The organism is Actinoplanes sp. NPDC051388 (assembly GCF_055586225.1).
Genome location: NZ_JBVJIP010000012.1, coordinates 82,738 through 137,681 on the forward strand (window position 1 = coordinate 82,738; position 54,944 = coordinate 137,681).

Sequence of the window (54,944 nt, forward strand, 5' to 3'; positions counted from 1 at the left end):
CGCTAGCACAGCTCGCCGAGCTCGACCCCCCCCCCCCCCCCCCCCCCCCCCCCCCCCCCCCCCCCCCCCCCCCCCCCCCCCCCCCCCCCCCCCCCCCCGCGGCTCAGGGGATGCGGGTCAGATCGACCACGATCTTCTTGGGCACGTTCTCGGTGATGTCGGTGATGCCGACGACGTCCATGCCCATCGCGCCCTGATGCTCGGTTTGCAGGGCGACCGTGTTGACCCGGCGGTCCCACAGATAGACCGGGTCGGCGTCGACCGAGCCGGCGCCGGTCACCGGCCAGCGGACCTGGACGAACCGTGCGTCGGTGCTGCTGAAGAACGCGTCGAAGCCGCCGCTCGGATCCACCCTGGCGCCGGTGGTGCGCAGTGCGTCGCCGCCGTCGACGCCCCAGACCACCAGGCTGTCCCCGGCGGTGCCCAGGCAGGCGAGCGGGGTGCAGTCGAGCATCGTGGCGCCGTCCGGGACGATCGGCGTCCGGCGCTCGCCGGTGGCCACGTTCCAAAAGGTCGGCGGGGTCCGGGGCGGCGCGCTGCTCCGCCCGTTCAACAGATCGTCGATGTCCCGCCCGCCGGCCGGTTTCGGCACCGCCCACGGCCCGGACACCAGGACCTGGTCGTCACTGCCGGGGACCTTCTGTGGCGTGCCGTCCGCCGCGAGCCGGTAGATGGCACTCGTCTCGCCGCTGACCCCGGCATAGAAGACGTCACCGACCTCGGTCGCCGTCACCATGTCGCCCGGCTTCGCGGGCAGCCTGGTCCGGCGCACCGACGCGCCGCCGGTGCGGGGTGCGCTCCAGATCTCCCGGAGGCTCGTGCCGTCGGTCTTCTCGATCGCCGCGACCCACAGGATGTAGTGGTCGGTGACGGACAGCCCGACCGGGTCCGACTCCTTGACGCCGGCCTCCGTGTTCTTCGGCATCAGCTCGCGGACCGCGCCGGTCCGGCCGTTGATGAGCACCGGGAACTCGGGTACGTCGGTCCACGGCTGTGCGACGTACTGGTCCGCACCGAGCGCCGCCTCGACGTTGTAGCCGCGCCCGTCGGGCAGCAGTTGCGGCAGCTCGACCATGGCCTGCGGCCAGGTGTCCTGATATGCCTTGGCCCGGGCCAGGTCGACGGTCGGCAGGGCGGAGATCGGGTGGGCCGGTGGCGCCGGATCGGTGGACGCCCGCAGCCCGGCGATCCCACCGGCGGTGGCCACGACGAGGGTGAGCAGGGCGGCGGCGGCCATCCGGGTCTGCGAGCGACGCCGGCGGCGCCGGGTCACGCCGGCCGGGAACTCCGGCGCCGGGCCGGGTGCGGCCTGGGCGGCGGCCCGGAGCGTACGAGTGAGGTCGTCCCCGAGGTTCATGCGCATCCTCACCTACCCCCGTTGAGCTGTGCTTCGAGCCGTGACTCGGCGATGTCGCGCAGCTTGTCCAGGCCACGGGCGGACTGGCTGCGGACGGTTCCCCGGGAGATGCCGAGACGCTGGGCGATCTCGTCGTCGGAGAGTTGTTCGTGGTAGCGCAGCACGAGCACGACGCGCTGCCGCGGTGGCAGGCCGGCCACGGCGTGCCACAGGCCGAGGTCGCCGTCCGCCTGGGTGATGCCCGCGTCGAGGTAGCCACGTTCGGGTACCGCGCGTACCGGATGCTCTCGCCGTCTGCGGCGCCACCAGCTGATGTGCAGGCGTGCCATGGTGCTGCGGACGTAGCCCTCCGGGTCGCCGCGCGGGCTCACCCGCGACCAGCGCTCACCGAGCCTGGCCAGCGCTTCCTGCGCCAGATCGGCCGCGTCGTGCGGATTGCCGGACAGCACGAACCCATAGCGGATCAGCGCCGCCGTCCGATCACGGACGAACGACTCGAAGTCGTCGGCCATGCTCACCTCCCCGGTCCGTCCAACACGCCCGAGGGGCTTGAACTGTTGCACGTGCGTGCAGCAGAAAAGGTTGCTTCGCCGACTGGTCCGCCGCTATCTCGCCGCCGAGCTCTGCGGGACCGCCGCCGCTCTGACCGCCACCTGGGCCGCGTACCGCGTCGGCGTGACGCCCTACGCGGCCGGGCTGTGCGGGAGCATCGCCGAGACCGTCGCCTATTACGCGGCGATCCTGGCGGGGGAGTGGATCCGGGGGTCGCCGCGGGTGATGCTGCGGTCGATCCCCGGGATGGTGCTGGAGTTCGGGCCGGCCGAGGTGCTCGACATCCTGGTCACCCGGCCGCTGCTGATGGCGGCCGGGCCGGCGGTGACCGGTGAGCTGACCGGCGGCACGCTGGCCGGAAAGGTGGCCGCGGACCTGGTCTTCTATTCCGTGGTGGTGCCGAGTGGCCGGCTGCTCCGGCGCTGATCACCAGGTGTGCGAGCGGAACCAGGAGCGGGCGGCGCGGGTGTTCAGCAGGATCAGGTAGAGCGCCGGGAAGACCATGCCGGTCACCGCGGTCGGGTCGCCGTCGATCGCGATCGAGTAGCCACCGACCGCGATGCTGAGCACGCTGAGCAGCAGCACCAGCACCCGCACCCACTGCCGTCCGCTCTGCAGCTTGCGAGCGAACACGATGGTGATGAGCCCGATCAGGCCGATCACGCCGGCCGCGACCATGGCCACCATGGGCGCCGACTCCGCGTCGATGAGGTCGGTGTTGCTGGTCCACTCGGTCGACGAGTTGGCCGCCAGGACGGCGAAGATGCCGGCCGCCAGCAGCAACAGCACGCCGCCCAGGTAGTGGAAGACCGCCACCACGTGCACGCTCGGCGGCGCCGACTGCCGCACCTGATGGGCCTGCTGGTACGGCGCGTACGCGGGCTGGTAAGGCGCGAACTGGGGCTGACCGTATCCGTGTCCGTACGACATCGTGGCTCCTCATGACCGGGGGTGTGGCTACGAGCCTCGCCGATCACGCGCCTCGCCGAATCCCGGAAAAGTGCCAGTGCCGACCGGGAACTCCTCGAGCCCGAGCACCCGCAGCAGCTCCAGCCGCTCCCGGGACTCCTCGTCCGCCGGGGTCAGCACCAGCAGCACCTGGCCCTGATCGGGGGTCACCAGCGTCTCGCAGTCCATCCGGATCGGGCCGGTGCTCTGACGCACGAAGGTCTTCCGATCGGCCCGCCGGACCGCCACCTCGTGCTCGGCCCAGAGCCGCTCGAACTCGGCGCTCGCCGCCCGCAACCGGTCGATCAGCCCGGTGACCACCGGGTCACCGGCCCGGCGGCCGGCCGTCGCGCGCAGGTCGGCCACCAGCTGACGGGCCCGACGCTCGTGCTCCTCCGGCGGGGCGATGGAGCGGGCGCCGGGCTCGGTGAACCAGCGGTACACGACGTAGCGCCGGTCGCCGGTCAGGCCGGTGAGGTCGCCGCCGAGCAGCACCGACATCCGGTTCTGCGCGAGCACTTCGCCCAGGTCGGAGATCACCATGGCCGGGGTGTCGCCGAGCAGGTCGAGCATCCGCAGCAGCCCGGCGCGGGCCAGGCGGGACGTGCCGTCGGCCGGGGGCGGCTGGTGCCCGGCCAGGTGAAACAGGTGGTCGCGCTCGTCGTCGGAGAGACGCAGCGCCCGGGACAGCGCGCCGAGCAGTTGGGTCGACGGCTGGCTGCTGCGGCCCTGCTCGAGGCGCACGACGTAGTCCACCGACATGCCGGCGAGCATGGCCACCTCCTCGCGGCGCAGCCCGTCGGTGCGGCGGCGCGGTCCGTCGGTGAGCCCGACCTCGGCCGGACGGATCGCCTGGCGGCGGCGGCGCAGGAAGTCGGCGAGCTGGTCACGGTGCATGACCACCATGCTCCTCCCGATCCGGCCGGACCAGCCAGGGAGCGCCGCTCCCACGATGAACGCTCCGCTCCCGCCCGCCGGCCGGGGCGCGGATGGTGAAGGCATGCAGACACGAAACTTGGGAAACACCGGGCCGGCCGTCTCCGCGCTGGGCCTGGGCGCGATGGGCATGTCCGGCGCGTACGGCGAGGCCGACCGCGCGGAGAGCATCGCCACCGTGCACGCCGCACTCGACTCGGGCGTCACGCTGATCGACACCGGCGACTTCTATGGCATGGGCCACAACGAGTTGCTGCTCGCCGAGGCGCTGCGCGGCCGTGACCGGGACAGCTACCGGCTGAGCGTCAAGTTCGGGGCGTTGCGCGGGCCGGGCAACGAGTTCAGCGGCACGGACAACCGGCCGGCGGCGGTGAAGAACTTCCTCGCGTACTCGCTGAACCGGCTGGGCGTCGGCTACATCGACATCTACCGTCCCGCCCGGCTCGACCCGGCGGTGCCGATCGAGGACACCGTCGGCGCGATCAAGGAGATGATCGACGCCGGCTTCGTGCGGCACGTGGGCCTCTCCGAGGTCAACGGCGAGACCATCCGCAAGGCGCACGCCGTGCATCCGATCGCCGACCTGCAGATCGAGTACTCGCTGGTGTCCCGTGCGGTGGAGGCCGAGGTGCTGCCCACCCTCACGGAGCTGGGCATCGGCATGACCGCCTATGGAGTCCTCAGCCGCGGCCTCATCTCGGGACACTGGAAGCCCGGGCAGCAGACCGGGCCCGGCGACGCCCGCGGGTTCAGCCCCCGGTTCGCCGGCGGCAACGTGGAACACAACCTGACCCTGGTGGACGCGCTGCGCCCGATCGCCGAGTCGAAGGGCTGCACGGTCGCCCAGCTCGCCATCGCCTGGGTGGCCGCGCAGGGCGAGCAGATCGTGCCGGTGGTCGGCGCCCGCACCCGCGAGCGGCTGGCCGAGGCGCTGCCCGCGGTGGAGATCGAGCTCTCCGCGGACGACCTCGCGGAGATCGAGAAGGCGGTGCCGGCCGGCTCGGCCCGCGGCGACCGCTATCCGGCGGCGTTCATGGCGAGCCTGGGCGTGGGCAACTAAACCCGTTGCCCGTGCGGGTGTGCGTTCCCTACCTTTGATCTCGGACGCACGAGCTTCCCGGTGCGAAGGCGCACGGTTACTTCCTCTACTGAAGACGATCCATACCGTGCCGCCGAAATTCTGACCTCGGGAAGCTTCATCAGACGGGTGGGGACGCCCGGTGCGCAGGCGACGGTTACTTCCACTTCTCATGGCGAGGTTGCGGGTTCGAGTCCCGTCGGCGGCACGAGTCGCCGTAGCTCAAGGGCAGAGCGCGTTCACCGTTGCCGACCTCTGATCTCGGGCGTCCCCCTCCCGTACCCATCACAGCGCGGGGAGGGAAAGCCATGAGCAAGTTCAACGTCGCGGCCGTCAAGGCCGCCATCGGCCGGGGACCGGTCGTCGCCGAGGCGACGCCCTCCGGCCGCACGCACGAGGGCGCCGCCGGCTACGCGCACGGCGCCAAGAGTGAGCTGTTCCTGCTCGCGGTGGCGAACTTCGTCGGCGAGGACACCTTTTACGAGAAGGCCGCCGACCGCGACCGGCGCTACACGGCGCTGGTGCGCGAGGTGGCGGTCGGCGATCCGGAGTGGACCGCGCGATTCCTGCGCTGGCTGCGGACCGACGCGAACCTGCGCTCGGCCGCGCTGACCGGCGCGCTCGAAGCGGCCAAGGCGCTGCTGGACGCCGGGGTGCCCGGCGGCCGGGCGATCGTCGATGCGGTGCTGCAGCGGGCGGACGAGCCGGGTGAGGCGCTCGCCTACTGGGTGTCCACCCACGGCCGGGCGCTGCCCAAGCCGGTCAAGCGGGGCGTCGCGGACGCGGCGGCGCGGCTCTACACCGAGCGCTCGCTGCTGAAGTACGACACCGCCACGCACGGCTTCCGGTTCGCCGACGTGCTCGACCTGACGCACCCGTCGCCCGCGGACGGCAAGGCGTGGCAGGGCGACCTGTTCCGGCACGCGCTGGCCCGCCGGCACCACCGCGGCGAGGCACCCGCGCGGTCGCTGCGCACCCTGACCGCCAACGCCGAACTGCGGCTGGCCGCGGCCGCGGACCCGGCGGTGCTGCTGGACACCGAAGCGCTGGCCCAGGCCGGCATGACCTGGGAGGACGCACTCTCGCTGGCCGGCTCGACGCTGGACAAGGCTCGACTGTGGACGGCGCTGATCCCGGTGATGGGTTACATGGCGCTGCTCCGCAACCTGCGCAACTTCGACGAGGCCGGGGTCTCCGACAAGGTGGCGGCGCGGGTGGCCGCCCGGCTGGCGAATCCGGCGGAGGTGGCCCGGTCGCGGCAGTTCCCGTTCCGGTTCCTGGCCGCCTTCATGCGGGCGCCGTCGCTGCGCTGGGGGCACGCGCTGGACCTCGCGCTGCAGCAGTCGCTGGCAAACCTGCCCGCGCTGCCCGGCCGCTCGCTGATCCTGGTCGACACGTCGGCCTCGATGTCCTCGGGCGGGTTCTCGCGTCGTTCGGTGATGAGCCCGGTCAAGGCCGCGGCGGTCTTCGGCGTCGCGCTGGCCGCGCGCGGAGCGCAGGTCGACCTGTACGGGTTCGCCGACGGCGTGTTCCGCCACGAGGTGCCGGTCGGCTCCTCGGTGATCCGTGAGGTGGATCGGTTCGTCGGGCGGGTCGGCGAGGTCGGTCACGGCACCCGCATCACGGACTCGATCCGGGCCACGTTCGGCGGCCACGACCGGGTGTTCGTGATCTCGGACATGCAGACCTTCGCGCCGATGCGCGGACAGGTCGACGTCACCAAGGCGGTGCCCCGGACCACCCCGCTCTACGGCTTCAACCTGGGTGGATACGCGCACACGGCGTTCGACGCGGGGGCGCCGCAGCGGATCGAGTTCGGTGGCCTGACCGACGCCACGTTCCGGATGATCCCGCTGCTCGAGGCGGGCCGAAACGCGGACTGGCCGTTCTGATCCACGAGTCGCAGCACGATCTTCCCGCGGGCGTGACCGTTCGCGGAAAGATCGTGCTGCGGGCGCGGACCGTAACGGAACACCCCGTCCGTTTCGGCTAAAGTGCGAGCCGTGACGGATCGTTTTACCGCGATCGGGCGGTGACGGCATGTTCGGCCTGCCACCCTCCACCACCCGGTTCACCGTCGAGCGCAACGTCCGGGTGCCGCTGCGCGACGGGGTCACGCTGGCCGCCGATCTCTTCCGGCCGAGGTCGGCGTCGCTCGGCACGCTGCTGGTGCGCGGGCCCTACGGCCGCCACCTCGCCCAGGCCATGCCCCTGGCCAGGGTCTATGCCGCCCGCGGTTACACCGTGCTGTTTGTGTCCAGCCGCGGCACCTTCGGATCGGGCGGCGACTTCGATCCGATGCGGACCGAGGCGCCGGACGGCCACGACGTGGTGCGCTGGATGATCGCCCAGCCCTGGTTCACCGGGCGGTTCGCCACCGCCGGCCTCTCCTATCTCGGGCACACCCAGTGGGCGCTGCTCGCCGACCCGCCGCCGGAACTGGCCACCGCGATCATCACGGTCGGCCCGCACGACTTCGCCCGGCACGCCTGGGGCACCGGGGCGCTCAACCTCGACCTGCTCGGCTGGAGCGACCTGGTCGCGCATCAGGAGGACGGCAACCCGTTCCGGCAGATCTTCCGGCAGATCACCGCCGCCCGCCGGCAGCGGCCGGTGCTGGCCGAGTTGCCGCTCGCGGATGCCGGGGAGCGCTTCTTCGCCGGGCGCGCGCCCTGGTATCGCGAGCGGGTCACCCGCCCGGACCTCGACGATCCCTATTGGGCGCCGATGCGGCACGGCGTCGCGCTGGACCGGGCCGAGGTGCCGGTGCTGCTGGTCGGCGGCTGGCAGGACCTGTTCCTGGGCCAGACCATCGAACAGTACGAGCGCCTGCACGCGCGCGGCGTCGAGGTCGGCCTGACCGTCGGCCCGTGGACCCACCTGGACGTGGCGAGCAAGGCGGCGGCGCTGCTGGCCGGCGAGACCCTGGAGTGGCTCGGCGAGCACCTTGCCGATCTGCCGCGGAAGAGAACGAGTCCGGTCCGCGTCTCGATCGGCGGGCAGTGGCGGCAGTTGACGTCCTGGCCGCCGCCGACCGACCCGCAGACCTGGCATCCCCAGCCGGGCGGGCGGCTGGAACGAGAAGCCACCGACGACGGGGAAGCCGCATTCACGTTCGATCCGGCCGATCCCACTCCCACGATCGGCGGGCCGTTGCTGTCCGGCGGCGGCATCGTCGACGACTCGGCGCTGGCCGAGCGCCCGGACGTGCTCGCCTTCACCAGCCCACCGCTCACCGCCGACCTCGAGTTGATCGGCGCGGCGGTGCTGACCCTCGAGCATCACAGTGACAATCCACACGTGGACGTCTTCGCGCGGATCTCCGAGGTCGACGACCGCGGCCGCTCCCGCAACGTCACCGAGGGCTATCTGCGGCTCGGCCCGGAGCGCCCGGTCACGCTGCCGCTGCGCCCGGCGGCGCACCGTTTCGCCGCAGGTCTTCGGCTTCGCCTGCTGATCGCCGGCGGCTCCCACCCGCAATTCGCGCGCAACCTCGGCACCGGCGAGAACCCGGGCACCGGCACCACTCTGCGCCCGGCGACACACTCCATCGCGCTCGGCATCGGGACCCGCCTGGTCCTACCCGTCACCTCGGACCAGCCCTGATCCGTTGTTGTGGTGACGAGCCCGACGCTTGGAGATACCGGTGACTGACAACCTGATCGATGACCGCGTCAAACGCCTGCTCGCGGCGGTGTCAGACGGCCGGACCTCGGAGCAGCCGGTGGTGCTGCCCGGCACCCGCAAGCCGGACCAGGCGCTGGCCGTGCTGACCATGGCCCAGCGCACCGCCGAGCAGCACGTCGCCGACGCGAACCGAGATGCCGAGAAGATCCGGGCCACCGCTCAGGAGGCCGCGGACCGGATCGGCCAGGAGGCCCAGGCGCACGCCGAAAAGGTGCGCGGCGACGCGGACAAGACCATGTCGGACGCCCGCGCGGCCAAGGAGCAGGCGGCCCGCGACGCCCAGCGCAGCGCCGACGAGGCCCGGCGCCGGGCCGACCAGATCGTGCAGGACGCGCGGGCCAAGGCCGGCTCGATCACCGGCGAGGCGCAGGACGAGGCGGAGCAGTTGCGGTTGCAGGCGCAGCGCCGCTACGACGACTTCGTCGGCGGCCTGACCGCCAAGCGGGAGGCCCTGCAGCAGCAGATCGAGGCGCTCGAGCACTTCGACCGGGAGTACCGGCAACGGCTGATGGCCTTCATGCAGGCCCAGCTGCGGGCGCTCTGGGTGGACGAGCCGGAGGTCGACAGCCCCGTCCTGGACGAGGCTGCCGACCCGGCGAAGGACGACGAAGCGGCCGAAGGCTAGAGGTTCTCCTCGACCGAGAGCAGCCAGTCGTCGATGGTGGCGGTCAGGTTGTTGTTCATCGCCACGTCCACGACCCGCCAGCGGGCCGCGATCGTGTAGTTGCCCGGACCGAGGCGGGTGCACGCCTGCAGCGCGTTCGACTCGCCGACGCCGGTGGTGAACGTCGGGTCGTTCAGCGGCGCGATCGGGGTGGCCACGCCGGCCTGGATGACCACGAGCTGCAGTTGCACGCTGTCGGCCGGCACGGTCACCGGCACCGGCTGGCCGGCCAGCACGATCTCGCCGCTGAACCGCACGACGAACTGGTGGTTGGCGCCGCCCGGCACGTTCACCGGGATCCCGGAGCCGGCCACCGGCACGAACACGCCGTTCTCCCCGATCGAGGTCGGCGTGTCGTTGAGCCGCGCCACCGAAGCCAGTTGCGGGCCGCCGTTGCAGTTGCTGAGGCCCTGCTCGTGCGGCACCTGCGGGTCGTCGTCCACGGCGAACGCGACCGCCGGCGCCGCGAAGGACAGCGCCGCGAGGACCATCGCCGGGACGATCCACCGAACCTTCTTCATGATGTTTCCCCTCTCGAAAGCGAATCTGCCGCTCACCGTCGCCGGACGCGTCACGGCCGGATCAGGGCCGGATCAGTGTCGGGTTCGCGGCAGTGCGCCCTGACGCCACCGTGACGACGCTCTGGACCATCGGGGACCTGCGACGCCATCGGGGCGGCGCGGACCGAGAGGGGACACTGCATGTCGCACGTAACAGTGGCCGTAGGCCTGGTGGCGAGCCTGGTGGGCACGCCCACGCCGGCGCTGACCACGCAGTCGATCGTGTCGGCGATCGCCGCCTGCGGGCCGGGCGAGGTCGTCATCGCCGGCGGGGGAGAGGTCGACTACGGTCCGGCGGGCGGCGGCGGGGTGGCGCTGACCGGGATCACCCCGCACCCGGACGGCAGCGCGGTCACGGTGACCGCCGCCGCGCCACCCGGGCGGGCCGCGGACTGGTCGCTGATCGCACATGTGAAGTGCAACCAGTCGCCGCCGCTGCTGCGCGTCGTCGAGCACGGCATCGGCACCGTGACCGCGGAGTGCCCGTCGCCCGACACCAAGGTCTTCGGCCTCGGCTTCCGGGTCGAGGGTGGGCTGGTCACCGAGGTCGGTCTGGATGCCGCCCTCAGCCGGGTGCGGGTCACCGCGGGCGATTCCGCCGAGGTCACCGCGATCGCGCTCTGCAAGACACCGGCCCAGATGCAACGGGTACGCCGGACGAGCGCCACCGCGGGCTGGCCGAAGACCGCCGCCGGGCAGGACGACGACCCGGACCTTCAGGCCTACGCCGTCGGGGCCACGGTGACCGGACCGGGCAACGCCACCCTCGACGCGCTCGTGCCGGGGCCGGACGGCGGCCTCACCTGGGCCCGCGGCACGCTGTTCGGCGCCGGTGGCCAGCAGTTCCGCGCCGCCGACGACGACGGTGACGGCGAGGTGGTGATGGAGGCCGCCGCTATCGGGACCTTCCACTGAGGACGGCGGGGTCCGGCGGGCGTACGCCGATCGCGCGCATCGCCGCGACATAACGATCGAACGCCCGCCGCGCCTCGCCGTGCCGTCCCGCTCGAACCAGGCAGCGCACCAGCCCCCGATGCGCACCCTCGTCATAGGGGTCCCGCTCGAGCAGCCGCAGCAGATAGCCGGCCCGGGCGTCCGCGCTGCCGTCCGCGGCCAGCATCCGCAACATGCTCAGATGCGCGGCCCGGGTCTCCTCGCGCAGTGCACTGGACCACGGCGCATAGGGCTCGTCCTCGAACGCGTCCGCGTGGTGCTGCCGGTCCAGCGTGCCGAGCAGGTCGCGCGCCTCGCCGGCATCGCCCGCGTCCAGCAGCCGCCGGGCCCGCGCCACATAGGTCAGGAAGTCCTCGACGTCGACCCGGATCCGGGTCACGTCCAGGGCGATGCTCGCCTGATCGGACAGCAGGTAGTGGTCGGCCGCGCGGACCTTCGCCGGGTCCAGCACGCCGCGCACGATGGACAGCAGCACGGACAGCCGGTGCCCGGTCTTGGCCGGATCGTCGTCCGGCCAGAGCAGTTCGCAGAGCTCGTCGCGCGGAGCCGGCCGGCCCCGCCGGGCGACCAGGATGCGCAGCAGGTCACGGGCCTTGCGGGACTGCCAGCGGGAGGCCGGCACCGGCTCGCCGTCGACCAGCACCTCGAACCGGCCGAGTGCCCGCACCGCGACCTCCGGCGGCGCCTCCTCGGCGCCGGTCAGGTCGGTGACCACCGCGCCGGCCACCTGCAGCCGCTCGGCCGCGAGTAGTCCCCGGATCCGGTCGTCCGCGTCGGCGTCCGGCAGCCGGCTGATCGTCACCAGGATGCGCGCCGCCTCGACCACCGCGCCGGCCTCGGTCCAGATGCCCAGGCATTCGCGCAGCGCGGCCCGCCCGCCGCGCAACTCCAGCGCCTCGGCGAGGGCGATCCGATCGCCCTGCGCACGGGCCGCGGCGCAGGCGTCGGCGGCCACCTCGGCAGCGCGCGAGAAGTCTCCGCGGCGCACCGCGAGCCAGCCCTCGGCGAGCGTGCCCGGCTCGGCGAACGTCGCCGCCCGCTCCGGGTCGCCGGGCAGCAGCACCAGGGCCAGCCCGGTGCGGGCCGGCGCGAGCACGTGCTCGTTCCCGGACTCCCCGGCCACCCGGATCGCCGTCTCGTAGGCCGCCCGCGCCTGCTCGTGCCATCCGCGCCGCCGATAGACCTCGCCCAGTCCGAGATGCGCCCCGGCCACCCGCCGCGTGCCCATCGACCGATATGCCTCGATCGCGCTCTCGTAAGCCCGCACCGCCTCGTCGAACCGCCCGAGCATGGCCAGCGCGTCCGCCTCGTTGCTGGTGGCGATCGCCCGCAGGCTCGCCTGGCGGGCCGCCGCCGCATAGCGGACACAGGTGCGCGCCGCGGTCAGGGCCGGCTCGAACCGGGCGGCGAGCAGCAGCCGGTAGGTGCGATTCGTGTAGATCCGGGTCAGCAGCACCACGTCGCCGAGCCGTTCCGCCACCGGCAGCGCGAGCTGGTAGTGCTCCTCGCTGCCCGCGTCGTCGCCGAGCTTGGCCAGGCACAACGCCACGCTCACCTGGGCGGTGGCCAGCGCCGCGGGCACGTCGGCCGCCGCCACCACCGCGGCCCGCGCGTGCCGCAGCGCCGTCTCCGGGTCGCCGGCCAGCAGGTGCGCGTGGGCCGACCACGCGGCCAGCATCGCGGCGTCCTCCGGCGCATGCGGACCCGGCCCGGCCTCGGCGAACGCGGCCAGTGCGGCCTTCGCGTCGCCGCGCTTGTAGTGGATGCGGCCGGCCCGCCAGGCCAGCGCCGCGCTGCCGGCCGGCAACCCGGCCGCGGCGTGCGAGCGGGCCGCGTCGTCCAGCCGGCCGGCCGCCAGCTGGGCGTCACCCAGCAGCAGCCAGAGCTGCCGGGTGCGCGGCACCGCGGACGCCAGCTCCACCACGGTCTCCGCGTGCCCGGCCGCCACCAGCGCACGGCCGTGCTCGGCGAGCACCCGGGCGCACCGCTCGGCCTGCCCACTGTCGCGATAGGCCAGCGCGGCGGCCAGCGGCGGCCCGTGCTCGTCGAAGAAGTCCGCCGCTCGCGAGGTGGCCACCGTGGCCCGCGATCGGCGCAGCACCGCCGCGACCACCGGCACCACCCGCGGGCACGGCTGCGGCCCGCCCGGCACCGGGGCCGGTGAGCCGGCCGTGGTCAGCAGCCCGCTGCGGGTGAGCAGCCGCACGGTCTCCGCGGCGCCGGGATGTCCCAGCGCGGCGCACAGGCCGGCGCTGACCGGCGCCAGATCACCGAGATGCGCGAGCAGTCGCACCGCCTCCGCCGGCAGCGCGGGCAGCACCTCGTCGGCCAGGTAGTGCGCCACCGGCCCGTCCGGCGCGGCGATCACCGGCAGCACCGGGCCGTGCGGTACGCCGCCGGAGCGCAACGTCTCGGCGGCCAGATGCACCAGCGCGGGCCAGCCGCCGGTGGCCTGCCGGATCCGCTCGGTCAGGTCGCGGGCGCCGCCGTCGAGGGCGGTCGGGTCGCTCAGGTCGTACCCGGAAGACAGCAGCTCGGCCACCTGATCGCCGGACAGCGAAAGATCGGCCGGGCCGACGTCCGAGCGGGCCGACGGCCAGCGCGAGGCGAGCGCCACCTCGGCGGACGCGCCGATCAGCCGGGCCACCTCGCGTGGCGTGTCCGGCGGCAGCGTCGGCAGGTCGTCGAAGACGATCCGCACCGCACCGGCCCGCGCCTCCTCCAGCGCCGCGCCGGCCAGCACCTCGGCGGGCGTGCCCGAGCCGCGCGGCAGCCCACGATGCCAGCGCGCGCCGGAGGCCGGGTACCACCCGCGCAGGGCGGTGGTCTTGCCGTAGCCCGCCGCCGCGGTGATGACCCGGCAACCATTCACCCGGCCAGCGTCGTCGGCCACGGTGACCGGGCGCAACGCATATGTCGTGAAGCAGCCAAACCCGGGCGGGTCAGCGCGTGTTCTCCAGGTGCCGCAGGACCGCGGTGACCCGGCGGTCGGCGCGGTCGTCCGGCGGCAGGTCGAGCTTCGCGAAGATGCTGCGGATGTGCTTGTGCACCGCGCCCTCGGTGACGAACAGCCGCTCGGCGATCGCGGTGTTGCCCAGCCCCTCGGCCATCAGCGCGAGCACCTCCTGCTCGCGCGGGCTGAGCCGGGTGAGCGTGCTGTCCGGCCGGCGGCGGGCCAGCAACTGGCCGACCACGTCCGGGTCGATCGCCGTGCCGCCGCCGGCCACCCGGAACAGCGCGTCCAGGAACGTGTCCACCCGGCCGACCCGTTCCTTCAGCAGGTAGCCCAGCCCGGTCGCGCCGGCGGCCAGCAGCTCGGTGGCGAAGGCCTGCTCGACATAGGCGGACAGCACCAGCACGGCCAGCCCGGGGTGCCGGCGCCGCGCCTCGACGGCCGCCACGATGCCCTCGTCGGTGTGCGTCGGTGGCATCCGCACGTCCACGATCGCGACGTCCGGCCGGTGCTCGTCCACCGCCGCCAGGAACGCCTCGGGGCCGTCGGTGGTGGCCACCACGTCCAGCGACTCGGCGCGCAACAGCAGCGCCAGGCCCTCGCGCAGCAGGGGGTCGTCCTCGGCGATCACGATCCGCACGGCAGCTCCACGCTCATCGTCGTCGGCCCACCGGGTGGGCTGGTCAGGGTCAGTTCTCCGTCGTACGCGTCGACCCGCCGCCGGATGCCGGCCAGCCCCGAGCCGGCCGCCTCGCTCGCACCACCGTGCCCGTCGTCCTCGATCCGCAGCAGCAGCCGGTCACCGTCGCGCCGCACGGTCACCGCGGCGTGCTCCGCTCCACTGTGCTTGGTGACGTTGGTCAGCGCCTCGGCCACCACGTAATACGCCGTCGCCTCGATCGTCGCCGGTTGCCGGCCCGGCGCGTCCACGGTGACCGTGCACGGCACCCCGCAACTCGCGGCCAGGCCGTTGAGCGCGCCCTCCAGGCCCCGGTCGGCGAGCACCGGCGGCAGGATCCCGCGGACCACGCCGCGCAGCTCGGCCAGCGCCTGCTCGGCGGCATCCTGCGCGCGGTCCAGGGCGGCCACCGCCGCGACCGGGTCCCGGGTCAGTGCCCGGCGCGCCAGCCCGAGCAGCACGGTCACCGCGACCAGCCGGTTCTGCGCGCCGTCGTGCAGCGACCGCTCGATCCGGCGCAGCTCGACCGCGTGCGCGTCCAGCGCCGCCGCCCGGGTGGCGGTCAGGTGGGCGACCCGCAGCGACAGATCGGCGTCGGCCGGCGCGGCGAGCAGCCGGCGGCCGGGCCACGCCTGCAGCCGGGCCAGCACCGGGCCGGCGGCCGCGGTGACAAGCAGCCAGAACACCCCGGTCAGGGCGACCACGAGTGCGTCGCCGAGCCCGTCGATCCGCCAGAACACCAGGCCCGGGCCGCCGGCCTCGGGCTCGACCGCGCGGTACCAGAGGGGAAAGGTCAGGCTCTGCACCGCATAGAGCGGGAGGGCCATGCCGATCAGGCCGAGCACGAAGCCGGCGGTGGCGTGCAGTGCGACCCAGGCCGACTCGCGCTGCGCCGCCCGGTCGCGCAGGACGGCACGCCGGCCGCGCGGCAACGGCCCGGACGGGGTGAACTCCGGGCCCCAGCGGGACAGCCGCGACCGCTCGCGGTCGGCCACCGCGCGCACCACCCCGAGCGCGGCGCCCGGCGCGGGCAGCACGGTGACCACCGCCCAGAGCAGCGCGGCCAGCGCGAGGATCGCCGTGCTGACGCCCCCGACCAGATGCTCGAGGGCGTCGACGGCGGCCCGCACACGTCTCTGCACGTCTACCGTCATATCCCCTCCCGCCTCGGATCCCTAGGGCCCGAGCCGAAAGGTACAGCCTGCTATACACGCACGAAGGCTTGTACAAGCGATGCGTTGTATATAGAGTGGCGATCATGTCTGAAGCAGCGACCCTCGATGCGGCGTTCGCCGCGCTGGGCGATCGGACCCGCCGCGCGATCCTGGCCCGGCTGGCCCGCGGTGACGCCTCGGTGAGCGAGCTGGCCGAGCCCTTCGACCTCACCCAGCAGGCGGTCTCGCGGCACGTCGGCATCCTGCGCCGCGCCGGGCTGATCGAGCAGCGGGTGGAGGGTCAGCGCCGGCCGTGCCGGCTGAACGTCGCCCGCATGCGCGACCTGTCCGGCTGGATCGGCGAGCAGCAGCGCGAGTGGGAGTCGCGCCTCGACGCGCTGGACGCCCACCTGGCGGCGGTGCGGGGGCGATGAGCGACGAGCTGATCGCGACCCGGCGCCTGGACGCCGGCCTCGCGCTGGTGTGGCAGGCCTTCACGACGCCCGAGCACCTGGCCGCGTTCTGGGGCGGGCACCACGCGACCGTGGTGACCGGCTCGGTCACCGTCGACCTCCGCGTCGGCGGGCGGTTCGAGATCGAGACCGTGGGCGGCCGCCGGCTCTCGTTCCGATACGAGGTCGTCGAGGAGCCGCGCCTGCTGGTGCTCGCCGAGCCCAGGACCGGGATCCGCACCGAGATCCGCCTCGAGCCGGACGCGGGCGGCACGACGGTCACCGTCCATCAACGCCGTCTGCCGCCCGAGTTGCGGACCGAGCAGGCCCGCACCGGGCTGAACGGCATCCTCGACCAGCTGCATGTGCTGACCACCGAACTAGCGAAGGAGCCGCGATGACGCACCGAGCCGACACCGTGCACCGATACCTGGAGGGATTCCGGCGCAGCGACCACGAGGTGATCCTCGGGTGCCTGACCGACGACGTCGTCTGGCGCATCCACGGCGTTCGCACCACGACGGGCAAGGCCGAGTTCGACGACGAGATCGAGAACCCGGCCTTCGAGGGTAGCCCCGAGCTCAGCGTCGAGCGGACCATCGAGGCCGCCGACGTGGTCGTGGTGACCGGCACCGGCGCCGGGCTGCACCGGGAGGCCGGCCCGTTCCGGTTCGCCTACAACGACCTGTTCACCTTTCGCGGCGAGCTGATCTCGGCCGTCGACTCCTATGTGGTGCCCCTCGGCTCGGCCCACTGACCGCGGCTCGTCAGGCGGATCGCGTCCAGTGAGAGCAGCTGGCCGTCGGTCGTCAGCAGGCGCTCGCGGGCGTCGGCCGGCAGGCTCACCCGGGAGCCGGTGGCCAGCGGCAGCAGGTGCAGGGTCACCTCGGCGCCCGGGTGGTGGCCGGCGTCGCGCAGGTTGACCGTCCACGGCGAGCCGTCCCAGAAGCGGTCGGTCGCCGGGCGCCCGTCGACGCGCAGCTCGGCCACGTCGCCGGCCCACTCGATCTCGAGCAGCGGGTCCGCGGTGTCATCCGGCGGCGGCAGTGCCAGGCGATAGACCGCGGCCAGCTCGTCGAAGACCTCTGGGCTCGGCGCGGACTGCCGGCCGTCGTGTTTGCCGTAGGCCACCGGCACCGTGCCCGGGGGCCGCACCTGGGTCACGATGTCGCCGGGGGAGGCGACGCCGCCGGGCGCCGAGACGGGCTCCAGCGCCAGCTCGGTGAAGCCGCGGACGGCCGGGTTGTAGGCCCGCACCGACGGCGAGGTCGCGCTGACCCGGCCGTCCGGGCCCCAGGACAGGTCGGCGGCGGACAGCAGCAACCGCCGGCCGCCGTCCTCGCACACCCACGCCAGCCGGGCCGTCTCCGGGTCGAGCACGAGCAGGTCGAGACCGTCCAGCGACACCGGCGTCAGGCCCGGCGTGAGATGCCGGACCTCCCCACCGGCCAGCGCGATCTCGACGTCGATGCCGGGCTCGGCGGTCAGCACCAGGGTCGGCGTCGCGCCCGGCAGCACGGTCAGCGCCGACGCCGTCGCCCACTCCAGCCGCACGCCACCGACCGTCAGCCGCAGCGGCCATCGGGCCAGCGTCCCCGGCGGGATGTCCACCGGCCGCGACGGCAAAATCAGATCAAGAACGTCGAACCGCGCCCCCGGGTACGCCCGCAGCGGCACATGCGGCTGATGCCACGCGATGAAGAGAAAGCCGCTGGAACCGTCCGATCGCAGCGCCCAGCGCAACGTCGAAGCGTCGTCCACGCCGCTCGGCATCACGTCCGGCAGGCTCGACGGCATCTCGGCCAGCTCGGCGCCGAACGCGCTCAGGAACGCGTGCTGGCGCCGCAACTCGGCGTGTGTCGGGCCGAGCGTGCCGGCCTCGCTGATCGCGGCGTGGAAGTCGTAGCCCAGCCTCGGCAGATCGTTCGGGTAGCCGGTGGCGTGCGACTCCTGCATGCCGTGCCGGCCGGGCGGGTTGGTGCCGCCGGCGTACATGTAGTAGCCCTGCCAGGCGGAGCCGTTGCCGATCTTGCAATGCGCGGTGGTGGCGATGTCGAGGGGCGCCGGGCGGGGGCGGCGGTGATAGGCGGTCGCCATGCCGCCGCCCAGTTCGCAGGTGGCCGGTGGGAACGCGCCGGCCGGTGCTCTCGGCGTACCCGGAAGAGGTTTTGACGTGCGCAGGTCCGCACCGATGCCGGGGTCGTCCCAGGTGTGCGAGAAGAAGAAGTGGTCGCGGAAGGTCGGGTCCCACGGCGCGTCCGCATCCACCCAGAAACCGTCGCCGTAGCCGCCGAAGAGCGGGAGCACCTCGTCGGCCGGTAGTTCGGCGCTGCCCCACGCGGTGGCCAGCCAGAGTGGCGCGGTCAGGCCCGCCTCGCGCGCCAGGCGCTTGAGCGTGACCAGGTGACCGGGCTGGTCGTAGAGCTCGTTCTCCAGCTGGATGCCGAGGAAACGGCGGCCGTCGAGCGCGGCGGCCAGCTGAGCGAACCAGTCCCGGACCAGGGCCAGATAGGCCGGATCGTCGGTGCGGTGCCGGATCGGCAGGCGCTGCACCCAGTCGGGGAAGCCGCCGTTGCGGGTCTCGCCGTGACACCACGGGCCGATCCGCAGGATCAGATCGAGGCCGGTGTCCGCGCACAGGTCGGCGAACGCGCCCACGTCGAGGTGGCCGTCGAAGCGCACCACGCCCTGCCGCTCGACGTGGTGCAGCCAGAACACGTACGTCTGCACCGTGGTCACCCCGCCGGCTCGCATCTGCCGCAGCCGCTCGGCCCATCGTGCCCGCGGCACCCGGCTGTAGTGCATCTCGCCGGACACCGGGATCACCGGGACCCCGTCGCGCGCCAGGTAGCGGTTGGTCAGCGAGAGGCCGGGCCGGGCGTCTTGCACGTTGCCCATCCGCGGGCGGGTGAGCGGCGTGGCCCAGGGCCGGTGCCGCGCGGTGAGCAGCGGGCGTTCGTTCGACAATGTGGCTCCCTTGTACCAAAACCTGTACACGATCACAGGCGGTCCGCCTCGATAAATCAACCCCTTGACAGCCGTGTGAACGAGGATCACTGTAACCGTTCACAGGTAACTTCCCGGAAATCTTTCGCCTCAGGGGCTGACATGAAGAAGGCATTCGCCGGCGCCCTCGCCGGACTGCTGCTGCTGGCCGCCGGGTGCGGCAGCGATGACGAAGGTGGCGCCGCGAAGCCCGGTGAGAAGGTCGAGCTGACCTACTGGAGCTGGGCGCCCAACATGGACAAGGTGGTGGAGGGCTGGAACGCCGGCCACCCGGACATCCACGTGACCGTGAACAAGCAGGACGGCGGCGACCCCGCGGTCACCAAGCTGCTCACCGCGATCAAGGCGGGCAGCGGTGCGCCGGACGTGATGCAGGCCGAATACCAGAAGATCCCCACGCTCGTGTCGGCGAACGCGATCGCCGACATCGCGGACCAGACCGGCGACCTCGAGTCGAAGTTCCCCGACTCCGCCTGGAACGCGGTCACGCTCGGCTCCGAGTCGGTCTACGGCGTGCCGCAGGACTCCGGCCCGATGCTCTTCTACTACCGCTCCGACGTCTTCGACAAGCTGAAACTGACCCCGCCGAAGACCTGGGACGAGTACGCGGACGCGGCTCGCAAGATCAACGCGGCGAACCAGAAGCAGTTCCTCGGCACCTTCTCGGCCAACGACCCGGGCTGGTTCTCCGGGCTCGCGCAGCAGGCCGGCGCCTCCTGGTGGGGCGTGCAGGGCGACTCCTGGACGGTGCAGATCAACGATCCGGCCACCCAGAAGGTCGCCGCCTACTGGGGTGGGCTGGTGCAGGAGGGCGTGATCGCGAACAGCCCGATGTACACCCCGGACTGGAACGCCGCGCTCAACGACGGCACCCAGGTCGGCTGGCTCAGCGCGGTGTGGGCGCCGGGCGTGCTGGACGGCGCCGCCCCCAAGACCAAGGGCAAGTGGAAGGCGGCCGCGATGCCGCAGTGGGACGCCGCCGCGCCGGCCTCCGGCAACTGGGGCGGATCGGCCACCAGCGTCACCACCCAGAGCAAGCACAAGGACCAGGCGGCGCACTTCATCACCTGGCTGAACAGCGACCCGGCGGCGATCAAGCTGCTGGCCGGCACCGCCAACGTCTACCCCGCCGCCAACGACTCGAAGGACGCCCTCACCGCGCCGCCCGGCTTCTTCGCGGACCAGGCCGACTTCTACACGCTGGCCGCGGAGGCCGCGAAGGTGACCAACCCATTCACCTACGGGCCCAACGTGAACGTCGCGTACAGCGCCTACAACGACGCCTTCGGCAAGGCCGCGGAGGCCAAGCAGAGCGCCGGCTTCAGCAGCGCGCTGGCCACCATGCAGACCGCCACGGTCGACGATCTGAAGGCCGCCGGTTTCAAGGTCGCGGGATGACCGCACTGGACTCGTCCGGTTCCGCAGTCCAGGAACCCGCAGTCGCCGAGCCCGCCGCCGTCAGGGCGGCGGCGGGCCGGTCCCGCGGCACGAAGCGCTCGGGTGCGCCCTACCTGTTCCTGACTCCCGCGCTGATCCTGTTCGTCGCGTTCCTCGGCGCGCCGATCGTCTACACCGCCTACCTGAGCCTGCGCCGGGTCAAGGTGTCCGGTCTCGGCCTGGGCGCCGGCTCGCGCACCGAGGTGTGGGCCGGGCTGAGCAACTACGCGCGCTCGCTGACCGACCCCGACTTCCTGCCCAGCGTCGGCCGGATCGGCGCCTACGGCCTGATCGTGGTGCCGATCATGCTCGGCGTCGCCCTGCTGCTGGCCCTCGTGCTGGACTCCGGCCGCTCCCGCATCGGGGGCTTCGCCAAAACCGCGATCTTCCTTCCGTACGCCGTCCCGGCCGTGATCGCCTCCCTGCTCTGGGGCTTCCTCTACCTGCCCCGGGTCAGCCCCTTCGCGGACGGGCTGGAAGCGGCCGGCCTGAGCCTGCCCAACCTGCTCGGGTCGTCGTGGATCCTCTACTCGGTCGCCAACATCGCGATCTGGGGCGGCATCGGCTTCAACATGATCGTCATCTACACGTCGCTGCGCGCGATCCCGTCCGACCTGTCCGAGGCGGCCCGCATCGACGGCGCCTCCGACGTGCAGATCGCCCTGCGCATCAAGATCCCGATCGTGGTGCCGTCGCTGGTCATGACGTTCCTCTTCTCGCTGATCGCGACACTGCAGGTGTTCGCCGAGCCGATGACGCTGCGGCCGCTGTCCAACACCATCTCGGCCACCTGGACCCCGCTGATGAAGGTGATCCGGGACGCGTTCACCCGCAACGACATCCACTCGGCGGCGGCCACCTCGGTGGTGATCGCGGTGACCACGTTCGCGCTGTCCTACTGCTTCCTCAAGCTGGTCGGGTCGCGCGCTTTCGGGCAGGAGGACTGATGACCGCGGCTCGTGCCCGCCGGGGCGGCGGGGTGGCCACCGGGCTGCTGCTGGTCGGTGCGGCGTACTGCCTGCTGCCGGTGGTGTGGGTGCTGATCGCGTCCAGCAAGAACGCGAGCGAGTTGTTCTCCACCTTCACGCTGCTGCCCAGCACGCACCTGTTCGACAACATCGGCGATCTCTCGGCGTACCGGGAGGGGTTGTTCTGGCGGTGGATGGCCAACACGGTGCTCTATGCGGGGGTGGGTGGCGCGCTCTCCACGCTGGTCTCCGCGATGGCCGGGTTCGCGCTGGCCAAATATGCCTTCCCCGGCAAGTCGGTGGTCTTCAACGTGGTGCTGGCCGGCGTGCTGGTCCCCGGCGTGATCCTGGCGGTGCCGCAGTATCTGTTGCTGGCCAAGGTCGGCATGACCAACTCCTACTGGTCGGTGCTGCTGCCCAGCCTGATCAGCCCCTACAGCATCTATCTCTGCCGGATCTTCGCCGCCGCGGCAGTGCCCGGCGAGGTGCTCGAGGCGGCCCGGATCGACGGCGCCGGCGACTGGCGGGCCTTCGCCGAGGTGGCGCTGCCGATGATGCGCTCCGGCATCGTGACCGTCTTCCTGTTCCAGTTCGTGGCGATCTGGAACAACTACATGCTGCCCTACATCATGCTGGGCGACGACAAGCTCTTCCCGGTCACCGTCGGGCTCAGCGGGCTGCTCAACCAGGGCGCCACCCAGCCGGCCATGTACACCGCCGTGGTGACCGGCGCGCTGCTCTCGATCGTGCCGCTGGTGGCGCTCTTCCTGGGCCTCCAGCGTTACTGGCGGGTCGACCTGATCGCGGGGGCGGTCAAAGCATGATCGCTGGTCAACCTATGATCGAGGGCGTGCTGACCTCGTCCGGAAAGGGGCGCAAGCGGCCCACGATCCGCGACGTAGCCCGCGAGGCCGGGGTCTCCCACGCCACCGTCTCGCGCGTCCTCAACGGGCGCGAGTGGGTGAGCCCGAAAACCGTGACCGCGGTGCAGGACGCGATCGCGCGGACGGGTTACACCGCCAATCAGCACGCCCGCTCGCTGGTCACCGGGCGCTCCGGCTCGCTCGCGTTCCTGCTCACCGAGCCCCAGCACCTGCTCTTCGAGGACCCGAACTTCGCGGTGCTGCTGCGCGGCGTGGCCCAGGCCGTCTCGGCCCGCCACCTGACCCTGATCCTGATGATCGCGGCGTCCCGCGACGAACGCCGCCAGGCGCTCTCCTATCTGAGCGGCGGGCACGTCGACGGCGTGCTGCTGGTCTCGCCGCACTCCGGCGACCCGCTGCTCAAGCAGCTGGTCAAGGCCAACCTGCCGATCGTCGCCTGCGGCCGGGTGCTGGGTTACGAGGAGGCGATCAGCTCGGTCGCCGCCGACGACCGCGGCGGCGGCCGGCTCGCCGTCGAGCACCTGCTGGCGGCCGGCTGCCGGCGGATCGCCACGATCACCGGACCGCTGGACACCTCCGGCGGCGTCGACCGGCTGAACGGCTACCGGGACGCGTTCGCCGCGCATGGCCGCGCGGTGGACGAGGACCTGATCGTGCACGGCGACTGGAGCCGGGCCAGCGGCGCGGAGGGCATGCGCACGCTGCTGTCGCGGGCGCCCGACCTGGACGCCGTGTTCGCCGCGTCGGACGGGATGGCCTCCGCGGCCCTGCCCGTGCTGCGCGACGCGGGGCGTGACGTCCCCTCTGATGTGCGGATCGTGGGCTTCGACGACTCGGGGCTTGCCGCCACCACGCATCCGCCGCTGTCCACCGTGCGGCATCCCCTCGACCGGATCAGTGACGAGATGGTCCGGTTGCTCACCGATGTGATCGACGGCCGCACCCCGCTGTCCATCACGGTCCCCACCAGCCTCGTCGTTCGAGAGTCATCCCCGCTCTCCTAGGAGGCCATCCGTGAAAAGGTGCCTGCTCCTGCTCTCCACCGTCCTGCTCGTGATCGCCGGGCACGCTCTGCCCGCATCCGCCGCGAACTCCCTCTCCATGCGCGGCGCCGACGTCTCCACCCTGCAGCGGGCGCTCGACCTGGGCGCGCCGTACTACGACGCCGCCGGGGTTCGGAAGGACCCGGTCGACATCCTCAAGTCGGCCGGGATGAACTATGCCCGGCTGCGGATCTGGAACAACCCGATCAGCGGCTACAACAACAAGGCGAAGGTGCTGCAGCAGGCACGGACGCTGAAGGCCAAGGGTCTCAAGCTGCTGATCGACTTCCACTACTCGGACACCTGGGCCGATCCGGGCAAGCAGTTCAAGCCCCGGGCCTGGAACTCGCACACCGTCACCCAGCTGCGGCGGGACGTCTACGACTACACGTACGACATCTGCAGCAGCCTGAAGGCGCAGGGCACCACCCCGGACAGCGTGCAGATCGGCAACGAGATCAACGTCGGCATGCTGTGGCCGGAGGGCCGGGTCACCGACAACAACTTCGCGCCGCTGGCGAGCCTGTTGAAGGAGGGCTACAACGCGACCAAGGCCTGCAACTCCGGCACCCAGGTGATGATCCACGTGGCCGACGCGGACAGCATGGCCAACGCCCGCTGGTTCTTCGACGGCATCCGATCGCAGGGCGTGCGGTGGGACCTCTCCGGGTTGTCCTACTACTGCATGTGGCACGGCACGCTGGCCAACCTCCACAACGTGATCACCGACGTCCGCACCCGTTACGGCAAGCCGGTGGTGATCGCCGAGACGGCCTACCAGTTCACCGCGGCCGACGCCGACGGCACGCCGAACAGCATCCCGGGCACCGTGCTCTGCGACAACATCCCGGCCACCTGGCAGGGACAGGCACAGCAGTTCACCTGGGTGCAGAACACCGCCCGCAACGCGGGCGCGATCGGTGTCTTCTATTGGGAGCCGACCTGGTACGCGGTGCCCGGCAACGGCTGGGACCCGGCCGACATCAACGGCAGCGGCGACGGCTGGGACAACATGGCCACCTTCGACTGGACCGGCCACGTGAACCCCTATCTGCGCTGGACCGCCTGACGTCAGCGCCCGGCCCGCAGCGGGCTTCGTTCCAGGCCGGTGACCCACATCGCGATCCGGCGCTGCACCAGCGGTGAACGCCCGACCGTCCCGGCCACCAACCGGCGGGCGGTCCGGGCCACCGGGTTGCGCAGCATCGCCATCCGGGTCATCCGGTCGGTGAACCGGACCACCTCCAGGGCCGCCGCCCGCCGGGCCGTCTCGTAGCCGTCCAGGGTGGACTCGGTGGCCCGGCCGTCGAGCACCGCGGCCAGCCGGCCGGCCAGGTCGAAGCCGTCCGCGATGCCGGTGTTCATGCCCTGGCCGGCCGCCGGGCTGTGCACGTGCGCGGCGTCGCCGGCCAGGAACACGTCGCCGGCCCGGAAGTGGTCGGCCACCCGGTGGTGGATCCGGAAGCGCGACGACCACACCGGTTCCGCGGTGGTCTCGGCCGGCACGCCGCGCCGGCCGAGCAGCGCGTCGACGAACGCCCGGTCCGGCGCCGGCGGCACCTCGACCGCCGGGTCCACGGTCGCCACCACCCGGTGGTTGCCGCTCGGCAGCCGGGCCAGCACGGTGACGCCGTCGGCGGAGAGGTTGATGGTGGCCTCCTCGGTCGCGGTCCGCAGCGCGATGTCGGCCAGCACGAACGACGACGGATAGGTGGCGCCGGCGAAGGCGATCCCGGCGCGTTCCCGGACCACGCTGTGCGAGCCGTCGGCGCCGATCACATAGCGCGCGTCGATCCCGGTGGTGGTCAGGTCGCCGTCCACCCGATGCCCGCGCCGCACCTCGCCGCCCAGGTCCGCGAGCCGCTTCAGCAGCAGCGCCTCGGTCGTGCTCTGCGGCACGCCCAGAGCGAACGGATAGCGGGTCGCGAGGCCGCCGAACTCGACCCGGACCAGCGGCTTCCCGCGGTCCACCAGGACGATGCGATCCATCCGCCGGCCGGCCGCCACCAACTCGTCGCCGACCCCCAGCTCGGCCAGCACCTCGATGGTGGAGGCGTGCACCAGGGCGGCATTCGACGTCTCGGTCGGCCCGTCCTGGGCGTCCAGCACGATGTGCGGGATGCCGAGCTGGGCCAGCCGCACGGCGGCGGTGAGGCCGGTCGGCCCGGCGCCGACGATCAGCACCGCGGTGCGCTCGGGAGTCATGCGATCCCCCTCAGCACGTCGTGCAGCTCGCCCACGCCCGGACCGGCCGCCTCGAGCGTCGACCTGCGGCTCATCCCTGCCTTCATCTGCCTCACCCCTCGCCTGTCGCTTCGTTGCGTCAGACGATCGGGGTTCGCCGGGTGCCCGCACACCACCCCGGGGCGAGGTGCACCCGGGGTGGTGCGCGGGCACCCCGGTGGGCGGTTCCCTCGCACCATGGCCACTTGCGAGCTCACCGTTCGCGGGCCGGTCGCCCGCTCCCTGACGGACGCGATCCGGGCGCGCTTCGACCACGTGTCCGCGGCGGCCGGGAACCGCACCGTGCTGGTCGTCGACGACGTGGATCAGGCCTCGGTCCGCGCGCTGATCACCCTGCTGTGGGACGCCGGCCACGAGGTGCTCACGCTGACCGTCACGTCCTGACGGACCCTAGAGCTGTCCGTGGTTCGGGGGCAGGACGTCGCCGATCTCGTACGCGCCGAGGTGGTGGTACTTCCAGTCGACCGGGTCGTGGACGCTGTGCGTGCGCGCGTTGCGCCAGTGCCGGTGCAGGTCCCAGCGCTCGTCGGCGGCGCTCGTCCCGCACAGCGCGAACAGCTCGCTGCCCGCGTCGACCGCCACCTCGCTGCCGAACGCCTTCGCCGCGGCCACCGCCAGCGATCCGCGCGCCGCCGCCTGCTCGTCGGCCGGCACCAGGCCGATCTCGTCCAGGGCGCCGGCGGCGTCCGCGAGCAACGCCTCGGCGGCCCGCACCCGGGCGGCGAGCCGGCCGTAGCGGTGCAGGATGTGCGGGTCGCCGGCCACGCCGGTGGCGCCGGCCCGGACCGCCTCGGTCGACGGGCGCGCCCGCTCCCGCAGATAGCTCCGGGTGTCGCGGAGGGCGCCGCCGGCGATGCCGACCTCGATCGCCGCGTGCGCGAGCTGGGCCCGGGCGCCCAGCTGCTGCGGCACCGCATAGGCGCCGGCCCAGTCGAGCACCAGGTCGGGCTCGACGGGCACGTTGTCGAACTCGGCCGAGCCGCTGATCGTGGCCCGCTGACCCATCACGTCCCAGTCGGTGTGCAGGGTGAGGCCGTCGCTCGCCCGGCGTACGAACGCCAGCCGCAACCGCCCGTCGATGTCCGGCGCGCTCACCGCGATCCACTCCGCGGTCAACGCCCCGGTGGTGTAGTACTTGCGCCCGGCCAGCCCGGACTCGGTGAGCCGGGTCTTGAAGTCCTGCGCGTGCTTGCCGCCCCGCTCGGCGAACGCGGTGGCGATCCGGCGGCCCGCCAGCACCTCGCCGAAGAGGCGCTTGCGCGCGGTGTCCGAGCCGTGCACCGCGAGCACGTCCACCAGCAGGAAGTGCCCCTGCGGGATCTGCGCCAGGGCCGGGTCCACGGCGGCCAGCACCCGCATCACCTCGGCCAGCGTGGCCGCGCCGAGCCCGCTGCCGCCGTATTCGGTCGGCACGGTGATGCCGAGCAGCCCGGAGGCGTCGAGCGTGGCGATCGCCTCCGCCGGGACGGTCGCCGCGCCGGCCCGATCGCGGTCGATCACCCCGGGCTCCCAGGCGGCGGCGACCCGGTGCGAGATGGCGACGGCTTCGGCATGTGTCGACGGTGACGGCATCGGCCGATCATCTCCCCGGCGCGCACAAAGCGAAAGACGATCACCCGGTCGCGCGGCTCCGCCAGATCAGAGGATCTTCCATTCGAGGGTGCCGTCGGCGCCGATGACGGGTTCGTAGCGGTTCTGGAACGGGCGTCCGGTCTCCAGCGAGTCCGCCGTCCTCTCCAGCAGGTCGGCCACGGTCGGCGGCCAGCCCTCGAAGGTCACGCCGTCCTCGTGGTAGAACTCGCCGACCCGGCCGTTGCCCCAGCGCGGCCGCTGATCGACGAAGAGCGAGCCGCCGTCGCCGGAGGTCGCGAACGGCACGTAGTCCGGATCCCACCAGACGCTCGGGTCGGGCTGGTCGATGCCGGCCAGCGCGCGGCAGGTGGACAGCCAGTGGGCGGGGATGTCCTCGACCGGAATCGGGTTGAAGAAGAACGGGAACTCGAAGCCCATGCCGTCGACGCCGTCGTGCCGCCGCAGCGACGCGACCAGGTCCGGCGGGAACGCCACCGACATCCGCATCTGCAGTTCACCGATCGCTTCGACACCGGCCGGCGCCCGCAGCGACTTCCGGTCCTTCGGCGAGTTCGCCGCGAGCCAGTCCTCGATGCGTTTCCAGGCGGCGTTGACCCGATTGGTGGTGGCGGCGTCCGGCGCGGTCGGCTCGGTGTTGCCCCGGAACTCCGGGCACACCTGGCTTACCTCCGGCGTGGGGCGCGGCGGCGTGGTCACGACCGGCGGCGGTGTGTACGGGTCCCTCGCGATGAGCTGCTGCTCGACGGCCGGCGTGCGGTCGCAGAAGGCCAGGCCGCAGGCCACCAGCGACATCGACACGAAGGCGCCGGCCAGCAGCAGCACGACCCGCCGGCCGCGGGTGGTCTTGCCTGCTGCCGCCGGCGCCGGCGCCGGCGCGGCGGCCACCGCGGGCTCATCGGCGGACGCGTGCAGGACGGGGTCCAGCCAGGTGCGCGCCGCGGCGGGGAAGTCGTCCGGCACCTCGTCGGGCGGGATGCGCCCGGCCGGGGTCACCGGCAGGCCGTCCACTTCGGACTCACCGACGACGACCACGGCGGTGGAGAGCTTGCGGGCGTCGAGCGCCGCCAGGGCCAGCGTGGTGTGGTCGGCCGCCTCCGGGCCGTCGCCGGTGGCCAGCACCATCGGGGCCTTGAGAGTGGTCGCCAGGTCGGCCAGGGTCCAGCCCGCGCTGCCCGGGATCAGCAGACCGGCCGCGCCGACGACCAGGGTCAGCTCGTGCGCGGACGCCGCGACCCGCGCGGCACCGGCCGCCTCCGCCAGGGTCGGGCCGTCGCCGATCTCCAGATAGGACTGCAGGTGGTCCATCAGCAGCGCCTGCGCCGGCGGCGACTGGCCGACGACCAGCACCGCGACCCGGCCGGACGCGGCGGCGGCCAGCACCGCCGCCGGGCGTTGCCAGTCGACTCCGGTCGGCGTCGTCGCCATCACCCACACATGTCCCGGCACGGCTGACATCGTAGACATCCGGGTCGGCTCAGGGCTGTCCCGGATGGCGCCGGGGTCGATGCCCGCGAAGGCTGGGCGGGTGATTCGACGTACCCTCGTGATGGTTTTGATCGGCATTCTGGGCAGTCTCGGGACGGCGCTGCCGGCGCGGGCCGCGGTCGCCTGGGGCACCTGCCCGGACGACATCCCCAATCTGCCGCTGCGCTCCGATGTGCAATGCGCGACGCTGACCCTGCCGGTCGACTGGCAACGCCCGGGCGGGGAGACGTTCGGGCTGGTGATCGCGCGGCACCGCGCGGCCGGCGAGCGAGTCGGCACGCTCATCTTCGGGCCGGGCGGGCCGGGCGACTCCGGTGTGGAGCGGATCCGGCGGATGGACCGGTTCAGCGACGAGTTGATGGACCGGTTCGACATCGTCAGCTTCGACCCGCGCGGGGTGGCCCGCAGCGCCGCGCCGATCTGCACACCCGACCCCGCACTGCCCAAGCCGCCGCTGCTGCTGACCAGCCAGGCCGAGTTCGACGCGACGGTCCGTTACAACCGGGCGCTCTGGGCGTCGTGCGTGAGCCCGGTCTTCGAGCACGCCGATACGCTGAGCGCGGCCCGCGACCTCGACGCCGTCCGCCGTGCCCTCGGCGAGTCACAGCTGACGTTCCAGGGCAGTTCCTACGGCACGCTGCTCGGGCAGCAGTACGCCGAGCTCTATCCCGGGCGGGTCCGCGCGATCATGCTGGACGGCGTCTTCGACCACGGCCTCGACGCGCGCCGGCTCGTCCGGCTGCAGGCGTCCACGTTGCAGGACTCCTTCGACGAGTTCGTGACCTGGTGTGCGTCCACGGCGGAGTGCGTGCTGCACGGCGCCGACGTCCGGGCGATCTGGGCCGGGGTGCTGGACCGCGCCGACCACGACGAATATCTGCCGAGCACCACCTTCGACATCACCCTGCTCCCGCTGATCCGGCTGAGCTCGCCGGACTGGAAGGGCTTCGCGCAGGTCATCGACGACCTGACGCGAGGCGTGGCGCCGCCGCCGAGGGTCCCGCCGATCGCCTCCGCGGTGTTCTGCGCGGACGGTCCGGCCCAGGTGCGCGACTACCGCCACTACACCCAGCTGGTGCGCGAGGCCCGGTCGGTCGCGCCGGACGTGCGCCACGGTGCCGGCCTGCTCGCCGTCCAGACGTGTCTGGGCTGGCCGCAGCCGGTCCGCAACCCGCCGCACCGCCTGCACGTCACCGGCCCGGCGACGTTGCTGCTGCTCAACGCGCGTCATGATCCACGCACCGGCTACGCGGGCGCGGCGCACGTGGCGGCTCAACTCGGACGGCACGGCCGGCTGGTGACCTACGACGGCTGGGGCCACGGCGCATATCTGCGCACACAGTGCACGATCGCGCTGACCGACCGATATTTGATAGATCTCGAAATTCCCACCCCAGGAGCCCATTGCCCGGTAGTGACAAGCTCCGGCCAACGGGTGTAACGTCCGCCGAAGGACCGGCGTCTTCCCCCGTGGACGCCGGTCCTACTTTTGTCTGCGGCTTGTGTCTGTCGATCTTGTTCCGTTGGCCGGACCGGCTGCATATCGCCGAATGAGCCCACGGTTCCCTTTATGTGGCGAATCGATTACGGTCGAGCCAGGAGATCGACTAGCCTGGATGGTTCTGATGGCCGACCAGTTTCAGATCGTGACCGACCCGATCGGCGACTCCGTGGCGGTCTCCGCCATCTTCGCCGCACTGCCGCTGCTCACCCTGTTCGTGTTGCTCGGCTGGCTGCGCATGCGGGCCTGGCTCGCCGGAGTCATCTCACTGGTCGTAGCGCTGATCGTGGCCATCGCGGTCTACTCGATGCCGGTCGGCACGGCGCTGCTCTCGGCGAGCGAGGGCGCCGCGTTCGGCTTCTTCCCGATCCTGTGGATCGTCATCAACGCGATCTGGGTCTACAACCTGACCGTCGTGAGCGGACACTTCGACGTGCTGCGCCGCTCGATGGAACGGGTCAGCCCGGACATGCGCATCCAGGCGGTCATCGTCGCCTTCTGCTTCGGCGCGCTGCTCGAGGCGCTGGCCGGTTTCGGCACGCCGGTCGCGGTCACCGTGGTGATGCTGATGGCGCTGGGCTTCCAGCCGTTGAAGGCGGCGGCGGTCGCTCTCATCGCCAACACCGCGCCGGTGGCCTTCGGCGCACTGGCAACCCCGATCATCACCTTGGGTACGGTCGCCGGCGGCGCCGCCGACGACCCACGACTGAACGCCGACACCCTCGGTGCGATGGTCGGACGGCAGACGCCGCTGCTCGCCGTGGTGGTCCCGCTGGTGCTGGTGCTGGTGATCGACGGCAAGCGCGGCGTGAAACAGACCTGGCCGGCCGCCCTGGTCGCCGGCCTCGTGTTCGCGGTCGGGCAGTTCGTCGCCTCGAACTACATCTCGGTGCCGCTCACCGACATCGTGGCGTCGCTCGCCGCGGCCGCCGCGGTCATCCTGCTGCTGCGCGTCTGGCGCCCGTCCGAGTCACCCGATCTGCGTGATGCGCCCGAGCCTCGATCGGCGCCGGAAGGCGAAGGCGGTGGCGGGGTCGGGGTCGGGGTCGGGACGACGGTCAAGCGCGACACCGCCACCGAGGTCATGCGCGCCTACGCCCCGTACGCCATCATCATCGTGATCTTCTCCATCGCGAACATCAGCGGCATCAAGGCGGCGCTCGCGAAGGCACCGTGGACCGTGACCTTCCACTGGCCGGGGCTGGACGTGCTCGGCGCGAACGGCAAGCCGCTGTCCTCGACCACGTTCGCGCTGGGCTGGCTGCCGGCCGCGGGCACCCTGATGATCCTGGCCGGCCTGATCACCGCCATCGTGCTCAAGGTGGGTCCGGGCCGGGCGTTGCGGGCCTATCTGAAGACCTACGTCGACCTGCGGCACGCGATCGTCACGGTGATGGCGGTGCTGGCGCTGGCCTACGTGCTGAACCAGTCCGGCCAGACCAACACCCTGGGCGCCTTCCTGGCCGGCACCGGCAGCCTGTTCGTCTTCCTCTCGTCCATCCTCGGCTGGATCGGTGTCGCCGTGACCGGTTCGGACACCTCGGCCAACGCGCTCTTCGGCGCCCTGCAGGTGCAGACCGCCGCGAAGGCCGGGCTCGATCCGGTGCTGCTCGCCGCGGCCAACTCCTCCGGCGGCGTGCTCGGCAAGATGATCAGCCCGCAAAACCTCGCGATCGCCGCGTCGGCGGTCGGCATGGCCGGCAAGGAGGGCGACATCTTCCGCCGGGTGGTCGGCTGGAGTCTGCTGTTGTTGCTGGTCATGTGCATCCTGGTCACGCTGCAGGGCACTCCGGTGCTCAGCTGGATGGTCCCGACCTAGGCCTCGGCCGATCGGCCGATACCTTCGAACCGGCGAAATCAGACCGAAGGCAGATGTCGCGGAGATCCATCTGCGCCATCCTCTCTGCCATGACCTATTCGTCCGCCGCCCGGCTCGACGACCGCGCCGCGCGCCGCCGTCCCTGGCTGCCCGTCGCGCTGATCGGCGGCGTGCTGCTCGGGGTGCTCGACCTCGTCTGGATCAAGCTGATCCCCGGCCCGCCGGCGAGCTTGGGCAACTCCAGCGCGGTCTGGGCGGTCGCGGCGTTCCTGCTCGGCCGGTGGCTGCGCGCCGACTGGCGTCGTGCGGCGGCGGCCGGGTCGATCGCGCTGGTGGTGGCGACCGAGGCCTATTACGTCGCCGCGATGGTCTGGATGCGCGACGACGTCGACAATCTGTGGTCCACGCCGACCATCGTCTGGATCTTCTTCGGGGTGTTCGCCGGCGCCGTGTTCGGCGCGTCCGGCGCGCTGAGCCGGCACGTCGACCGCGGGCTGCGGACGGTCGCGGTGGCCATGCCCGGCGCGATCTTCCTGGCCGAGGCGGGCACGCTGGTCCGGCGCTGGTTCACGATCAGCGGCGACCCGGGCTTCCGCGCCGAGACACTCCAGCTGGTGGTGATCGAGGCCGCCCTCGGCGGGCTGCTGGTCCTGCTGCTCGCCCGCGACAGCCGGCCGCGGTCCCTGGCCGCCGCGGTGGGCCTGGGCATCCTCGGCTTCGGCGCGATGACCGCGGTCGGCTTCGGCGGCTAGCAGCCAGCCCGCGCGCACTAGGGTGATCGCATGGCTGATGCTGCGGTGACCACTGTCGACTCGGGTGCACAAAAGGTGAGTCGCCGGGTGCTGGTGCACGCGCCGGCCGCCGAGATCTTCGCCCTGGTGGCGGACCCGCACCGGCATGCCGAGCTGGACGGGTCGGGCACCGTCCGGGACCTCCCGGTCAAGGGCCCGCACGCGCTCACGCAAGGCGACCGGTTCACCGTCCGCATGAAGCAGTACGGCCTGCCCTATGCGATCACCTCGGTGGTCACCGGCCTGGAGCCCGACCGCCTGGTCGAGTGGCAGCACCCGCTCGGCCACCGCTGGCGCTGGGAGTTCGCCGAGACCGAGCCGGGCGTAACCCAGGTCACCGAGACGTTCGACTACTCCACCGCGAAGAGCCCGAGGTCGGTCGAGATGCTCGGCTTCCCGGCCAAGAACGCCACCGGCATCACCGCCACGCTGACGGCCCTGGCCGCCCGCTTCGCCTGACCCCTCCACCGCCGTCGCGCTTTCGCCCGCCGGCGGTCTCGCTTTCACTCAGCCGGCGGTTCCGCTTTCGCTCAGCCGGCGGTCTCGCTCAGGCGGGCCAGCAGCGCGTTCAGCTGAGCGCGCTCCTCCCGGGTGAAGCCGGCGAGCAGCTCGGCCTGGGCGTCGTCGATCGCCTCCTGCAGCCGATCGAGCCGCTCCCGGCCGCCCGCCGTCAGCAGCAAAGTCATCCGCCGCCGATCCACCGCATCCCGCTCCCGCTCGATCAGCCCGCGCCGCTCCGACTCGGTGACCAGCGCGGTCACGTCGCTGCGGTCGAGCCCGATCCGCCGCCCGAGATCCGCCTGGCTCACCCCGCCGAACTCGTCGAGCGTCGCCAGCATCGCGAACTCGCTCCGCCCGCTCTCCAGCTCGGCGAGCCGGGCGCCGACCATCCGGCGCGCGCGAGCCGCCCCCTGCGCGAGCTGCCAACTGGTCAGACGTGCCAATCGCCGAGCGGGGGTGCCATCCATCCCGCCATCATATATGTTGGCTCTACCAACGTTGGCAAAACCAACAATCTGAAGGGTGCGCGATGAGCACGCAAGAAGTGACCCAGCTCCTCTACCGGCTCTATGCCCTGATGGACGAGCGCGACTTCGACGGCCTGGCCGCGGTCTTCACGCCCGACGCCGAGGGCCGCACCCCGGGCGGCCACGCCCGCGGCCGCGACACCCTGATCGCCCAGGCCCGCCGCAATCACGAGCAGATCCCGCGCCTGCAGCACCGCGTCAGCAACGTGCTGGTCGACCCGGTCGGCGCCGACGAGGCAGACGTGCGAGCGGTGATCGAGGCGGTCTTCGCCGATGACGAGCTGACCCCGGCCTATCGGATCGGCGAGGTCTACCGCGCACACGCGGTGCGGGTGGCGGGGGAGTGGCGGCTGTCAAGCTTTGCGATGGAGCCGATCTGGCACGACGGCACCCGCCCGATCAACGGCCGGCTGGTCGCCTAGGCCGTCGAAGCACCCGCCGCCACCAGCGCGATCGCTCGGCACCCGGCCGCGACGACGTGTCCAGCAGCCGGTCGTGCTGCTCCAGCGCCCGGTCGAAGAACCCGCCGTCGCCATCGTCCTCGAAGTCATGCCGCACGACGGGCAGGTTAGATCCGCGGCCCTGAATCCGCAACGCCCGGATCCGTGGAAGGTGCGCGACCGACGGCGGCCGGCCGATGATCGCGCGTGCGGGACAACGCTAAATTCGCCGCATGGTTCGAGTCCTGTCCGGTCTCTTTTGGACGATCATCGTGGTGACCTGCCCGGTGTTCTTCGCCGGCGCGCTGCTGATCTGGGCGGTCACCACGCCGTTCGACCGGCGCAAGGTGCTGTTGCACCTCTACTCGTCGGCCTGGGCGGTGTTCTATGTGCGGCTCAACCCGCTGTGGCGGCTGCGCACCACCGGCCGGGAACTGCTGCCCTGGCGGGGCGCCGCGGTGATCGTCGCGAACCACGCCTCGCTGATCGACATCCTGGTGCTGTTCGACCTGTTCCGGCCGTTCAAGTGGGTGTCCAAGAAAGAGATCTTCAAGGTCCCGCTGGTCGGCTGGAACATGACGCTCAACGGCTATGTGCCGCTGGTCCGGGGCAGCGGCGAGTCGGTGCGGCGGATGCTGGCGCGCTGCGGTGAGCTGCTCGACGCCGGCATCCCGGTGCTGATCTTCCCGGAGGGCCGGCGCACCGACGACGGCCGGCTGCAGGAGTTCAAGGACGGCGCGTTCGACCTGGCCGTGCGGCATCGGGTGCCGGTCATCCCGATCGCCGTCTCCGGCACCGGGCGGGCGCTGCCCAAGCACGGCCTGATGCTGCGCGAGCACGTGGACGCCCGGGTGCGGGTGCTGCCAGGGTTGTCGCCGGACGACTACGCGGACGCGGCCGGGTTGCGCGACGCGGCCCGGGACCGGATCGCCGCGGCCCTGGTCACGTCGTGAGGGTCGCGCACTTCAGCGACAGCCAGCCCGGTCGCATCGACGGCGTCTCCACCTCGGCGACGCTCGCCGTCGACCTGCTGCGGCAGGCCGGACACGACGTTCGCTACCTGCACCCGGGCCCGGTGCCGACGGTGCCGATCCCATTCCGGCACCTGCGGCTGGCGGCGCCCTGGCTGCGCCTCGACCCGGGCGACGTGGACGTGGTGCACGCGCACACCACCGGCCCGATCGGCATGGCCGGTTTCCGGTTCGCCCGGGAGCGCGGAGTGCCGCTGGTGATCACCTGGCACACCGACCTGGTCGCCTACGGAGATCATTTCTTCGAGGTGCCGATCGGGGCGGCCTATTGCGCGGCGCGGCTCGGGCTCGGCTGGACGGCGCGGGAGGCGCTGGAGCTGACCGAGCGGCACGGCCGGCGCCGCGAGCGGCTGCTCGCCCTGGGCCGCGGCATGATGCGCTACGCGACGCTGGTGCTGGCGCCGTCGGAGAAGACAGCGGCCGCGCTGACCGAGTTCGGCGCGCTGCCACCCGTGCACGTCGTGCCGACCCCGGCAATCCTGCCGGCCGGGAAGGGCCCGCCGCGCCCTGCCGACGGAAAAGTCGACGGAAAGGCCGACGGAAAGGCCGACGGAAAGGCCGACGGTCCGGTGGTGCTGTCCGTCGGGCGGGTCACCAGCGAGAAGAACCCGGAGTTGCTGATCCGCGCCTTCGCCCTGGTCCGCCGGGCTGTCCCGGCGGCACGTCTGGTGCTGATCGGCGTCCGGCAGGGCGCCCGGCCGGTCCGCGCGCTGATCGCCGCGCTCGGCCTGACCGGCGCCGTCACGCTGCTCCCTCCGATGCCCCGCGAGCGGGTGCTCGACCATTACCGCGCCGCGGACGTGCTGGCCTTCGCCTCCACCACGGATACCCAGAGCCTGGTGATGGCCGAGGCGGACGCGTGCGGTCTGCCGGTGGTGCTGGCGGACCCCGCGCTGGGCGCCTCGGCGCCGCATCGGCTGTCCTGCGAGCCGTCGCCGGAGGCGTTCAGCGCCGGGCTGATCCGCATGCTGACCGACAACGATCGCCGTGACCGCAGCCGCCGGGCCGCGCTGGCCGCCGCCGAGGCATGTACGCCGGACGATTTCCTGCGGCGGCTGATCGACTCCTACGAGGTGGGCCGCAAGCGGGTCAGCCGCTGACGATCCGGCCCTCCCGGTCGACCACCTTGGTGCTCCAATATTCGTCCCACTCGTCGCCGACGTGCTTCGGCTCCTTGTCGGCGGGGTAGCGGACATAGCCCTCGGGCGGGTCCTCGTTCTCCGGGACGCAGGCGGAGCCGGTGGTGTTGCCGACCGCCTTCACCGGATATTCCCCGGAGCGGCAGATCGCGTCCGCCGTGCACCCGGCGAGCAGCGTCATCATCAACATTCCGGTCAGCGCGAGCGAAGTCGCAGGTCTCATGCCTGTGAGCCTTCCGTCCGGAACCGAGCCCCGCATCCGCATCCGTACTCAACTCAAAATGTGAGCGATAACATTCACCGCTCGCCCAGGCCTCGCTGCAGTGGAACGCCTTGCATAACAGATTGGTGGGCTAGCGGTGATCGAGCCTTGACGGGCTGGCATGAGAGCGTTAACACTACTGAAACTCGTGTGGGCCAGGTCACCATCGGGATCTGTCGAGATGTCCAGATCAGTCGTGTTCGGCCGGGACCGGCCGAGTTTTGGTCGAGGAGGAAGCAATGGTGCTGAAGAGGGTTTCGGCGGCCGTGGTGGGCGCGATGCTGCTCGCCACAGTGGTCGCCGGTTGCGGCAACGGCAATGAAGTGGCGGGCGGCTCCGGCACCGCCGCCGACGACGGCAAGATCACCCTTGGCTTCTCGCAGGTGGGGGCCGAGAGCGGCTGGCGAACCGCCAACACCAAATCCATCCAGGAGTCGGCTGCCGCCGCCGGGATCGATCTGAAGTTCGCCGACGCTCAGCAGAAGCAGGCGAACCAGATCCAGGCGATCCGCAGCTACATCGCGCAGAAGGTCGACGTCATCGCCTTCTCGCCGGTGGTGGAGACGGGCTGGGACGCCGTGCTGCAGGAGGCCAAGACCGCGAGCATCCCGGTGATCCTGACCGACCGCGCGGTGGACTCGCAGGACAAGACGCTCTACAAGACGTTCATCGGCTCGGACTTCGTGCTCGAGGGCCAGAAGGCCGGCGAGTGGCTGGTCAAGGAATACGAGGGCAAGACCGGCGACGTGAACATCGTGCAGCTCGAGGGCACGACCGGCTCGGCGCCGGCCAACGACCGCAAGTCCGGCTTCGAAGAGAAGATCAAGGCCAACCCCAACTTCAAGATCATTGCTTCGCAGACGGGTGAGTTCACCCGGGCCAAGGGCAAAGAGGTCATGGAGGCGTTCCTCAAGGCCAACCCCAAGATCGATGTGCTGTACGCGCACAACGACGACATGGGGCTCGGCGCGATCGAGGCCATCGAGGCGGCCGGCAAGAAGCCCGGCACCGACATCAAGATCATCACCGTGGACGCGGTCAAGGACGGCATGACGGCTCTCGCCGACGGGAAGATCAACTTCATCGTGGAGTGCAGCCCGCTGCTCGGCCCACAGCTGATGGATCTGGTCAAGAAGGTGAAGGCCGGCGAGACCGTCCCGGAGCGGATCCTCACCGAGGAGACCACGTTCACCCAGGAGCAGGCCAAGACCGAGCTGCCCAACCGCAAGTACTGACAGGACCCCGGGCCGGGGCCGCATGGCTCCGGCCCGGCCGCAATTCGCACCAACCGCACGCCGCGCGTAACCCCCGGTCACTCCGTGAATCAGGTCTACAGCGCACGAAACCGCACGCCGCGCGCCACCCCGATCACTTCGTGAATCAGGTCTACAGCGCACCAAACCGCACGCCGCGCCGCCGCCGATCACGGAAGTGGATCAGGTCGGCAGCGCGCGGCCCACCGGCCGAAGGGGACGACATCGATGGTGGACAGCGCGCCGATTCTCGCCATGCAGGGCGTCGGCAAACGGTTCCCGGGCGTGGTCGCCCTCGAGGGGGTGGACTTCCGGCTCTTCCCCGGCGAGGTGCACGCCCTGATGGGTGAGAACGGCGCCGGCAAGTCCACGCTGATCAAGGTGCTCACCGGCGTCTACGAGATCGACGACGGCACGATCGCGCTCAACGGCGTACCGGTCGAATTCTCCGGCCCGAAGGCGGCGCAGAGCGCCGGCGTCAGCACCGTCTACCAGGAGATCAACCTCTGCCCCAACCTGTCGGTGGCGGAGAACATCTACATCGGCCGCGAGCCGCGCCGGCTCGGGATGATCTCGTTCCGCGCGATGCGGTCCAAGGCCGCTGAGCTGCTCGGCTCGCTGGGCATCGACATCGACTCCGGATCGGTGCTCGCCGCGCACTCGATCGCGGTGCAGCAGATGGTCGCGATCGCCCGCGCGGTGGACATCTCGGCGAAGATCCTGATCCTCGACGAGCCCACCTCCAGCCTCGACGCGGGCGAGGTGGAACAGCTGTTCCGGGTCATCCGCGGGCTGCGCGACCAGGGCCTCGCGATCGTCTTCGTGACGCACTTCCTGGACCAGGTCTACGAGATCTCGGACCGCATCACGGTGCTGCGCAACGGCCGGCTGGTGGGCGAGTTCAAGACCGCCGAGCTGCCGCAGCGCGACCTGGTGGAGAAGATGATCGGCAAGGAGCTGCAGGCCCTGGAGAGCATCGAGGAGCAGGCCAAACCCGACCTGCGCGACCTCGAGTCGTCGGAGCCGCTGATCGCCGCGGACCGGGTCGGGCGCACCGGGGCGATCGCGCCGTTCAGCCTCACCATCCACGCCGGCGAGGTGGTCGGGCTGGCCGGGTTGCTCGGTTCCGGCCGGTCCGAGCTGGCGCGGCTGCTGTTCGGGGCGGACAAGATGGACACCGGCGAGCTGAAGATCGACGGGGTGCCGGCCACCCTGCGCGGGCCACGGTCGGCGATGGCGCGCGACATCGCGTACCTGTCGGAGAACCGCCGGACCGAGGGCCTGATCGAGGAACTCACCGTGCGGGAGAATGTCATTCTCGCCTTGCAGGCGAGCCGTGGCTGGGCGCGCCCGGTGCCGCGGCGGCAGCAGGACGAGCTGGTCGAGCGTTACATCAAGGCGCTGCACATCCGGCCCGACGACCCGAACATCCCGGTGCGCAACCTGTCCGGCGGCAACCAGCAGAAGGTGCTGCTCGCCCGCTGGCTGATCACCGAGCCGCGGCTGCTGATCCTGGACGAGCCGACCCGGGGCATCGACGTCGGCGCCAAGGCGGACATCCAGCGCCTGGTGGTGAAGCTGGCCGGCGACGGCCTCGCGGTGCTCTTCATCTCCGCCGAGCTGGAGGAGGTGCTGCGGCTGAGCCACAAGATCGCGGTGCTGCGCGACCGCGTGGTGGTCACCCAGGTGGAGAACACCGACGAGGTGGACGCCGACCTGATCATGAACGCGATCGCGAGCGGGGTGACCAAGTGAGGTCCGTGGTCAAGCACCGGCTGTTCTGGCCCGCGCTCGCGCTGGTCGTGCTGCTGGTCAGCAACCTGTTCTTCACGCCGTCGTTCTTCTCCATCGAGGTGCGTCAGGGCCACCTCTACGGCAGCCTGATCGACATCCTGCGGCTGAGCGCGCCGCTGATCCTGGTCTCGGTCGGCATGACGCTGGTGATCGCGACCGGCGGCATCGACCTGTCGGTCGGCTCGGTGATGTCGGTGGCCGGCGCGCTGGCCTGCCTGCACATCGCCGGGCTGCCCGACCAGGGCGCGATCGGCGGCGTGCTGGTGGCGTGCCTGATGGCGGTTGCGCTGGCCGTGCTGCTCGGCGTCTGGAACGGCTTCCTGGTCGCCGTCGTGGGGCTGCAACCGATCATCGCGACCCTGATCCTGATGGTCGCCGGGCGCGGCCTGGCCCAGCTGATCACCGAGGGCCAGATCATCACGGTGAACTCGCCCGCCTACCGCTTCATCGGCGCCGGATACTGGCTGACCTTCCCGTTCGCGGTGATCATCGCGGCCGTGGTGGTGGCGCTGACCGTGCTGCTCACCCGCCGCACCGCGCTCGGCATGCTGGTCGAGTCGGTCGGCGGCAACGCGCGGGCCAGCCGTCTGGCCGGCATCCAGTCGCGCACGCTGATCTGGTCGGTCTATGCGTTCACCGGCCTGTGCGCGGGCATCGCGGGCCTGATGGCCACGGCGAACGTGTCCAGCGCGGACGGCAACGCGGTCGGCAGCCTGATCGAGCTCAACGCGATCCTCGCGGTGGTGATCGGCGGCACGTCACTGGCCGGCGGCCGCTTCTCGATCGCCGGCACGGTCCTCGGCGCGCTGCTCATCCAGGCACTGGACACCACGATCTACACCACCGGAGTGCCGGCCCAGACCACCCAGCTGTTCAAGGCGCTGGTCGTGATCATCCTGTGCCTCATGCAGTCCCCGGTGTTCCGTCGCAAGATTTCCCGGGCACGCCGCCGGCGCGCCCTGACCACCTCTCCGGCGGAGGCCTCCGCATGATCGACACTGCCGCGCCCGCCGCCGAGGTCATCAACACCAAGCGCCGCGCCTGGACGATCCGCAAATACGTGCCGGTGCTCGGCACGCTGGTGCTGCTCGGCATCATGTACACCATCGGGATCGCCAACTACGAGGGCTTCTACAACACCCAGATCCTGCTGAACATCTTCATCGACAACTCGTTCCTGCTGGTCGTCGCGATCGGCATGACGTTCGTGATCCTGACCGGCGGCATCGACCTGTCGGTGGGCTCGGTGGTCGCGCTGACCACGATGGTCTGCGCGACGATGCTGAACGACGGCTGGCCCGCACCGGCGGCGATGATCGCCGTCCTGATCATGGGCGCCGGCCTCGGTTTCGTGATGGGCTGCGTGATCCACTTCTTCGAGATCCAGCCGTTCATCGTCACGCTGGCGGGCATGTTCCTGGCGCGCGGCCTCTGCTACGTGATCAGCACGTCGTCCATCTCGATCAACGACCCGTTCTGGAAGACCACGGCCCAGCAGCGCATCCCGATCGGCACGTACACGATCACCCCGAGCGTGCTGATCGCCGCCGTGGTGGTCCTGATCGCCGCGGTGGTGCTGGCGTGGACCCGGATGGGCCGCACGATCTATGCCATCGGCGGCAACGCGAACTCGGCGATGCTGATGGGCCTGGGCGTGGGACGCACCCGCATCGGCGTCTACACGATCAGCGGCCTGTGCTCGGCGATCGGCGGCCTGCTGCTGAGCTTCTACATGTCCTCGGGCGACCCGCTGCACGCGATCGGCATGGAGCTGGACGCGATCGCGGCGGTGGTGATCGGCGGGACGCTGCTGACCGGCGGCTCGGGCTACGTGGTCGGCACCGTCCTGGGCATCACGGTCCTCGGCCTGATCCAGACCATCATCACGTTCCAGGGCACGCTGAGCTCCTGGTGGACCCGCATCGTCATCGGGGCCCTGTTGTTCGTCTTCGTCCTGTTGCAGCGCACGGTCGTCCGCCGAACCCCTTAACAGGATCTGATTTCCCAGGTCCGTCGGGGTTGCGGACCGCAGCTCCCGCGGGGCCGGGCGTGCACCTCATGGCCGCTGACGCGTCCAAAGCAAGGCGCGCACCCTTCAAGCGGACTGCAACCCACCCAACCCCAAACTGGTAGCCCAGCCGTAAATCCGGGCCACGGATGCACGCCTGAGCTACCACTAAGCGTCTGGGTCCCAGTCCAGGAGCAGGTCGAACTGGCGGCGGTCGCCGCCGAGCTTCAGGGAGTCGACCGGGACGCGGCCGTAGAGGGCCAGGACCAGGTCACTCGCCGAGCCCTCGACGGAGGCGTCGGCCTCCCCGGCCTCGCCGGCTTCTCTGGCCGGCGCCGGGAGACGGCTGAGGCGCGCGCCGTCGGCGGCGAGTGAAAGTCGCCAGACGGGGCCATCGGTGATCCGGTAGTCGACGGCGGCAGGTTCGTGCGGCCAGCGGTAGGCGCCCGCGCAACTGGTGGACAGGAACTCGCCGACGCCGTCCACGGCCACGTCGTGCGGCAGCGGCTGCGGGTCGCCCAGGGTGAGTTGGATGTCGTAGGTGTGCACCGCGATCTCATGGACCTGGTGCCGGGCCGCGGCGCCGCTGGTCTGCGGCGACTCCGAGCGGTCCCACCACGTCCAGCATTCGCGGTCCGGTCCCGCCTCGCGCAGCGCGTCCAGCATCTCCTCGGTCGAGCCCGCCAACCAGGCGAGCAGGGCCTCGCGCTCCCGCGGCGCTTCCGACACGGACCTGATCGGGGGAGCGGCGGCGGGACCGGCGGCGACGATGGCCGCCCACTTGCGCCGGCCGTCGCCCAGGTGCTGCGCCAGGTCGTGCAGCGCCCACCCCGGACAGCTCGGCACCGGCTTGTCGAGATCGGGCGCGGCGCCCAGCGCGGCGACGAAGGCCGCCGACCGTTCGTCGATCAGCCGCAACAGTTCCGGAAACGCCAGAGTCTCTTCCACCCGGGATGTCTACCACCATCCTCACCAGCGGGCTGCCCCTCTGACCGCGGCGGCCACCTCGCGAACAGATCCCGTGGTCGCATCGACCACGACATCCTCGACCCCCGCCCCCCGGAGAATGTCGTCCAGTTCACCGGAGCGGTGGAGATGCCAGCCCAGTCGGGCGGGTGCGGCCACGACTGCCGGAGCCAGTCGACGTCGATGACCGCGTTCGCCACCCCGGCCTCGGTCAGCAGATCCCCGAGCGCCTCGGCCACCGAGGTCTTGCCCGCCCCGACCGTGCCGTTGATCAGCAGAGCCCGCGGCGGTTGATGCACGCCCACGAAGCTACCGGGTCGAGGATGGGGTCATGACGATCGAACTCAGCCTCGCCGAGCTTCGCGAGATCGCCGGCTATGCGGCCGCGTGCGCCCGGCCCGCTCTGGAGGTCTTCGAACGCGAGCGCCCCGATGATCGGCGGCCCCGCGACGCGATCGAGGCCGCGCAGGTGTTCGCGGACGGCGGCAGGCGCACCAAGGCGATCCGGGACTGCGCCTGGGCGGCGCAACGGGCGGCCCATGACGCCCGGGATGCCGGGCAACTCGCCGCTGTCGACGCCGCGCGCGCCGCCATGGCCACGTGCGGCGCCGCCTATCTTCATCCGCTCGCCAAGGCGACCCAGGTCAAGCACATCGTCGGAGCGGCCGCACACGCCGCGCGAGCGTTCGAGCTGGCCGTCGGTGACGACCCGGCCGATCACCTGACGCGGGCGCGGGATCGAGCGAATCCCGTCGTCATCGACGTCCTGAGGCGCTACCCGTCCGCGCCGCCCGGCGGCGGCCCGGCCGGAGAGCTGATGCGCCGGCTGGACGAGTCCCTACGATCGTCCGATGGCCGAGATCCGCAAGTTCGAGCCCGATGACCTGCCCGGCGTCCTTCGCCTGTGCGAAGCGGAGGGCTGGCCGTCCTTCCCGTCGGATCCGGCGCGGGCGCTGCGCATCCTGACCGCCCCGGGCGTCACGACGGTGGTCGCGGTCGACGGCGCCGACGTGGTCGGTTTCGCTGAACTGTTCAGCGACGGGGAGGTGCAGGCGTTTCTCGCGACCCTGCTGGTCGACGTCTCCCAGCGGGCCACCGGGATCGGCCGCCGGCTGGTCGTCGAGGGCCTGCGACTCGCCGGCGGGGAACGCCTCGACACGCTGAGCGAGGACGGCGCCACCGGCTTCTACCGCTCGTTCCCGCACTTCGAAAAGCCCGGCTTCCGCCTCTATCCCTTCCACAAAGCCTAAGAGGCCTGGCCGATGGGCATGTCGGCCAGCCAGACGTCGGCCAGGTCGCTGAGCGGCACGTCGAGGGCCTGACTGAGGCAGACCACCGTGCCGAAGGCCGGCGCCGGCAGGCGGCCCGCCTCGATCTTGCGTAGCGTCTCGGGAGACATGCCGGCCGCCAGGGCCACCTCGACGAGGCTGCGGCCGGCCCGCGCGGCCCGGAGGGCGACGCCGAGGCGCTGGCCCGCAGCGATCTGTTCGGCGGTGAGCGGTTGGCGAACCATGCCAGCAGGATATCCCTCCGCAGCGGCCCCGACCGGGGGTGGTATAAAAATACTGGTATTAAAATACCGCATCGGGAGAGGGAGGCTGTCGTGATCGAGCTCAAGTCCGCCGGGGAGATCGCCCGGATGGCGGTGGCCGGCCAGTTCGTCGGCGAACTGCTCGCCGAGCTGAACGGGGTCGCCGCGGTCGGCGTCAACCTGATGGACCTCGAACACCACGCCCGCCGCCGGATCAAGGAACGCGGCGCCGAGTCCTGCTATTGGGACTACGCCCCCTCGTTCGGTCGCGGCCCGTTCCGCAACGTGCTGTGCCTGTCGGTCAACGACGCGGTGCTGCACGGCCTCCCCCACGACTACGTGCTGCGCGACGGCGACCTGCTCAGCATCGACATGGCACTCGGCATCGGCGGGTGGGTCGCCGACTCGGCGCTCTCCTTCGTCGTCGGCGTCCCCGACCCGGCCGACCTGAAGCTGATCGAGGCCACCGAGGTCGCGCTGGCGGCCGCCATCACCGCCGCCCAGCCCGGCGGGCGGCTCGGCGACATCTCCGCCGCGATCGGAGCGGTCGCCCACTCCTACGGATACGGCGTCAACGGCGAGTTCGGCGGCCACGGCATCGGGCGCACCATGCACGAGGCCCCGCACGTCTCGAACGACGGCCGTCCCCACCGCGGCATGAAGCTGGAGCCCGGCCTGACGCTGGCCATCGAACCCTGGCTCTGCCGATCCACCGACAAGATCAAGTACGACGACGACGGCTGGACAATCCGCTCGGCCGACGGCTCCAACACCGCGCACTCGGAGCACACCATCGCCATCACGCCGTCCGGACCTCAGGTCTTGACCAGCCGCCCCGCCGATGCCGTGACCGAACCGTCCAGGAAGTCCGCCACGGCCTCCTAACGAGTGCGGACCCGCAGGAACGTCACCGAGTTGGCCGGGAACGTGTGCGTGAAGGTGGAGGCGACGCCGGTGACGGTCGAGGTGACCGGCAGGACCGGCTGCGAGGTGCCGGTGTTCACGGCCTGCGGATCACCGGTGATCACCGTCTGGGTCGCCCGCGAGGCGACCCGCCGGCCGCCGAGGTCCAGAGCCGTCACGGCCGGGCTGTCCTGGGCGTTCACCACCTTGACGATGAGGTCGGCGCCGTCCTGGGTGACGACCTGAGCGAACGGCTCCGACGCCCGGTTGTCCGCGAACGAACCCCACAATGCGCCGTCGACGAACAACTGCACCTGCGTGCCGCGTACCGAGATCTTGAGGTTGTAGGTCTGGCCTGTCACCACCGAATCGGGACGGGTGAGCAGTTGTTCCTTCGCCCCGCCGGTCATCTTCTCCACGGCGCCCTGCGTGTTGTTCCAGCCGCCGAGGTTCCACCAGTAGAGGTTTTCCGCGTTCTTGACGCCGAACGCGATCAGGAATCCCTCGTTGCCGGCCGTCTTGGTCGCGGTCAGCGTCATGTCGTAGTCGGTCAGGGAAAGGTCGCGCGCGGCGGTCAGCGTGTTCTCCGCGGTGACGTCGGTCTGCGCATAGGCGCCGTCGATCACCGACCAGTTTCCGCGCCCGGCCAACGGCGACCAGTTTCCGGCGCCCGCGGAGAAATCGTCGCTGAACAGCGGGGTGCCGTCCGGCGCGGTCACCCGGATGTCGTCATAACGCGCGGCCGTCGCCCAGGTCGACAGCCCGATCGAGCCGGTGATCGGCTGCGGTTCGATCACCTGGCCGGTCGCACGGCTCGGCACCACCCGGTCGCCGACGTTGTTCATGAACAGCTTCTGCACCTGGTAACTGGTCGAGCCCCACGACGTCCGGTTGTCGAACCAGATCATGTCCGGCGTCCATTGCGTGTTGTCCACACTGGCCAGCAGGGGCGCATAGGACGCCAGCTTGACCACGTCGGCGTTGCGTTCCAGGCCGGTCATGTAGGCCGCCTCGGACAGCGCGTTGAACAGCCGGTTGTTCTGCGACGCGTATTCGCCGAGGAACACCTTGGGGCCGTTGCGGTCGTAACTGTCGTAGCGCCGATTGTTCTGCAGGAACCAGGACGGGCTGTTGTAGTAATGCTCGTCGACCATGTCGGTGCCCGCCGCCCGATTGAGCGACCACAACCGGTCGAACGTCACGCCCTGATCGTCCGGGCCGGAATTGCCGACCACCACCATTGACGGGTACGCCGCTTTGATCGCGTCCCGGAAGCGCAGGAAGTTGGCGAAGTACTGATCCGGCAGATTCTCCTCGTTGCCCACCGCCACGTGGGTCAGCCCGAACGGCGCCGGGTGCCCCATCTCCGCGCGCAGCCCGCCCCACATCGTGGTGACTGGCCCGTTGGCGAACTCGATCAGGTCGAGCGCGTCCTGGATGTGCCGCCGCAGCAACGCTTCGTCGTCGGTCGCCCGGTTCTGCCCACAGCCGGTGACCAGGGCCGGCAGCACCGGCAGGGCCATCGCCCCGATGTCCTCGGCGAATTGGAAGTACTCGAAGTAGCCGAGCCCGTAACTCTGGTTGTAGCCCCAGAAGTTGGCGTTGGTGGCCCGCGTCTCGACCGGCCCGACGGTGTCCTTCCACTGATAGGAGCGGGCCCGCGGATAGTTCGACGCCGCGTCGTACGCATAGTGGCTGTTGGTGTTGACCAGGCAGCCGCCGGGGAACCGCACGAACCCGGGGTGCAGTGCCGCGATCTTCTGGGCCAGATCACGCCGCAGCCCGTTGGGCCGGTCCCGGAACGTGTCCCGCGGGAACAGCGAAACCATGTCCAGCCGCAACGTGCCGCTCCCGGTGGCGGCGACGGTCAGCCGGCCGGCGTCCGAGCCGCCGGTCGCCCGGAAGGTCCCGCTGTACTTCCGCCAGCCGTCGCCGCTCACCGCCACGGCGAGCGGCCGCGCGAGGGCCTGACCGGCGGCGTCATGCAACGTGATCGTCAGGGGCGTGCCGGTGTCACCGCGTGCCCACACCGAGAAGTCGTAGCGTGAGCCGGGCCGCACCGCGATGCCGCCCGCGTAGCCACCGTTGGTCACCGCGGCCGTGCCGCCCGCCAGGTCCATCCGGAGGTACGTGCGGTTGCGCTCGTTCATCCGCTGGTCGTCGTCGACCGCCGTGACGGCCGCCGCGCCCGATCGCGTCCACGAGGTCATCGCCGTGTAGGACGGGTTGTCCACCGGCCGGAACTCGAACGACCGGTTCCTGATCAGTTCGGCGTAGAGGCCGCCGTCCGCCGCCGAGTTGATGTCCTCGAAGAACACTCCGTACATCGAATCGGAGATCTCCGGGCCGTCGGCGGCCGGGCCGAGCGTGATCGTGTAATCCGGCGCCGCCGAGGCGGGCGCGGCGGCGGTCACGACGACCAGGGGAGTGGCGATGAGGGCGGCGGCGAGCCGCCGGATCCGGGATCCGCGCATTGCAGCAGGCTAGCCGCGGAAGCCCGTCGATCATGGACGGGCGTCAATGTCCATTCGTGAACGCGCGATCTCGGTTTGCGAAGAATCAGCCGCCGGCCATCGCGCCGACGATGAGGAAAGGTTCCTTTCCGGAGACCACCTCGTCGGGCAGCGGCGCGTCCGGCGATTCGTTGGACAGGTCCTCCTCGCACGCGAAGAACCGCACCAGCGCCCGCCGCCCCCCGGACTGCCGGTCGCGCATCGTGCCGCGCAGCATGGGCCAGCGCTCCTCGATCGCGTCCAGCAGCGCGCGCTGGGTGGCCGGGCCGGTCAGGTCGACCTCGATCTCGCCGGTGACCCGCGCGAGCGTGCGCAGGTGCACCGGCAGGATGACGCGGATCACGGCAGCACCTGAGCTTCCACGGACAGCACCGCGGGCAGGTCGCGGACGATCGGCGCCCACGAGTCGCCGGCGTCGGCGGACGCGTAGACCTGGCCGCCGGTGGTGCCGAAGTAGATGCCGCAGTCGTCCAGCGTGTCCACCGCCATCGCGTCGCGCAGCACGTTGACATAGCAGTTCTCCTGCGGCAGGCCGGCGGTCAGCGCCTCCCAGCGCTCTTCGCCGCCGCGGCTGCGATAGACGCGCAGCTTGCCGTCCGGCACGTAGTGCTCCGAGTCGCTCTTGATCGGCACCACGTAGACCGTCTCCGGCTCGTGGGCGTGCACCGCGATCGGGAAGCCGAAGTCGCTGGGCAGGTCGCCGCTGATCTCGCGCCAGGTGCCGCCGGCGTCGTCGGTGCGCATCACGTCCCAGTGCTTCTGCATGAAGAGGGTGTCCGGCCGGGTCGGGTGCTGCGCCAGGCGGTGCACGCAGTGGCCCACCTCGTGATCCTCATCGGGGATCTCACCGGACCGCAGGCCGCGGTTGATCGGCAGCCACGACTCGCCGCCGTCGTCGGTGCGGAACGCGCCGGCCGCCGAGATCGCCACGAAGATCCGCTGGTCGTTCGCCGGATCCAGGATGATCGTGTGCAGGCACATGCCGCCGGCGCCGGGCTGCCACTGCGGACCGGTCCGATGGGTACGCAGCGCGGTCAACTCCGTCCACTGCCGCCCACCGTCGGTCGAGCGATAGAGCGCGGCGTCCTCGGCCCCGGCATAGACGGTGTCCGGGTCGGTACGCGACGGCTCGAGGTGCCAGACCCGTTTGAACTCCCACGGCCGCGGCGTCCCGTCGTACCAGAGGTGCTCGCCCACCTCGCTCTGGTAGCTGAAGTCGTTGCCCACCGGCTCCCAGGATCGGCCGCCGTCGTCGGACCGCTGGATGACCTGGCCGTACCACCCCGTGGTGACGGCGGCCCAGAGCCGGTCGGGGTCGGCCGGAGAGCCGTTGACGTGGTAGACCTCCCAGCCGCCGAAGTGCGGCCCGCTGACCGCCCAGTCCTTGCGGGCGGCGTCCGAGGTCAGCGTGAAGGCGCCCTTACGCGTGCCGACGAGAATTCGAACTCTGCTCATTTTTCTGCCCCTCCATCTGCGGTTACGGCGCATCATCGCGCATCTCGGTTGGACGATCACCCGTTTGGGGTATTCACTAGGGTCTATGTCTATCCGTCTTGTCCGGATCATCCTCATGAGCGCCGTTGTGGTCGCCGCGTCGGTGGGCCTGCCCGCCGCCCAGGCGGCGACCGCGAGCGCCGGTGAATACGACTTCACCGTGGGTGAGACCGTCAACAGCCGCATGACTGTGCCCTGGGGCATCGACTTCTTCGCGGACGGCCGTGCGGTGGTCGCGGAGCGTACCGGAAGGGTCTGGATCGTCGAACCGGGAGCGGAACCGCGGGACCTGGGCGCGCTGCCGGGAGTGCTGGCCTCCGGCGAAGGCGGCCTGCTCGGGCTCGCGATCAGCCCGGCGTTCGACGAGGACCGGTTCGTCTACGCCTATCTGACCACCTCGGCCGACAACCGGATCGTGCGCTTCCGCGAGGGCGAGATCGGCAGCCCCGAGCTGGTGCTCGGCGGCCTGGCCAGGTCCACGATCCACAACGGCGGGCAGATCGCCTTCGGGCCGGACGGCCTGCTCTATGCCGCGGTCGGCGACGCCAACGTGCCGGCCAACGCGCAGAATCTGAACAGCCGCAACGGCAAGATCCTGCGGATGACGCCGACCGGGGAGGTGCCGGCCGGCAACCCGTTCGGGACGCTGGTCTACAGCTACGGCCACCGCAACGTGCAGGGGCTGGCCTGGGACTCCGCGGGCCGGCTGTTCGCCACCGAGTTCGGCCAGAACACCTGGGACGAGATCAACCGGATCGAGCCGGGCGTGAACTACGGCTGGCCGGTCGCCGAGGGCACCGGGACCGATCCCGCGTTCCGGAACCCGCTGGTGGTCTGGCGCACGTCGGAGGCCTCGCCCAGCGGCGCCGCCATTGTGAACAACATCATGTATGTCGGGGCGCTGCGCGGCACCCGGATCTGGGTGGTCCCGCTGACCGCCGAAGGGGAGGCCGGCACGCCGGTCGCCGAGGCCCAGGGACTGTACGGACGGCTCCGCGGCGTGGCCGTGGCCCCGGACGGAGCACTGTGGGTGACCACCAGCAACCGTGACGGCCGGGGCACGCCCGGGGCGCAGGATGATCAAGTCTTGCGGTTCCGGCCGACGATCTGAGGCAGCGGCAGCTATCTTTCTTATCCGTGAGGCGACGCCGACTTCTCGAGATCACCGCGGCCGGCGCCGCCGTCTCTCTTGCCGGGTGTTCATCGTCCAGCGCGAAGGGTGAGGCGGCGGCGCCGCAGCCCGCGCCGTCGTCCACCCGGAAGCCCTCGGCGGAGCCCACCTGGACCAAGCCGCCCGCCCGGACCACCGGCCCGCTGTCCGAGCGGGCCGTCTTCGGGGCCTGGGCCAAGGACGGCAAGGGGCTGGTCGACGATCACGTGCATTTGGAGAACGTGCTCCGCACGAAGCTGCCGGTGTTCTCCTGGTTCCAGTCCTTCGGCGCCTGGGACAACCAGACCAGCGACCGGATCGCGGCGCTGCGCCCGGACCAGCCGTACGACAGCATGCTCTGCTGGGAAGCCTTCGACGTGCCGTTCGCGGACATCAACGACGGCCTGCTGGACCGTTATCTCTCCGACTACTTCATCGCCGCCAAGCGCTACCCGGGCCGGGTGATCATCCGGCTGTTCCACGAGAGCAACGCGGACTGGTACCCGTGGGCGGTCGCGCACAAGGACTCCGCGGTGCGCGACACCGGCGCCTGGAAACTGGCCTGGCGGCGCATCGTCGGGATGGCGCGCCGGGTGGAGGCGAACAACGTCGCGTTCATGTTCTGCCCCAACCACGTCGACTTCGGCAAGTTCCGCGCCGAGGACTACTGGCCGGGCCGGGAGTGGGTGGACGTGATCGGGGTGGACGGTTACAACCGGCGATGGCGGGGTGACGGCACGCCGCAGTACGAAGCGGAGGACATCATCGGCCCGATGTACCGCCGGCTCACCAAGCTGCACCCGACCGCCGAATTCATGGTCGGCGAGATCGGGTCGGCCGCGCACGAGAAGAAGGCGGAGTGGCTCGAGGCGCTCTACCGCACCACCCGGTTCCCGCGGCTCACCAAGATCGCGTTCTTCCACGAGATCAAGGGTCAGAACTGGCGGCTCGACTCGGACCCGAAGACGCTGGCTGTGAACCGCAGATACCTGGCCCATCAGAAGCGCTGACACGCCGCGTTCGTCTGGCGGTCGGTGGCACGTCGTTGACGCTTCTCGATTTCTTGCGCCGCCGGCCGCCGGGCGGTCGCCGTCGCTGAATCCGGCATTCACGCCCCGCCCGGAGCGTGTGCCGCATGGCGACGATTCATCGACGCACGTTCGTCCTCGGCGGACTCACCGCCGGCGCGGTGGCCCTCACCCCTCGGGCCGGCCGGGCCGCGGTGCCCTTTCCCTTCAAGCTCGGCGTGGCCTCCGGCGAACCGGACGCCGGCAGCGTGGTGCTGTGGACCCGGCTGGCGCGCGATCCGCTGGCCGCCGACGGTTTCGCGGGCATGCCGACCGCCGACGTCCCGGTGGAGTGGCAGGTGTCCACCGACGACAGTTTTCGGTCGCTGGTCACCTCCGGCTCGGTCACCGCGGTGCGGACCAACGCGCACTCCGTCCACGTGGTGGCGGGCGGGCTCGTGCCGGACGCCGAGTACTACTACCGGTTCAAGGCGCAGGGGCACGTGTCGCCGGTCGGGCGCACCCGCACCGCGCCGGCCGGCGGCACCTTCGGGCGTGACCTGAAGATGGCGTTCGCGTCCTGCTCGCACTACGAATGGGGGTACTTCACCGCGTACCGCCGGATGGCCGAGGACCGGCCCGACCTGATCCTGCACCTGGGCGACTACATCTACGAGTACGGCGCCACCACCGGCCACACCCGGCAGCACGCCGGCGGCGAGACCGTCACACTGGCCGACTACCGCCGCCGCTATGCGCAGTACAAGTCCGACCAGGACCTGCAGGCGGCCCACGCGGTCGCGCCCTGGCTGGTGGTCCCGGACGACCACGAGGTGGAGAACAACTACGCCACCAACGTGCGCGCGGACAGCACGCCCGCACTGACCTCGGAGCAGTGGATCGCCCGCCGGACCGCCGCCTACCGCGCGTACTACGAGAACATGCCGTTGCGGCCTTCCGCCGCGCCCACCGGCAACGCCATCCAGCTCTACCGCCGGGTGCGCTGGGGCCGGCTGGCCACCTTCCACCTGCTCGACACCCGGCAGTTCCGCAGCGACCAGGCCTGCGGCGACGGCTGGAAGGACTGCGCCGACGCCGGTCTGACCGGCCGCAGCCTGACCGGCGGCGCCCAGGAGACCTGGCTGCTCGACGGCCTGGCCCAGCACTACGGCACCTGGGACATCCTCGGGCAGCAGGTGTTCTTCGCGGCCATGGTGGACCCGGCCGGGAAGAGCAACATGGACGCCTGGGACGGCTACCGCGCCAGCCGCGCCCGGATCCAGCAGGGCTGGCGCGACCGGGACGTGCGCAACCCCGTGGTGCTCACCGGCGACGTGCACCGGGCCTGGGCCAACGACCTCAAGGCCGACTACACGAACGCGAACTCCGCGGTGATCGGCACCGAGCTGGTCTGCACCTCGATCACCTCGGACGGCGACGGCGACGACACCACCACCACGCCGGAACGGCCGCTCAACCCGCACCTGCGCTTCTATTCCAACCGCCGCGGCTACACCCGCATCGAGATCAGCCCCACCGAGATGCGCGCCGACTTCCGGGCCGTCGCGCAGATCACCGAACACGGCGCACCGGCCACCACGGTCCGGTCCTTCGTCATCCCGGACGGCCGACTCGGCCTCCAGAGTCTCTAGGCAGGGGATCCATGTACTCGCTGGCCGTCGCGTCTCTGATCTGGACCACCGCCAACAGCGTCGCCACCGGCGACCAGGACCACGCGGCCGTCGCCGCGGACCGCAACGGCCGCGTCGCCGTGGTCTGGGAGGACGACCGCGACACCACGGCGCCGGAGAACGACAACCACTCCGACGTCTACCTGCGCCTGTTCCAGGACGGCGCGCCGGTCTGGGAGAAGAAGCTGTCGGCCGGTGGCCCGGCCGGCACGAACTGGACGCACGTCAGCCCGGACGTCGGCATCGACGAGCGCGGCAACACCGTGGTGGTCTGGGCCGAGGACGGCGACGGCAACGGAGTGTTCAACATCGTCTACCGGGTGTTCTCGCCGGCCGGCACGCAGATCGCCGGCGCGCAGGCGCACGCGAGCGCGGCCGGCGATCAGATCCGGCCGGCCGTCGCGGTCGACCCGGACGGCACGCCGGGCAGCAGCACGGCGGTCGCTTTCACGGTGGTCTGGGAGGACCTGCAGAACGGCCGGACCACAGTGCGGGCGGCCGGTTTCACCTCGGCCACCACCCGGGCGTACGAGGTGCCGGCCGGCCAGGACAGCGGCGCGCACCACCGGCCGGACGTCGCCGTGTCCGCCTCGGGCGACGCGATCGTCGTGTGGGAGCAGGATGCGGACGGCGACGGCGCCGAGGACGTCGGCCTGGTCCGGCTGGCGAAGGCGAGCGGCGCGGTGCTCACCACCCGCCGGGTCGCGCACGCCGCGACGGCCGGCCGGCAGACCCGCCCGGCCGTCGCCGCGGACTTCGCCGGCGACTTCGCGGTGACCTATCAATCCGACCAGACCGGTACGCCGGGCATCTGGGCGCGATCCTTCACCTGGTCGGCCGCTCCCCGCCACACCGAGGTGCAGGCCGCCGCCGGCACCGCACCGAGCGTCGGCCTGGACGACCAGGGCCGGGTGCTGCTCGGCTGGTCCGCGAACACGGACAACTGGATCCGCGGCCTGAATCCGGACGGCACCGCGACCGGCCGCCTCGGCGCACAGCAGGCGGCGTCGACCATGACCGGGCGGCAGGACGAACTGGACGCCACCGTCTCGCCGTGGAACGAACTGGTCGTCGCCTACACCGACGACACCGACGGCAATACCTGGGACCAGGTCATCCTCGGCGCCGGCGGCACCAACGACACGTCGGCCGAGGACGCGGACGATCGCTAGGGACAGGCCCTAAGGGGCCAGGTGGCGGCGGAGCAGCCGGTTGAGCACGCCGCGCACATCGGCGGCCGGCACGATGTCGAGCAGCGCCCGCACGATGTAGGGCTCAGGCTCGCGGTCGGCCACCACCAGGCCGATCCGGGTGCCGCGGGAGCGGCCCGCCATCGGCACCACCCGCATGCCGCCGGGCACGCCGAAGGTGTGCAACCACGCGTGCGCGATCACGCTGGACCAGCGGCGGGTCGCGATGTGCGCATAGAGCGCGTCCACCGTGTCCGTCTCCACCGCGGGCTGCGGCACCGGGCCGTGCGCGGCGAACAGCCCGTCGATGATCCGCCGGTTGCGCATCCGGGTGGTGAGCAGCACCAGTGGCAGCTTCGACACCTCGGCCCAGGTGACGCTGGTGCGATCGGCCAGCGCGCCCTCCTGCGGGGTGAGCAGCAGGTAACGCTCCTCGTAGAGCGGGAGCGAGCGCATGCCGGCCAGCGCCTCGTCGTCCAGATAGGTCAGTGCCACGTCCAGCTCGAAGTCGGCCAGCCTCGGGGCGACCTCGCGCGACGTCAGGGACGCCAGCGAGACCCGCACCTCGGGGTGCCGGGTGCACAGCGGGGTGACCAGCAACGCGGCCGCGGTCAGCGCGGTCGGGATCGCGCCGAAGCGCAGCGTGCCGGTGAGCTCGCCGCGCATCGAGGCGAGGTCCTGGTGCAGCGCGTCGGCGCCGGCCAGGATGCGGTGCGCCCAGAGCAGCACCCGCTCGCCCTCCGGGGTGAGCCCGGCGAATCGGTGACCGCGCAGCACGATCTGCACGTCCAGCTCGCGC

54 protein-coding genes (1 of these 54 running past the window's edge) are annotated in these 54,944 nt (G+C 71.5%); 33 read left to right on the plus strand and 21 right to left on the minus strand.

Annotation, left to right across the window (positions count from 1 at the left end; genetic code table 11):
- Positions 1–103: 103 nt before the first annotated feature.
- Together ACZ6TI_RS28165 and ACZ6TI_RS28170 are read right to left on the minus strand one after the other, a co-directional pair.
- Positions 104–1,357, minus strand: a complete 1,254-nt coding sequence (locus tag ACZ6TI_RS28165; RefSeq protein ID WP_465348167.1) for a hypothetical protein — start codon at positions 1,355–1,357, stop codon at positions 104–106.
- Between the two features lie 8 nt (positions 1,358–1,365).
- Positions 1,366–1,869 carry a SigE family RNA polymerase sigma factor gene (locus ACZ6TI_RS28170; protein ID WP_465348168.1) on the minus strand — a complete coding sequence of 168 codons (504 nt, stop codon included), beginning with the start codon at positions 1,867–1,869 and terminating at the stop codon, positions 1,366–1,368.
- A gap of 70 nt (positions 1,870–1,939) precedes the next feature.
- Between ACZ6TI_RS28170 and ACZ6TI_RS28175 the strand changes: the two genes are divergently transcribed.
- Positions 1,940–2,335 carry a hypothetical protein gene (locus ACZ6TI_RS28175; protein ID WP_465348169.1) on the plus strand — a complete coding sequence of 132 codons (396 nt, stop codon included), beginning with the start codon at positions 1,940–1,942 and terminating at the stop codon, positions 2,333–2,335.
- On the opposite strand, the gene ACZ6TI_RS28180 is transcribed toward ACZ6TI_RS28175, so the two are convergent.
- Both ACZ6TI_RS28180 and ACZ6TI_RS28185 read right to left on the minus strand, forming a co-directional pair.
- Positions 2,336–2,839: a hypothetical protein gene (locus ACZ6TI_RS28180; RefSeq protein ID WP_465348170.1), complete on the minus strand. Its 504-nt coding sequence runs from the start codon at positions 2,837–2,839 to the stop codon at positions 2,336–2,338.
- A gap of 27 nt (positions 2,840–2,866) precedes the next feature.
- Positions 2,867–3,754 carry a helix-turn-helix transcriptional regulator gene (locus ACZ6TI_RS28185; protein WP_465348171.1) on the minus strand — a complete coding sequence of 296 codons (888 nt, stop codon included), beginning with the start codon at positions 3,752–3,754 and terminating at the stop codon, positions 2,867–2,869.
- Positions 3,755–3,857: 103 nt separating this feature from the next.
- Between ACZ6TI_RS28185 and ACZ6TI_RS28190 the strand changes: the two genes are divergently transcribed.
- The 4 genes from ACZ6TI_RS28190 to ACZ6TI_RS28205 all read left to right on the plus strand — a co-directional run bounded on the left by ACZ6TI_RS28190 (position 3,858) and on the right by ACZ6TI_RS28205 (position 9,183).
- Entirely contained in the window at positions 3,858–4,853 is a 996-nt protein-coding gene (locus tag ACZ6TI_RS28190; protein WP_465348172.1) for an aldo/keto reductase, read from the plus strand.
- A 326-nt stretch (positions 4,854–5,179) separates the two neighbouring features.
- The gene (locus ACZ6TI_RS28195; RefSeq protein ID WP_465348173.1) at positions 5,180–6,763 is read left to right on the plus strand and encodes a TROVE domain-containing protein; all 1,584 of its coding nucleotides are present in this window, start codon (positions 5,180–5,182) and stop codon (positions 6,761–6,763) included.
- Positions 6,764–6,911: 148 nt separating this feature from the next.
- A complete protein-coding gene (locus tag ACZ6TI_RS28200; protein WP_465348174.1) occupies positions 6,912–8,477 on the plus strand; it encodes a CocE/NonD family hydrolase in 1,566 nt (521 codons plus the stop codon).
- Between the two features lie 40 nt (positions 8,478–8,517).
- Positions 8,518–9,183, plus strand: coding sequence for a hypothetical protein (locus ACZ6TI_RS28205; protein WP_465348175.1), 666 nt, complete (start codon positions 8,518–8,520; stop codon positions 9,181–9,183).
- Here the strand turns inward: ACZ6TI_RS28205 and ACZ6TI_RS28210 are convergent.
- Positions 9,180–9,743 (minus strand): hypothetical protein, encoded by a 564-nt coding sequence (locus ACZ6TI_RS28210; RefSeq protein ID WP_465348176.1) that lies wholly within the window; start codon positions 9,741–9,743, stop codon positions 9,180–9,182. The two genes, ACZ6TI_RS28205 and ACZ6TI_RS28210, sit on opposite strands and share 4 nt — an antisense overlap.
- Before the next feature lie 180 nt (positions 9,744–9,923).
- Here ACZ6TI_RS28210 and ACZ6TI_RS28215 point away from each other — a divergent pair, with 180 nt between their 5' ends.
- On the plus strand, positions 9,924–10,697 hold the full coding sequence (locus tag ACZ6TI_RS28215; RefSeq protein ID WP_465348177.1) for a hypothetical protein: 774 nt from the start codon (positions 9,924–9,926) through the stop codon (positions 10,695–10,697).
- Here ACZ6TI_RS28215 and ACZ6TI_RS28220 read toward each other — a convergent pair.
- The 3 genes from ACZ6TI_RS28220 to ACZ6TI_RS28230 form a co-directional block, all read right to left on the minus strand.
- Complete coding sequence (locus tag ACZ6TI_RS28220; RefSeq protein WP_465348178.1) at positions 10,678–13,608, minus strand: BTAD domain-containing putative transcriptional regulator; 2,931 nt, start codon at positions 13,606–13,608, stop codon at positions 10,678–10,680. The two genes, ACZ6TI_RS28215 and ACZ6TI_RS28220, sit on opposite strands and share 20 nt — an antisense overlap.
- Before the next feature lie 70 nt (positions 13,609–13,678).
- Complete coding sequence (locus ACZ6TI_RS28225; protein WP_465348179.1) at positions 13,679–14,329, minus strand: response regulator; 651 nt, start codon at positions 14,327–14,329, stop codon at positions 13,679–13,681.
- Positions 14,317–15,510: a sensor histidine kinase gene (locus ACZ6TI_RS28230; RefSeq protein ID WP_465348180.1), complete on the minus strand. Its 1,194-nt coding sequence runs from the start codon at positions 15,508–15,510 to the stop codon at positions 14,317–14,319. Before ACZ6TI_RS28230 ends, ACZ6TI_RS28225 begins: the two co-directional genes overlap by 13 nt.
- A gap of 116 nt (positions 15,511–15,626) precedes the next feature.
- Here ACZ6TI_RS28230 and ACZ6TI_RS28235 point away from each other — a divergent pair, with 116 nt between their 5' ends.
- From ACZ6TI_RS28235 to ACZ6TI_RS28245, 3 genes are read left to right on the plus strand one after another with little or no spacing between them, the layout of a single operon-like run.
- Complete coding sequence (locus ACZ6TI_RS28235; RefSeq protein ID WP_465348181.1) at positions 15,627–15,956, plus strand: ArsR/SmtB family transcription factor; 330 nt, start codon at positions 15,627–15,629, stop codon at positions 15,954–15,956.
- Positions 15,953–16,375, plus strand: a complete 423-nt coding sequence (locus tag ACZ6TI_RS28240; protein ID WP_465348182.1) for an SRPBCC family protein — start codon at positions 15,953–15,955, stop codon at positions 16,373–16,375. The genes ACZ6TI_RS28235 and ACZ6TI_RS28240 overlap by 4 nt, the downstream gene beginning before the upstream one ends.
- Positions 16,372–16,731, plus strand: coding sequence for a nuclear transport factor 2 family protein (locus tag ACZ6TI_RS28245; RefSeq protein ID WP_465348183.1), 360 nt, complete (start codon positions 16,372–16,374; stop codon positions 16,729–16,731). Before ACZ6TI_RS28240 ends, ACZ6TI_RS28245 begins: the two co-directional genes overlap by 4 nt.
- Here the strand turns inward: ACZ6TI_RS28245 and ACZ6TI_RS28250 are convergent.
- A complete protein-coding gene (locus ACZ6TI_RS28250) occupies positions 16,701–18,941 on the minus strand; it encodes a beta-galactosidase (RefSeq protein WP_465348184.1) in 2,241 nt (746 codons plus the stop codon). The two genes, ACZ6TI_RS28245 and ACZ6TI_RS28250, sit on opposite strands and share 31 nt — an antisense overlap.
- A 141-nt stretch (positions 18,942–19,082) precedes the next feature.
- Here ACZ6TI_RS28250 and ACZ6TI_RS28255 point away from each other — a divergent pair, with 141 nt between their 5' ends.
- Genes ACZ6TI_RS28255 through ACZ6TI_RS28275 form a run of 5 tightly spaced genes read left to right on the plus strand, consistent with a single transcriptional unit; the run spans position 19,083 to position 24,381 of the window.
- Complete coding sequence (locus tag ACZ6TI_RS28255) at positions 19,083–20,378, plus strand: ABC transporter substrate-binding protein (protein ID WP_465348185.1); 1,296 nt, start codon at positions 19,083–19,085, stop codon at positions 20,376–20,378.
- Positions 20,375–21,364 (plus strand): carbohydrate ABC transporter permease, encoded by a 990-nt coding sequence (locus tag ACZ6TI_RS28260; RefSeq protein WP_465348186.1) that lies wholly within the window; start codon positions 20,375–20,377, stop codon positions 21,362–21,364. Before ACZ6TI_RS28255 ends, ACZ6TI_RS28260 begins: the two co-directional genes overlap by 4 nt.
- A complete protein-coding gene (locus ACZ6TI_RS28265) occupies positions 21,364–22,209 on the plus strand; it encodes a carbohydrate ABC transporter permease (protein WP_465348187.1) in 846 nt (281 codons plus the stop codon). The genes ACZ6TI_RS28260 and ACZ6TI_RS28265 overlap by 1 nt, the downstream gene beginning before the upstream one ends.
- Positions 22,210–22,235: 26 nt before the next feature.
- Positions 22,236–23,273: a LacI family DNA-binding transcriptional regulator gene (locus tag ACZ6TI_RS28270; RefSeq protein ID WP_465348188.1), complete on the plus strand. Its 1,038-nt coding sequence runs from the start codon at positions 22,236–22,238 to the stop codon at positions 23,271–23,273.
- A 10-nt stretch (positions 23,274–23,283) separates the two neighbouring features.
- Positions 23,284–24,381, plus strand: a complete 1,098-nt coding sequence (locus ACZ6TI_RS28275) for a glycoside hydrolase family 53 protein (protein WP_465348189.1) — start codon at positions 23,284–23,286, stop codon at positions 24,379–24,381.
- Positions 24,382–24,383: 2 nt separating this feature from the next.
- Here the strand turns inward: ACZ6TI_RS28275 and ACZ6TI_RS28280 are convergent, their stop codons facing one another.
- Positions 24,384–25,517: an FAD-dependent oxidoreductase gene (locus ACZ6TI_RS28280; protein ID WP_465348190.1), complete on the minus strand. Its 1,134-nt coding sequence runs from the start codon at positions 25,515–25,517 to the stop codon at positions 24,384–24,386.
- A gap of 216 nt (positions 25,518–25,733) precedes the next feature.
- Between ACZ6TI_RS28280 and ACZ6TI_RS28285 the strand changes: the two genes are divergently transcribed.
- Positions 25,734–25,940, plus strand: coding sequence for a hypothetical protein (locus ACZ6TI_RS28285; protein WP_465348191.1), 207 nt, complete (start codon positions 25,734–25,736; stop codon positions 25,938–25,940).
- Positions 25,941–25,946: 6 nt separating this feature from the next.
- Here ACZ6TI_RS28285 and ACZ6TI_RS28290 read toward each other — a convergent pair whose 3' ends face one another.
- Both ACZ6TI_RS28290 and ACZ6TI_RS28295 read right to left on the minus strand, forming a co-directional pair.
- Positions 25,947–27,128, minus strand: a complete 1,182-nt coding sequence (locus ACZ6TI_RS28290) for an acyl-CoA dehydrogenase family protein (protein WP_465348192.1) — start codon at positions 27,126–27,128, stop codon at positions 25,947–25,949.
- Between the two features lie 66 nt (positions 27,129–27,194).
- Positions 27,195–28,595, minus strand: coding sequence for an SMI1/KNR4 family protein (locus ACZ6TI_RS28295; protein ID WP_465348193.1), 1,401 nt, complete (start codon positions 28,593–28,595; stop codon positions 27,195–27,197).
- 79 nt (positions 28,596–28,674) lie between these two features.
- Here ACZ6TI_RS28295 and ACZ6TI_RS28300 point away from each other — a divergent pair, with 79 nt between their 5' ends.
- The 4 genes from ACZ6TI_RS28300 to ACZ6TI_RS28315 all read left to right on the plus strand — a co-directional run bounded on the left by ACZ6TI_RS28300 (position 28,675) and on the right by ACZ6TI_RS28315 (position 33,204).
- Positions 28,675–30,075, plus strand: a complete 1,401-nt coding sequence (locus ACZ6TI_RS28300; RefSeq protein ID WP_465348194.1) for an alpha/beta hydrolase — start codon at positions 28,675–28,677, stop codon at positions 30,073–30,075.
- 175 nt (positions 30,076–30,250) lie between these two features.
- Positions 30,251–31,954: an L-lactate permease gene (locus tag ACZ6TI_RS28305; protein ID WP_465348195.1), complete on the plus strand. Its 1,704-nt coding sequence runs from the start codon at positions 30,251–30,253 to the stop codon at positions 31,952–31,954.
- Between the two features lie 89 nt (positions 31,955–32,043).
- Positions 32,044–32,706 carry a DUF6518 family protein gene (locus tag ACZ6TI_RS28310; RefSeq protein WP_465348196.1) on the plus strand — a complete coding sequence of 221 codons (663 nt, stop codon included), beginning with the start codon at positions 32,044–32,046 and terminating at the stop codon, positions 32,704–32,706.
- Positions 32,707–32,736: 30 nt separating this feature from the next.
- Complete coding sequence (locus ACZ6TI_RS28315; protein WP_465348197.1) at positions 32,737–33,204, plus strand: SRPBCC family protein; 468 nt, start codon at positions 32,737–32,739, stop codon at positions 33,202–33,204.
- Positions 33,205–33,275: 71 nt separating this feature from the next.
- Here the strand turns inward: ACZ6TI_RS28315 and ACZ6TI_RS28320 are convergent, their stop codons facing one another.
- Positions 33,276–33,713, minus strand: a complete 438-nt coding sequence (locus ACZ6TI_RS28320; protein WP_465348198.1) for a MarR family winged helix-turn-helix transcriptional regulator — start codon at positions 33,711–33,713, stop codon at positions 33,276–33,278.
- 62 nt (positions 33,714–33,775) lie between these two features.
- Here ACZ6TI_RS28320 and ACZ6TI_RS28325 point away from each other — a divergent pair, with 62 nt between their 5' ends.
- The 3 genes from ACZ6TI_RS28325 (at position 33,776) to ACZ6TI_RS28335 (ending at position 36,344) form a co-directional block, all read left to right on the plus strand.
- Complete coding sequence (locus tag ACZ6TI_RS28325; RefSeq protein WP_465348199.1) at positions 33,776–34,195, plus strand: nuclear transport factor 2 family protein; 420 nt, start codon at positions 33,776–33,778, stop codon at positions 34,193–34,195.
- Between the two features lie 251 nt (positions 34,196–34,446).
- Positions 34,447–35,166 (plus strand): lysophospholipid acyltransferase family protein, encoded by a 720-nt coding sequence (locus ACZ6TI_RS28330; RefSeq protein WP_465348200.1) that lies wholly within the window; start codon positions 34,447–34,449, stop codon positions 35,164–35,166.
- Positions 35,163–36,344, plus strand: coding sequence for a glycosyltransferase (locus ACZ6TI_RS28335; RefSeq protein ID WP_465348201.1), 1,182 nt, complete (start codon positions 35,163–35,165; stop codon positions 36,342–36,344). The genes ACZ6TI_RS28330 and ACZ6TI_RS28335 overlap by 4 nt, the downstream gene beginning before the upstream one ends.
- On the opposite strand, the gene ACZ6TI_RS28340 is transcribed toward ACZ6TI_RS28335, so the two are convergent.
- Entirely contained in the window at positions 36,334–36,606 is a 273-nt protein-coding gene (locus ACZ6TI_RS28340; protein ID WP_465348202.1) for an SCO0607 family lipoprotein, read from the minus strand. The genes ACZ6TI_RS28335 and ACZ6TI_RS28340 overlap by 11 nt on opposite strands.
- A 278-nt stretch (positions 36,607–36,884) precedes the next feature.
- On the opposite strand from ACZ6TI_RS28340, the gene ACZ6TI_RS28345 reads away from it, so the two are divergent.
- The 4 genes from ACZ6TI_RS28345 (at position 36,885) to yjfF (ending at position 41,682) form a co-directional block, all read left to right on the plus strand.
- Entirely contained in the window at positions 36,885–37,880 is a 996-nt protein-coding gene (locus ACZ6TI_RS28345) for an ABC transporter substrate-binding protein (RefSeq protein WP_465348203.1), read from the plus strand.
- A 246-nt stretch (positions 37,881–38,126) separates the two neighbouring features.
- A complete protein-coding gene (locus tag ACZ6TI_RS28350) occupies positions 38,127–39,653 on the plus strand; it encodes a sugar ABC transporter ATP-binding protein (protein ID WP_465348204.1) in 1,527 nt (508 codons plus the stop codon).
- A complete protein-coding gene (locus ACZ6TI_RS28355; RefSeq protein WP_465348205.1) occupies positions 39,650–40,684 on the plus strand; it encodes an ABC transporter permease in 1,035 nt (344 codons plus the stop codon). The genes ACZ6TI_RS28350 and ACZ6TI_RS28355 overlap by 4 nt, the downstream gene beginning before the upstream one ends.
- Entirely contained in the window at positions 40,681–41,682 is a 1,002-nt protein-coding gene (yjfF, locus tag ACZ6TI_RS28360; RefSeq protein ID WP_465348206.1) for a galactofuranose ABC transporter, permease protein YjfF, read from the plus strand. The genes ACZ6TI_RS28355 and yjfF overlap by 4 nt, the downstream gene beginning before the upstream one ends.
- Positions 41,683–41,868: 186 nt before the next feature.
- On the opposite strand, the gene ACZ6TI_RS28365 is transcribed toward yjfF, so the two are convergent.
- The gene (locus ACZ6TI_RS28365; RefSeq protein ID WP_465348207.1) at positions 41,869–42,648 is read right to left on the minus strand and encodes a maleylpyruvate isomerase family mycothiol-dependent enzyme; all 780 of its coding nucleotides are present in this window, start codon (positions 42,646–42,648) and stop codon (positions 41,869–41,871) included.
- A complete protein-coding gene (locus tag ACZ6TI_RS28370; protein WP_465348208.1) occupies positions 42,609–42,971 on the minus strand; it encodes a zeta toxin family protein in 363 nt (120 codons plus the stop codon). Before ACZ6TI_RS28370 ends, ACZ6TI_RS28365 begins: the two co-directional genes overlap by 40 nt.
- A gap of 26 nt (positions 42,972–42,997) precedes the next feature.
- Here ACZ6TI_RS28370 and ACZ6TI_RS28375 point away from each other — a divergent pair, with 26 nt between their 5' ends.
- Together ACZ6TI_RS28375 and ACZ6TI_RS28380 are read left to right on the plus strand one after the other, a co-directional pair.
- A complete protein-coding gene (locus tag ACZ6TI_RS28375; protein WP_465348209.1) occupies positions 42,998–43,549 on the plus strand; it encodes a putative immunity protein in 552 nt (183 codons plus the stop codon).
- Positions 43,518–43,916: a GNAT family N-acetyltransferase gene (locus tag ACZ6TI_RS28380; protein ID WP_465348210.1), complete on the plus strand. Its 399-nt coding sequence runs from the start codon at positions 43,518–43,520 to the stop codon at positions 43,914–43,916. The genes ACZ6TI_RS28375 and ACZ6TI_RS28380 overlap by 32 nt, the downstream gene beginning before the upstream one ends.
- Here the strand turns inward: ACZ6TI_RS28380 and ACZ6TI_RS28385 are convergent.
- The gene (locus tag ACZ6TI_RS28385; protein ID WP_465348211.1) at positions 43,913–44,179 is read right to left on the minus strand and encodes a helix-turn-helix domain-containing protein; all 267 of its coding nucleotides are present in this window, start codon (positions 44,177–44,179) and stop codon (positions 43,913–43,915) included. The genes ACZ6TI_RS28380 and ACZ6TI_RS28385 overlap by 4 nt on opposite strands.
- Before the next feature lie 90 nt (positions 44,180–44,269).
- Between ACZ6TI_RS28385 and map the strand changes: the two genes are divergently transcribed.
- Positions 44,270–45,082 (plus strand): type I methionyl aminopeptidase, encoded by an 813-nt coding sequence (gene map, locus ACZ6TI_RS28390; protein ID WP_465348212.1) that lies wholly within the window; start codon positions 44,270–44,272, stop codon positions 45,080–45,082.
- Here map and ACZ6TI_RS28395 read toward each other — a convergent pair.
- The 3 genes from ACZ6TI_RS28395 to ACZ6TI_RS28405 all read right to left on the minus strand — a co-directional run bounded on the left by ACZ6TI_RS28395 (position 45,079) and on the right by ACZ6TI_RS28405 (position 49,068).
- Positions 45,079–47,574, minus strand: a complete 2,496-nt coding sequence (locus ACZ6TI_RS28395; RefSeq protein ID WP_465348213.1) for an alpha-L-arabinofuranosidase C-terminal domain-containing protein — start codon at positions 47,572–47,574, stop codon at positions 45,079–45,081. The genes map and ACZ6TI_RS28395 overlap by 4 nt on opposite strands.
- An 85-nt stretch (positions 47,575–47,659) precedes the next feature.
- Complete coding sequence (locus ACZ6TI_RS28400) at positions 47,660–47,956, minus strand: MoaD/ThiS family protein (RefSeq protein ID WP_465348214.1); 297 nt, start codon at positions 47,954–47,956, stop codon at positions 47,660–47,662.
- The gene (locus ACZ6TI_RS28405; RefSeq protein WP_465348215.1) at positions 47,953–49,068 is read right to left on the minus strand and encodes a WD40/YVTN/BNR-like repeat-containing protein; all 1,116 of its coding nucleotides are present in this window, start codon (positions 49,066–49,068) and stop codon (positions 47,953–47,955) included. The genes ACZ6TI_RS28400 and ACZ6TI_RS28405 overlap by 4 nt, the downstream gene beginning before the upstream one ends.
- 115 nt (positions 49,069–49,183) lie before the next feature.
- Here ACZ6TI_RS28405 and ACZ6TI_RS28410 point away from each other — a divergent pair, with 115 nt between their 5' ends.
- The 4 genes from ACZ6TI_RS28410 to ACZ6TI_RS28425 all read left to right on the plus strand — a co-directional run bounded on the left by ACZ6TI_RS28410 (position 49,184) and on the right by ACZ6TI_RS28425 (position 54,127).
- Positions 49,184–50,218, plus strand: coding sequence for a PQQ-dependent sugar dehydrogenase (locus tag ACZ6TI_RS28410; RefSeq protein ID WP_465348216.1), 1,035 nt, complete (start codon positions 49,184–49,186; stop codon positions 50,216–50,218).
- A gap of 26 nt (positions 50,219–50,244) precedes the next feature.
- A complete protein-coding gene (locus ACZ6TI_RS28415) occupies positions 50,245–51,267 on the plus strand; it encodes a glycoside hydrolase family 26 protein (protein ID WP_465348217.1) in 1,023 nt (340 codons plus the stop codon).
- Between the two features lie 125 nt (positions 51,268–51,392).
- On the plus strand, positions 51,393–52,916 hold the full coding sequence (locus ACZ6TI_RS28420; RefSeq protein WP_465348218.1) for an alkaline phosphatase D family protein: 1,524 nt from the start codon (positions 51,393–51,395) through the stop codon (positions 52,914–52,916).
- Between the two features lie 11 nt (positions 52,917–52,927).
- Positions 52,928–54,127, plus strand: coding sequence for a hypothetical protein (locus ACZ6TI_RS28425; RefSeq protein ID WP_465348219.1), 1,200 nt, complete (start codon positions 52,928–52,930; stop codon positions 54,125–54,127).
- 9 nt (positions 54,128–54,136) lie between these two features.
- Here ACZ6TI_RS28425 and ACZ6TI_RS28430 read toward each other — a convergent pair whose 3' ends face one another.
- Positions 54,137–54,944, minus strand: partial view of a LysR family transcriptional regulator gene (locus ACZ6TI_RS28430; RefSeq protein WP_465348220.1) — the 3' portion only. 131 nt of this gene lie beyond the right edge of the window; the window shows 808 of its 939 coding nt (coding positions 132–939); its start codon lies beyond the right edge, outside the window — the gene reads right to left on this strand; its stop codon occupies positions 54,137–54,139.

What these genes read in the sequence shown, in the direction of transcription:
- ACZ6TI_RS28165 (WP_465348167.1), bottom strand. Translation starts at nt 1,357, where the DNA reads ATGAACCTCGGGGACGACCTCACTCGTACGCTCCGGGCCGCCGCCCAG.
- ACZ6TI_RS28170 (WP_465348168.1), bottom strand. Translation starts at nt 1,869, where the DNA reads ATGGCCGACGACTTCGAGTCGTTCGTCCGTGATCGGACGGCGGCGCTG.
- ACZ6TI_RS28180 (WP_465348170.1), bottom strand. Translation starts at nt 2,839, where the DNA reads ATGTCGTACGGACACGGATACGGTCAGCCCCAGTTCGCGCCTTACCAG.
- ACZ6TI_RS28185 (WP_465348171.1), bottom strand. Translation starts at nt 3,754, where the DNA reads ATGCACCGTGACCAGCTCGCCGACTTCCTGCGCCGCCGCCGCCAGGCG.
- ACZ6TI_RS28190 (WP_465348172.1), top strand. Translation starts at nt 3,858, where the DNA reads ATGCAGACACGAAACTTGGGAAACACCGGGCCGGCCGTCTCCGCGCTG.
- ACZ6TI_RS28195 (WP_465348173.1), top strand. Translation starts at nt 5,180, where the DNA reads ATGAGCAAGTTCAACGTCGCGGCCGTCAAGGCCGCCATCGGCCGGGGA.
- ACZ6TI_RS28200 (WP_465348174.1), top strand. Translation starts at nt 6,912, where the DNA reads ATGTTCGGCCTGCCACCCTCCACCACCCGGTTCACCGTCGAGCGCAAC.
- ACZ6TI_RS28210 (WP_465348176.1), bottom strand. Translation starts at nt 9,743, where the DNA reads ATGAAGAAGGTTCGGTGGATCGTCCCGGCGATGGTCCTCGCGGCGCTG.
- ACZ6TI_RS28215 (WP_465348177.1), top strand. Translation starts at nt 9,924, where the DNA reads ATGTCGCACGTAACAGTGGCCGTAGGCCTGGTGGCGAGCCTGGTGGGC.
- ACZ6TI_RS28235 (WP_465348181.1), top strand. Translation starts at nt 15,627, where the DNA reads ATGTCTGAAGCAGCGACCCTCGATGCGGCGTTCGCCGCGCTGGGCGAT.
- ACZ6TI_RS28240 (WP_465348182.1), top strand. Translation starts at nt 15,953, where the DNA reads ATGAGCGACGAGCTGATCGCGACCCGGCGCCTGGACGCCGGCCTCGCG.
- ACZ6TI_RS28245 (WP_465348183.1), top strand. Translation starts at nt 16,372, where the DNA reads ATGACGCACCGAGCCGACACCGTGCACCGATACCTGGAGGGATTCCGG.
- ACZ6TI_RS28255 (WP_465348185.1), top strand. Translation starts at nt 19,083, where the DNA reads ATGAAGAAGGCATTCGCCGGCGCCCTCGCCGGACTGCTGCTGCTGGCC.
- ACZ6TI_RS28260 (WP_465348186.1), top strand. Translation starts at nt 20,375, where the DNA reads ATGACCGCACTGGACTCGTCCGGTTCCGCAGTCCAGGAACCCGCAGTC.
- ACZ6TI_RS28265 (WP_465348187.1), top strand. Translation starts at nt 21,364, where the DNA reads ATGACCGCGGCTCGTGCCCGCCGGGGCGGCGGGGTGGCCACCGGGCTG.
- ACZ6TI_RS28280 (WP_465348190.1), bottom strand. Translation starts at nt 25,517, where the DNA reads ATGACTCCCGAGCGCACCGCGGTGCTGATCGTCGGCGCCGGGCCGACC.
- ACZ6TI_RS28285 (WP_465348191.1), top strand. Translation starts at nt 25,734, where the DNA reads ATGGCCACTTGCGAGCTCACCGTTCGCGGGCCGGTCGCCCGCTCCCTG.
- ACZ6TI_RS28290 (WP_465348192.1), bottom strand. Translation starts at nt 27,128, where the DNA reads ATGCCGTCACCGTCGACACATGCCGAAGCCGTCGCCATCTCGCACCGG.
- ACZ6TI_RS28305 (WP_465348195.1), top strand. Translation starts at nt 30,251, where the DNA reads ATGGTTCTGATGGCCGACCAGTTTCAGATCGTGACCGACCCGATCGGC.
- ACZ6TI_RS28310 (WP_465348196.1), top strand. Translation starts at nt 32,044, where the DNA reads ATGACCTATTCGTCCGCCGCCCGGCTCGACGACCGCGCCGCGCGCCGC.
- ACZ6TI_RS28315 (WP_465348197.1), top strand. Translation starts at nt 32,737, where the DNA reads ATGGCTGATGCTGCGGTGACCACTGTCGACTCGGGTGCACAAAAGGTG.
- ACZ6TI_RS28320 (WP_465348198.1), bottom strand. Translation starts at nt 33,713, where the DNA reads ATGGATGGCACCCCCGCTCGGCGATTGGCACGTCTGACCAGTTGGCAG.
- ACZ6TI_RS28325 (WP_465348199.1), top strand. Translation starts at nt 33,776, where the DNA reads ATGAGCACGCAAGAAGTGACCCAGCTCCTCTACCGGCTCTATGCCCTG.
- ACZ6TI_RS28330 (WP_465348200.1), top strand. Translation starts at nt 34,447, where the DNA reads ATGGTTCGAGTCCTGTCCGGTCTCTTTTGGACGATCATCGTGGTGACC.
- ACZ6TI_RS28340 (WP_465348202.1), bottom strand. Translation starts at nt 36,606, where the DNA reads ATGAGACCTGCGACTTCGCTCGCGCTGACCGGAATGTTGATGATGACG.
- ACZ6TI_RS28345 (WP_465348203.1), top strand. Translation starts at nt 36,885, where the DNA reads ATGGTGCTGAAGAGGGTTTCGGCGGCCGTGGTGGGCGCGATGCTGCTC.
- ACZ6TI_RS28350 (WP_465348204.1), top strand. Translation starts at nt 38,127, where the DNA reads ATGGTGGACAGCGCGCCGATTCTCGCCATGCAGGGCGTCGGCAAACGG.
- yjfF (WP_465348206.1), top strand. Translation starts at nt 40,681, where the DNA reads ATGATCGACACTGCCGCGCCCGCCGCCGAGGTCATCAACACCAAGCGC.
- ACZ6TI_RS28375 (WP_465348209.1), top strand. Translation starts at nt 42,998, where the DNA reads ATGACGATCGAACTCAGCCTCGCCGAGCTTCGCGAGATCGCCGGCTAT.
- ACZ6TI_RS28380 (WP_465348210.1), top strand. Translation starts at nt 43,518, where the DNA reads ATGGCCGAGATCCGCAAGTTCGAGCCCGATGACCTGCCCGGCGTCCTT.
- ACZ6TI_RS28385 (WP_465348211.1), bottom strand. Translation starts at nt 44,179, where the DNA reads ATGGTTCGCCAACCGCTCACCGCCGAACAGATCGCTGCGGGCCAGCGC.
- ACZ6TI_RS28395 (WP_465348213.1), bottom strand. Translation starts at nt 47,574, where the DNA reads ATGCGCGGATCCCGGATCCGGCGGCTCGCCGCCGCCCTCATCGCCACT.
- ACZ6TI_RS28405 (WP_465348215.1), bottom strand. Translation starts at nt 49,068, where the DNA reads ATGAGCAGAGTTCGAATTCTCGTCGGCACGCGTAAGGGCGCCTTCACG.
- ACZ6TI_RS28410 (WP_465348216.1), top strand. Translation starts at nt 49,184, where the DNA reads ATGAGCGCCGTTGTGGTCGCCGCGTCGGTGGGCCTGCCCGCCGCCCAG.
- ACZ6TI_RS28420 (WP_465348218.1), top strand. Translation starts at nt 51,393, where the DNA reads ATGGCGACGATTCATCGACGCACGTTCGTCCTCGGCGGACTCACCGCC.
- ACZ6TI_RS28425 (WP_465348219.1), top strand. Translation starts at nt 52,928, where the DNA reads ATGTACTCGCTGGCCGTCGCGTCTCTGATCTGGACCACCGCCAACAGC.